Here is a 56,092-nt window from a genome sequence, read left to right as displayed (position 1 = left end):
CACGGCACAGGACCCGCCGACCCGGTTATTGATCAGGTCGAACGCGTTCTAACAGATCGTTTGAAGCAGGATTGAAGCCCTATTTCTTGCGCAGTCGGATCACTACGTCGACTGACGCGATCTCGACCCCTTCGGGCGCCTCGGGCAAGCGATGAATCACCAGCTGATCCGAGGGCGCATCACTCAGACGGGCCTCGTCTTCCCAATAAAAATGGGGGTGATCGTGGGTATTGGTGTCGAAATAGCTTTTCGATCCATCCACGGTAATTTCCTGCAGAACGCCTGCATCGCAAAAGGCACGAAGGGTGTTATAGACCGTTGCAAGGGAAACGGCATCACCGTTTGCTTTAGCGGATTCAAACAGGCTTTCTGCAGTCACATGGCGATGACGACCATCGCCCACCAAAAGCTCAGCAAGCGCCACACGCTGACGCGTCGGCCGCAAGCCGGCATTCACCAGCCAACCCGTTGCTATTTCCTGGCTCTGAGGTGTCATCTGTCCGATACCCATAGTTGCTGCTTTTATTTATAGGGGCGCATAGTTGGGAATTTCAAATGAAATTCATTCGCAAAGATGGGTATACGCACAATATGATGTGGCGCACCACTCTTGCAGGACCTTGCAAACGGGTGATAGACGAGGCCAGATATAAAGACAGACCCTCGGCAGGAAAGGCGGCAGAATGGCCCAGTTCCCTAGCAGTTTTGACAAAGATGATCTGCTGAAATGCGCCCGCGGCGAATTATTCGGCCCCGGCAACGCACAATTACCCGCCCCGCCGATGCTGATGATGGATCGGATCACCGACATCTCGGGCGATGGTGGCGCGCATGGCAAAGGCCATGTGGTGGCCGAGTTTGATATTACGCCGGATCTTTGGTTCTTTGACTGTCACTTCCCCGGCAACCCGATCATGCCGGGCTGTCTGGGTCTTGACGGCCTGTGGCAGCTCACCGGTTTCAATCTGGGGTGGCGCGGCTGGCAAGGACGTGGGTATGCGCTGGGCGTAGGCGAAGTTAAATTGACCGGAATGGTCCGCCCCGACCGCAAAATGCTGACATATTATGTCGACTTCACCAAAGCCGTTCAGACCCGCCGTCTGACCATGGGTGTGGCGGATGGCCGGGTCGAAGCCGATGGCGAAGTGATTTATCAGGTTAAAGACATGAAGGTTGCACTGTCGGAAAGCTGACCCCAGCTCTCGGACACGTCACAGAAAACGAAATACAGGAGTACGCTTATGCGTCGCGTCGTCGTCACCGGTCTGGGGGTTGTCTCCTCCATCGGGAACAATGCCGAAGAGGTTCTGGCCTCGCTTAAATCAGGCAAATCCGGGATCGAGGCCAACGAGCAGATGGTCGAACATGGTTTTCGCAGCCAGATCGCCGGGACGCTCAAAATCGACGTGGCCGAGCATGTAGACAAACGCACCCTGCGCTTTATGGGCCCTGGCGCGGCCTATGCCCATATCGCCATGAGCCAGGCGATTGCTGATTCCGGCCTGGGTGAAGATCAGGTGGTGAACCCACGCACCGGTCTGGTGGCGGGCTCTGGCGGGCCATCCACCAGCGCCATGCTGACGGCACATCAGACGGTTCTGAAAAACGGCGCGACCAAGAGGATCGGGCCGTTTGCCGTGCCGAAATGCATGTGCTCGACAATATCAGCAAACTTGGCAACGGCGTTCAAGATCAAGGGCATCAACTACTCGATCACATCCGCCTGCTCGACCTCGCTGCATTGCATCGGCAACGCTGCAGAACAAATCATGCTTGGCAAACAGGACGTGATGTTTGCAGGCGGTGGCGAGGAACTGGACTGGACGCTCTCCTGCCTATTCGACGCCATGGGCGCAATGTCTTCGAAATACAATGACACGCCAAAGAAAGCCTCGCGCGCGTTTGACGAAAACCGCGACGGTTTCGTGATTTCCGGCGGCGGCGGCATCGTTGTTCTGGAAGAGCTGGAGCATGCACTGGCACGCGGCGCAAAGATCTATGCCGAAGTCACCGGATACGCGGCCACTTCGGATGGCCATGACATGGTGGCTCCGTCCGGCGAAGGCGGCGAACGCGCCATGCGACTGGCTCTGGGCACCCTTCCCGAGGGCCGCAAAGTGGACTACATCAACGCGCATGGCACCTCGACCCCAGTTGGTGATGTGGGTGAGGTTGAGGCCGTGCGCCGTATCTTTGGCGAAGGCAACGTGCCACCGATTTCATCGACCAAGTCGATGACCGGGCACGCCCAAGGTGCAGCAGGTGCGCTTGAAGCGATCTTCTGCCTGCTGATGCTGGACAATGATTTCATAACGCCGTCGATCAATGTCGACACGCTTGCCGGGGGCATCCTGCCCGGTGAAATTGCGACCGAAGTGGTTGAAAACGCAGGATTGGACAGTGTCATGACCAACAGCTTCGGCTTTGGCGGCACCAACGGGTCCATGATTCTGTCAAAGTATAATGGGTGAAAGTGATGTCGGATCTTCTAAAAGGTAAACGCGGCCTGATCATGGGCGTGGCCAATGACCGCTCAATCGCGTGGGGCATTGCCAAAGCCATGCACGAGGCTGGTGCCGAACTGGCATTCACCTACCAGGGCGAAGCGTTCGGCAAGCGGCTGGAGCCCTTAGCCCAAAGCCTCGGCAGCGATTTTATGGTCGATGCGGATGTTACCGATGACGAATCGCTGGACCGCGCATTTGATGAACTGGCCCAGCGCTGGCCAACCATCGACTTTGTCGTCCACGCCATCGCCTATTCGGACAAATCCGAACTGACGGGCCGTTTCCTGAACACCACGCGGGCAAATTTCAAACACTCAATGGATGTGTCGGCCTATTCCTTCATCGAAGTGGCGCGGCGCGCCTACCCGCTGATGAAGGACAATGGCGGTTCACTTTTGACCCTGACCTATCAGGGATCAAACCGTGTTGTTCCGAATTACAACGTCATGGGTGTAGCCAAGGCGGCCCTGGAATCAGCAACCCGCTATCTGGCCAATGACCTTGGGCCAGACGGCATTCGCGTGAACGCGATTTCACCTGGGCCGATGAAAACCCTCGCCGGTGCGGCCATCGGCGGCGCGCGCAAGACCTACAAGTTCTGCGACCAAAACGCTCCGATGCGGGCAAATGCAACGCTTGAGGCTGTGGGTGGAACCGCTGTCTACCTGACTTCGGATGCAGGGTCCTGCACCTCGGGCGAGATTATCCGCGTTGATGGTGGCTTCCACGTTCTGGGCATGCCGCAGCCTGACTTTATGTGACTATATCTTTCCCTGCCGCCGCCAAGTTTTCACCATCTTTGGGCGGCAGGAAACTGATATGAGCAAGCTAGATCAAATCATTGCGAACAATGCGCGCACAACAGCCGGTCGAAGAAAGCCCGGTTTCCTCAGCCAAAGGGCCCGAGTCCTTTTGTTGACGCTGACATGTATGCTGTTGGCGTTTATCTTCTTTACTCAACCGCAAGTCCGTACGGCGATCGAAACGTTGATCGGGTAAGTCCCGGGCCGGAAAACCGGCCCGAACTGAGCATCAGTTGATCGAGACGACCTCAATTTCAAAAACCAGATCCTGACCCGCCAATGGATGGTTAGCGTCCAACGTCACGGTCGCCTCGTCTGCGCCCACCACTGTCACCGGCACGGCCTGTCCATCCGGAGCCTGCATTTGCAACTGCGTTCCGGGCTCAAGCGGAATGTCATCGGGAATGCCTTCGCGCGGAATTTCCTGACGCATCGCCGGATTAATGGGGCCATAGGCATCCACACAGGCAATCTCGACCCGTTTTTTGTCCCCTAAGGACAGGCCGGGCATGGCGCTGTCCAAGCCGGGAATTATCTGGCCAGATCCGACCACAAACTCCAACGGATCGCGCCCCTCTGAGCTGTCAAAGGTTTGGCCGTCCAGCAGCGTCCCGGTGTAGTGGATGCGAACCGTGTCGCCTTGTTTGATTTCGGTCATCGTGGCCTCCGGCCGTTTTACAGGATTGAGCGGCCAACCCTAGGGCCTGATACGATCTTGTAAACCCTTGGCTCTTTCACCCCCCTCATTGTTGTGCCAACCTGCGCGCGATCAGAGGAGGATCATATGCCGATCACCACCTGTGTCTTCGACGCTTACGGAACACTTTTTGACGTTGCAGCAGCAGCCCGCCAAGCTGCGGACGAACCGGGATTTGAGGCCCTCAAAGACAAATGGCCCACGGTTGCGGGTCATTGGCGTCTCAAGCAATTGCAGTACACATGGCTGCGCGCCGTAGCCAATGCACATGCCGATTTCTGGGACGTGACACAGGACGGGTTGGATTGGGCGTTAGACGCCACTGACCTGCAAGGCGACCCAAGGCTGCGCCAACGCCTGCTTGATTTGTATTGGGAGTTACAGGCCTATCCCGAAGTGCCCGACATGTTGAAGGCCCTCAAGGAGGGCGGGATGCAAACGGCAATCCTGTCAAACGGATCGCCGCCAATGCTGAATGGCGCGGTGCAATCTGCCGGAATCGGCGATGTGCTGGACGATGTTCTGTCGGTAGAAAGCGTTGGTGTTTTCAAACCTCATGCCCGGGTCTACGATCTGGTACCGGAACGGTTCAACTGCGCGCCTGATGAGGTGTTGTTCGTCAGTTCAAACGGTTGGGACGCCGCCGGCGCCAGCGGGTACGGCTTTGTCACCGCCTGGGTCAATCGGGCTGGCGAACCGATGGACCGCCTGCCGTGGACACCTGCGCATGTGCTGTCCGATTTGACTTCGATCCCAAAACTGGCGGGGCTTTGATGTCAGACTTCACAACCACTGACGGCATGCGCATCTATTTCGAAGACACCGGCACGGGCACGCCGCTTTTGTGTTTGGCTGGCCTGACCCGAAATAGCCGCGACTTTTCGTTTTTTGCGCCCCATGCGGCTGACTTGCGCATGATCGCAATGGATTACAGGGGGCGTGGTCGTTCGGACTATGATCCCGACTTCATGAACTACAACATCTTTCGTGAATCGCATGACGCGATCGAACTGCTGGATGTACTGGGGATCGAGAAGACTTTTGTTCTGGGCACCTCGCGGGGTGGTCTGATCGCCATGGCCCTGGCCGCAAGCCATCCCGAACGCTTGTCCGGGGTGATCCTGAATGATGTTGGACCTGTCGTTGAAACGTCTGGTATCGTCAAGATCATGGCCTATGTGGGGGCACAGCCGACTGCGCAAACCTATGATGAGGCCGCTTTGACTCTGCAAAAGGTAATGGAACCTCAATTCCCCGGCGTTTCCCTGGAAACCTGGCGCATGCAGGCCGAAATTCAGTACGAAAAACGCGACGATGGGTTGGCGCTACGCTACGATCCCGCACTACGCAAGGCGCTGATCGAACAGGCTGCAAGCGGCGCCACACCTGATCTGTGGATGTTCTTTGAAGCCCTGCGCGAGATTCCGACAGGTGTAATACGGGGGGCAAATTCCGACGTTCTGAGTGCCGACACAGTTGCCGAAATGCACGACCGCCATCCGGGCCTAATCTCAACCGAAGTTCCTGATCGTGGGCATGTTCCGTTTCTGAACGAACCCCAATCCTTGGATCTCATACAAAAGGTATTGAAGAGCGCCGCATGAGCACAATTGAGATGATCGAGGCCGCAGCAGAACGGCTAAACGGACACATCCGAAAAACACCGATCCTGTCTTCGCCCTTTCTCGACAAGCTTGCCAGTCGTCGGGTTTTGGTCAAACCAGAATGTTTGCAACATACCGGCAGCTTCAAGTTTCGCGGGGCTTGGTCGGCCATTTCGGCACTGAAAGAGGCCGAACGCCAGCGCGGTGTGATTGCGTATTCCTCGGGCAACCACGCACAAGGCGTTGCAATGGCGGCATCAAAGCACGGCATTTCTTCGGTTATCGTTATGCCGTCGGACGCCCCACAGTTGAAGATCGAAAACACCCGCGCGCTTGGGGCCGAAGTTGTTCTTTATGACCGTGCGAATGAAAAGCGAGAAGAAATTGGCGAAGCCATCGCGGCGGAGCGCGGACTGACCCTGATCCGACCTTATGACGAACCGCTGGTTATCGCAGGCCAAGGCACCACCGGCCTTGAAATCGCCGGTCAAGCCGCGGATTTAGGTATCACTCAGGCAGACGTACTGGTCTGTTGCGGCGGGGGCGGCCTGACCTCGGGCATCGCCCTGGCCCTAGAGAAACATGCGCCGAACCTGCGCGCGCGCCCTTGTGAGCCAGAGGGGTTCGATGACGTCAAACGCTCGCTGGCCTCAGGACGGATTGAAAAAAACAACGCAGCTTCGGGTAACATCTGCGACGCCATTCTGACGCCACAACCCGGAGACATCACGTTTCCGATTCTCAACCGCCTGTGCGGTCCGGGCTTATCCGTCACCGAAGAAGAAGCTTTGCGCGCCATGGCCCTGGCCTTTCTGCGCCTCAAGATCGTTCTGGAACCCGGCGGCGCGGTGGCTCTGGCCTCGGCCCTGTTCCGAGGCGACCAGATCGAAGGCGATGACGTGATCGTTGTTGCATCTGGCGGCAATGTCGATCCGGCAGTATTTTCCAGGGCGTTGGAATTCCTGACCTGACAGGGCTGCACAAGATGTGCATGTTGCACCCCAAAAGGTCATGGCGACAAGGAAGCCAGTCATGAAGATCGCTGATCTGGGCGACGTGAAATTGAATTACCGCATCGACGGCCCAACAGACGGTGCGCCGTTAGTCTTTGCCAATTCCCTAGGAACCAACCTGCACTTGTGGGACGCTGTACTGCCACATCTGCCAGCAGAGCTGCGCATCATCCGATACGACAAACGTGGTCACGGGCGGTCCTCGGTGCCGCCTGCGCCGTATTCGATGGGCGCATTGATACGCGATGCAGAGGCATTGCTGGATCACCTGCAGGTCCGCGATTGCGTCTTCGTTGGTCTGTCCATTGGCGGGATGATTGCACAAGGGCTTGCCGTCAAACGCATGGACCAGATTCGTGGTCTGGTTCTATCAAACACTGCCGCCAAAATTGCCACCCCTTCGGTCTGGCAGGATCGGATCAAGGCCGTGCGCAAGGACGGGATCGAAGCATTGGCCGACGCAACGATGGAACGTTGGTTTTCGCGTGATTTCCGCGCCGCACAAAACCACCTGCCTTGGCGCGACATGATGGTGGGCCAACCGGCTGAAGGGTATCTGGGCTGCTGCTCGGCCATTGCAGGCACCGATTTCTATACCCCAACGAGTGGGCTGCGCCTCCCGACCTTGGGCATTGCAGGCAGCGAAGACGGATCGACGCCCCCCGATCTGGTGCGAGAGACCGTAGATCTGATCCCGGGATCCCGGTTCCGGCTGATCCGCCGGGCAGGGCATTTGCCCTGCGTTGAAAAGCCAGCGGAATATGCAGAGATCCTGACTGATTTTCTGACCGAAATCGGACATATCTGAAGGAGAACGGCAATGGCGTCTTTCCTGTTGGTCCACGGCTCTTGCCACGGTGCATGGTGCTGGCGCGACCTGATACCCGCGCTTGAAACTCTGGGGCATTCTGCCAAAGCCATCGACATGCCCAGCCATGGTGCGGACCCCACGCCCGTAGCCGAGGTCACGCTGGACAGTTGCCGCGACGCCGTGCTGCATGCCAGCACATCAGATACAATCCTCGTTGGCCATTCCTGGGGCGGCTACCCGATCAGCGCCGCCGCCGAAGCGCAACCCGATGCCATGCGCGCGCTGATCTATCTGTGCGCCTATGTGCCCAAAGACGGCCTGGCCATGGCCGACATGCGCAGGCTTGGCCCAAGGCAGACCATCGCCCATGCGGTCGAAAAATCAACCGACGGGCTGTCATACACTGTGTCTGCCGAGGCTATTCCCCAGCTATTCTACCATGATTGCTCCGACGACATCCTGCCTTACGCCTATGCGCGCCTTTGCCCTCAGGCCATTCGCCCACAAGAAACGCCCCTTCCGACCGGTGCGAATTTCGACAATGTGCCCAAGGCGTATATCCGCACCACGGACGATCACACTATACCACCCGAATACCAAGCAACGATGAGCGCCCTTATCCCCGAAGATATGCGCCGCACCATCGACAGTTCGCATTCCCCGTTCTTCTCGCACCCGCGCGAGCTTGCGCAAATCCTGTCAGAACTGGCAGACAAACTGCCCTGACCTGTCGCAACGGCAATTCGACCCGCAATCAACTCTCGCTTTTCTCGGTTATCATCTGTGCTTAGGGTGCGTTGAACAGATCACTTGCCGGGTCCTATGCGTCTGCCGTTTTTCTTCATCCTCAGCATTGTCATGATCGACGCCATGGGCATCGGTCTGGTGATGCCGATCATGCCGGAACTGATCGTCGAGGTTCAGGGCGGCTCGCTCGCCAATGCAGCGATCTGGGGCGGTGTTCTGAGCACAGCCTTTGCCGCGATGCAGTTTATCTTTGGGCCCATACTTGGAAACCTGTCAGACGCGTACGGACGCAGAACCGTCCTTCTGGTGTCCCTGTTTGTTATGGCGCTGGACTATGTCGTGATGGCTGTTGCGGGCAGCATTTGGCTGTTGCTGATCGGTCGGATCGTAGGCGGTATAACCGCAGCCACGCATGCCACCGCTTCGGCGTTTATGGCGGATGTGTCCGAGCCCAAGGATAAGGCTGCAAACTTTGGCCTGCTGGGTGCCGCTTTTGGCATGGGCTTCGTCCTTGGGCCCGTCATTGGCGGATTGCTCAGTGAATATGGCACGCGCGCACCGTTTTGGGCCGCTGCCGGTTTGGCGGCGTTGACCTTTTGCATCGGTTACTTCGTGATGCCCGAGACCGTAACCGACAAGACCCGACGAGCCTTCAGCCTGAAACGCGCAAACCCTCTCAATTCGCTGAACGCCATCGCTTCTTTGCCCGGTATCCGGCCGCTGCTTTGGGTGTATTTCCTGTATTCAGTATCCATCTACGTCTACCCCGCCATCTGGTCCTATTTCACGACCGAGCGATTCGGATGGTCGCCACAGATGATTGGCCTGTCCCTGGGTGTCTACGGTATAGGCATGGCCATTGTGCAGGGCGGATTGATCCGGCCTGCCATCCGGTTTCTGGGCGAGAGGGGCACAATCATCTACGGAATGGGTTTTGAGATCATTAGCTTCGCATTTCTGGCCTTCCTCACCAACGGCCTCATCGCGCTGCTTCTCATTCCAATAACTGCCATCGGGGCGGTCATCACACCTGCTCTTCAGGCCATGATGTCCAAGGCCACGCCCGATTCGCAGCAAGGCGAATTGCAGGGCGTTCTGACGGCGCTGCACGCGCTGTCTATGGTGATCTCGCCTTTGCTTATGACTTCGATTTTCGCGCAGTTCATCCGGCCCGACACGCCACTCTACCTGCCCGGCGCACCGTTTCTATTAGCGCTGGTACTAATGCTGGCAGGTTTCTTGTTGTTTCGCCGGTCCCGCCCTGTCGTTGCGTAACAACGACATCCAAATGGCGGTTTCCGCCTTGCGAGACGTCATTTCCCGCGCCACCGTGAACCCAACGGGAGAGAGTGACAACATGCAAACAATCAAAGCCGCAGTCTGCCGAGCTTTTGGCGAACCCTTGGTGATCGAAGAAGTTCAACTTGCGCCCCCCGGCACGGGCGAAGTCGAGGTAACACTGGACGCCGTGGCCATCTGCCATTCGGACATATCCTACGCCGAAGGGGCATGGGGTGGGTTCCTGCCAGCCGTTTATGGCCACGAAGCCGCAGGCGTTATCAGCGCCGTTGGTGAAGCCGCCGGGGATTTCAAAATCGGCGACCCTGTGGTTGTAACGCTGATCCGTGCCTGTGGAACGTGCCCCAGCTGTGCGGGCGGAAAACCGACAATCTGCGAAACACCATACGATACGGTCAAAGGTCCGTTGAAGACCGGTGATGGCGGTCCACTCGAACAGGCCATGGCCTGTGGTGCCTTTGCCGAAAAGGTTGTGGTGAGCCACCGTCAGATCGTCAAAATTCCAGAAACTCTGCCCAAGGATCTGGCCAGCCTGCTCTCATGCGGGGTCATCACCGGGGTTGGAGCTGCTGTGAACGCAGCTGATTTGCGCCCCGGTCGGGATGTCGTGGTGATCGGCGCAGGCGGCGTTGGTCTGAACGCCATTCAGGGCGCGCGGATTGCAGGTGCGCGGCGAATCGTGGCCGTGGATATGACCGAAGAAAAGCTTGAGATCGCCAAGGAATTCGGCGCAACCCACGGCGTGTTGGCCAGTTTGGACCAGCCGTGGAAGGCCGCTTACAAGGCGTTAGGCGGGCGTGGTGCGGATGCGGTTCTGATCACGGTTGGTGCGATTCCCGCCTATGATCAGGCACCGCGCTATCTTGGACGTGGTGGCAAGGCGATCATGATCGGAATGCCGCATTCGGGTGACATGGCCAGTTATGAGCCCGTCGTTCTGGCGGCTCTGGGTCAGGGCGTTGTTGGGTCGAAGATGGGCGACGTGGTGATCCAGCGCGATATTCCGTGGATGGTGGATCTGTACGAACAAGGGCGGCTGAAGCTAGACGAGTTGATCTCGGGTCGTTGGTCCCTTGATCAGATCAACGAAGCCATCGCCGACACCAAAACCGGATCAGCCAAGCGCAATGTGATCCTGTTCGACAGGACCTGACCCACCGAGAGGATTTGGAATGAAACTGCAGGATCTCGACATTATCGTCACCGCCCCACCGGCGCCGGGTTGGGGTGGGCGATATTGGGTATTGGTTAAGGTGACGACCGATACTGGCATCACCGGCTGGGGCGAATGCTATGCCTCCTCCGTCGGGCCAGAGGCGATGCGCCATGTCATTCAGGACGTGTTCGAACGGCATATGCAGGGTGAAAACCCCGAAAACATCGAGCTGATGTTCCGCCGTGCATATTCCAGCGGCTTCACCCAGCGACCAGACCTGACCGTAATGGGCGCGTTTTCAGGGTTGGAGATCGCCTGCTGGGATATTCTGGGCAAGGATCGCGACCGCCCCGTCTATGCTTTGCTGGGTGGAAAAATGAACGCCCGAATCCGTGCCTATACGTATCTTTATCCCCTGCCCCAGCATAATCTGACTGATTTCTGGACTTCTCCTGAACAGGCCGGCGAAACGGCTGCTGCAATGGTGCAGCGTGGCTATACTGCCGTCAAATTCGACCCGGCAGGCCCTTATACGATCCGGGGAGGCCACATGCCCGCCATGAGCGACATTTCCATGTCGGTCGCTTTCTGCAAGGCGATCCGCGAAGCCGTGGGCGACAAGGCCGATCTGCTATTCGGCACGCATGGTCAATTCAACACCGCCGGGGCCATTCGGCTGGGGCAAGCGTTGGAACCTTATCATCCGCTTTGGTTCGAAGAACCCACGCCGCCGGACATGATCGAAGACATGGCTCGCGTCGCCCGCAATGTCCGCATACCCGTCGCCACCGGAGAACGCATGACAACCAAGGCCGAATTCGGTGCCGTTTTGCGCGCCGGGGCCGCGGAAATCCTGCAACCGGCGTTGGGACGCGCGGGCGGGATCTGGGAGATGAAGAAAGTTGCCGCAATGGCTGAGGTCTTCAACGCTCAGATGGCACCGCATCTCTATGCAGGGCCGGTGGAATGGGCGGCTAATATCCATCTGTCTGCGTCGATCCCTAATTTGCTGTTGCTGGAAAGTATCGAAACACCGTTCCATGACCAACTGATCAAAGGATCTGTTCGGGTCGAGGACGGGTTCGTAACCGCGCCAACAGCGCCTGGCCTTGGGATCGACGTTGACGAAGCCCTGGCCCGCGCGCATCCCTATGAGGGCCGCGACCTGCACTTGCAAATGCAGGAGGACCCCTGCGATTACGCCAACGGCAACGCTTTTCAAGGCGGCGCACCGGCAACCGAGGGGTGACAACACCAGCGTGTTTAAGGCATATTGTTCCGATAAAAAGCGGAACAACGGTCACAACGTGGAACTCAAAGAAACCGATCCTCAGGCGCGCAGCACGGACACTCTGCCGGACATGAAAGACAATGCCGCCCGCGCGGCTGCCTACCTTAAAACGCTGGCCCATGAGGGACGGCTGATGATCCTGTGCCACCTTGGGGACGGAGAGAAATCCGTGGGTCAGCTTGAGAATCTGCTTGAGCTGCGTCAAGCCGCTGTTAGCCAGATGCTGGCCCGCCTGCGTGAAGAAGGGCTTGTCTCAACCCGCAGAGAGGGCAAGACGGTCTACTATTCCTTGCGTGATGGGAACACGGAACAAGTGATCGGCCTGCTCTACAAACTGTTCTGCGCAGAAGACACCTGATCCCCTAGCTTGAAACGTAGCCTGCAATCACCTGAAGCAGCTTGAAGGCGGTTGCAGCGTCATTCTCGACGACGGCAAGGAATTCCTCTTCGCCAATCCGCAGACAAGACAGCTGAGTTTCTGCCACCATACTCAACGCGCGCGGCTCTTTGCGGATCAGGCCCAGCTCTCCGACCAAAGCGCCCGGTCCAACGGTGGTGATCAACTGATCCGGCCCTTGATCCTGCGGCAGGTACAATCCGGCCTCACCCTCAAGCACAACATAGGCACCATCGGTTGGCTGGTCGTCTTTTAGGAAAACCACTTGCCCGGGCTCGGCGTCAAACCAGCGAGCACCAAAGGCCAACAGGCGCAACTGACGTCGGTCCAGACCAGAGAACAACGGGGTCTGTTCCAGAGCACGCAATTTCCGCGCCAGATCTGCCGATGCTGCGCTGTCTTCCTCCACGTCTACCGGCCCTCCGTCCGAGACCACACGACCTTGCCTGATTTCAACGAACATGTCGAATACATCGGGGTTTTCAAACTGATCGTTCAAGTAGATGACAGTAGTCTCCGGCAGCAACTCACGCAGCTTTTTGTAGACGGCCACCTGCGTTTTCATGTCGTAACTGGCCAAGGCGTTTTCCAAGATCAGGACGTCCGGTTTCTTGATCGTTGCGCGCGTAAACGCAAGTGGCTCTGCAAACACCGCGGGCAGGTTCTGACCACCCAAGGCCACCGGCACGTCATAAATCAGTTCCGTCACCAATGGCCGCGCACCGTTTTCGGCCAACACATCGACAATCAGCTTGCGCGCCTCATCGGAACGGGCCCCGCCAATCTGACTGACTTTACCAAAAAGCGCGTTTTCCATGACTGTCAGACCGGGTGCGTATACCTCCGGGTCCAGCGGAACAAAAACATCCTTCAGACGTTCCATCAGCTTCTCAGAGTGGCTGTGTCGAAGTTCGAGAATCCGGTCCTTCAGCTCATCGGTGAAAGCTGGGCCGATCTGTTCCGCCGAAATAACAAACGGCACAGCCAGCATATTTGCCAACTGTGCATCGTCCAACCCGGCCGAGCCTTCTTTGCGGGTCTGCTCAACCAGTTCGACCGCAGCCTCATAGGTCTTTGCATCCAACCCGAGCTTGCGGAACAACGGGTGATCCGTACCGTCCAAACCAAAAATCTGGCGCAACATCTCGATCACGTCGCGGGTCAATGCGATCAGCGTTTCATCCAGCCCCAACTCTCGCAGCTGGCCCAGAAAGACCGTCTGTTCTACCAGCAAAGCGTGTGTCACCGGAACGCAGGGCGTGGCAAACAGAAGATTCTCGGCAACAGGCAGGGCGGGGTTGTACAGATTGCGGTCGAAGATCAACGCCTGTTGTTCCAGACCCGCGTCCTGAACGGCTTTGCGCGCAATTGGACGCAACTCGACCAGTTTCTGAGCCAGTTCGCAATGCTCAGCGGCGTTAAAGCTTTGTTCTGCACCACGCTGGAACAGGGCCGCACCAGACCCCATCCCGTCGATCAGCTGCAACCACCAATCGCGCAAGGCCGCCGCGTCCGGAAGCCCTGCCAAAGACGGATCAAGCCAATCCACCTTGAACGGGTCGGAACTGTTTCCTGCCCGCAGGGTTTCGCGAAAATCGGGGTCATCTGCGCTCTCTGACAACGGTCTGAACCGCATAGGCATCATTACGTTGTCGCCCAAAGTGCCCTGAAACATCACAGGGCGGGACGTAGCATAACCTATACGTGAGGCCACAACGCCCTGATGCAGTTCGGCCAGGTTCACATCCCCGATACGCACCTTGCCACCACTGGGCAAGATTTCACGCGTCAAAAGTTCGGCGATGGCACGGCGGTCTTCCTCGCTGGGGGCGGAAATGCCGATCGTCTTGCCGCCCGGAAAGCTGAGGTTCAGATCGTCCAACACCTGATTGCCGTCCATGTCCCGAACCGAAACGTGATCCAGCACAATATCATCGTTCAGATTGGGGCGTGCGTCAGCTTCGCCCTCAAACAAGGCTTCGTCCTGCATTCCGCTGGGCGCAAAGCGGTCAATCACCACGTCCCAACGCAAAGACATGTCCTGTGTCTGGTTGTAGTAGGTCAAAAGCTCTTTCCAAGGTGAGCTCAGATCTTTGTAGGCCGCAAGCGCTGCAACCAGCGCCCCCAGCGAGACCGAGCCTTGCAGCACCAGCAGACCGCCGATCAGATAGAACATGAATGGCGTCAATTGAGAGATGAAGTTGTTTATGAATTTCATAAAAAACTTCTTCTGGTAGATCTCGAACCGGATGCCGAACAACCGCCCCAACTGATCAGAGATCATCGCCCGGCGATAACGCCAGCCACCATTGGCGCGCAGCGTCGAAGCCCCTGCAGCGTTTTCACCGATTTGGGCCGCAAGCACCCGCACTTCTTGAATACGCTTTTTGTTCAGCAGGTTGATTTGGCGTTGCAGTTTGGGGATCAGCCAGGCTTGTACCGGAATCAGTGCCACCGCGGCCAAGCCGAACCAAAAGCTTTGCAGGAACAAAAAGGCAAGGATCGTGATCATCTGACCCGCCTGCAATACAGGCTGGCTGATCGCATCCCCCATCAACCCGCCCATCGGCTCGCTTTCGGCGGTGATCATCGACACCATCTCGCCCTGGCTGACGCGTTCGAAATAGGGTTGTGGAAATCGCAACGCACGGCTGATCAACTGATACCGAAAGCGCCGCAGCATCCGCTCGCTCAGCACACCTTTCATGGTGTTGATGCGCATTTTCATCAGGCCATGCCCCAATACGGCCGCTAAAAACGCAAAGCATAGAATAACCAGAAAATTCGTCTGCGACATCGTATAGCCCCAGATGGTTACTTCTGGGTTGGGTGCACCAATCGCATCATTGATAATGCGCTTAGGCAGTTCCAACGTCAGGTAAAGCAGCGGAAACAATGTCCCTGTCACAGCCAACAAGATCAGCTGGTCGCGTTTGGAGTACTTCCAGATAAAGCGGAAAATCGTGCGTTCTATGGAACCTGCCCCTGCTGCTGACCGACGACGCGGTTCAGATGTTATCCACGCAAATTCAACAGCATGACTCTAATGCCATCCAGACATAATTGGCAATTTTTTTCCCGATTGTGCGAATTCTTAAGCTTATGTGAACTAGTTCATTTACGTATGCCCATCTAATTGCCTAGAGTGGTCAGCAGGACGAGATCGGGAGGGTTCTTTTGGCTGCCAGTTTTGGCGCAGTGTTCGTTATGCTTTGCTTATTGCTTGTAAAGCACATGTTCGCTGACTTTTACCTCCAGACACCGAAAATGCTCTCTGGACGCGGTGAGTATTTTCATTGGGGACGTGCACAGCATGCAGCAGTACATGTTGCAGGCTCTATTATTGTGTTCTTGGTTTTTGGCGCACCTTTGGCGTTTATTCTGATTGTCGCAGCGCTTGAAGGGATAATCCACTTCAACATCGATTTCGTCAAAGCCAGCTATTCTGACAAAAACCAGCTGGAACCTTCGCAAGCCGCCTTTTGGCGCGCGGCCGGGTTGGATCAGTTGATGCACAACCTGACATATGTGGCGATGGTCTGGGCGTGGGTTAGCTTTGCAGCAGCCTGAATAGGTTACGCCGCCTCTTTCAACGCACCCATTCTGTACGCCCGAAGCCACATTCGATCCAATGCGTCGATCTTTTCGGGATCGAATCTTTCTTCGACCTCCCAATACCGACCTGAGTCGACGTAATAGCCCAGATCGTGTTCTATTTGGCGTGCTGGACCCATTCCTAATGTGTCAATAAGTGGTGACGCGGACAGATTAGACCGGCTGGTTGAGGAAAAGACCAATCGGCTGGGCCCGTTGGACAACCGAACTGCTCTGCACCCCTGTTTGGCTGCAAAAAGAGCCAGACGCGCAGATTTAGCTTCGAGCGATCGCAGAGTCACATCGTCCCGCAACGGGTCCGCGGCCCCGGTTCCGTAAAAATGGGTCTTGCCAGAACCCGAATACATCATGTCGCATCCAAAAAACGCCAATACATCCGGATTCAGAGCCGCCAGCGCCCAATACCCGGCTGTAAAAGCCATCGTGCCGCCCGCGTAGACGAACCCGCCATATTCGTTCTGCTTGGGCACATAGTCTTGCGCAGTGACGATGCTTTGCGCTTTGGTAACGTCCTTCGGACATCTGTCAGTCGGAAAATCTTCGGGATGGATTAAGTAGTCCCAGTCCTCTCGAATGCGCCACGCGTTGTTGATGGCGACAATATGCGTGAAGGGCTGGCGCGACCAAGCCCTCGCTTCTAAGGCCGAAGGAGCACTGCCCAGAATCAGAACTTTGGTTTGTCGGTCGGTCATAGCGGGGCCACCCTCTTTGCCAGCCCCGCAAGACGTAGATCGTTTACAGGCCGTGACTAGCCCAGCACCGAGAAACTACTTTCTTCGTTGATCGGACGTTTGCGCGAATAAAAGCCGACATCGATGCTCCGCTTGATATAGGGCAGTTCGAACTGCAACGGTTCTGCGTCATGGTCGGCACCACCCTCGCAATACGAGATCAGAGCCGTCATCATCTTACCCGCAATCGGCGCGTTTTTGTATTGGTTCCCGCTGGAACCGCAGGCCATGTAGAACCCCGGCAGGCTGGATTTGTCATAGATCGGAATCCAGTCGGTGGACGCATCATACAGGTCAACAACGCCCCGCGTTTTCGACGGGATGCCAAGACTGGGGACACGTTGCGCATAGCGCATCGCCTGCGTGGTCCATTGATCGGTGAACTCTCGGTTATAGTTCACATCGTCCTCGCACCACTGATGCGGATCACATTCCGGGTCTTCTGATCCGACGAGGATATGGTTTCCATGTTCCGGGCGACAATAACAGGCGATGTCGCTGTCCGACACGATGGTTCCATCATTTTCAAAATCGAACCCTTCAGGCGCAGGAACATGTACCACCTCTTGCCGCAAGGGCCGGGTTTTGATGGTCATGTCGCCCAGGACACCCGCCATCTCGTTGATGATCGCCGAACCCGGTCCCGCAACGTTGACCACGACCTTGGCGTGGATTTCCTCGCCCGACGCCAGTTTGACGCCGGAAACGCGCCCGCCCTCGGTCAGGATTTCGGTAACTTCAGCGCCGGTGCGCACCTCGGCCCCATGCTGTTTTGCGGCATCCATGAGGTTCTGCGCAGACAAGGCCGGGTCGGTGACATACCCCGCTTGCGGCCAATACACACCGCCGGTCATCTTTCGCCCGTTGGACTGGCCGAATTCCGGATCATCCATACGGCGCGCGGGGGCAAAACTGTCCAGCGAATAAACCGGCAGGCGCTCCACCACTTTCTCAGCCGACCATTCCTCGAAGGGGCAGTCCAAATCCGACGAATTGCGCATGTGCTTTTCCAACATACCGTTCGCCTCGGTCTTCATGACCAGACAACCGGTTTCCCGGAACTGGGCCAGATTGGCATCTTCGGGCAACCCCAGATAGTCGGCCCAGTCGCGCCAGTAATGGTAGCCCTCCCAGGCAAAGGCCGTTCCGTCAAAGGTCGAATAATGCATTCGGATTATTGCACAAGACCCGGCGGTTGAGCCGTGACCAACCTGAGAATTGCGGTCTAAAGACAGGGTTTTCCACCCCGCCTTCGACATCTCGAACGCAATGGCCGCGCCGATCACACCCGTGCCAATGATGATTGCGTCTGGTTGACTCATTTCAAGTCTCCTTTCCAATAACGCATTGTATATGCGCTGAATTCTTCAACTTCTTCTGGCTTTGGCTCAACCCCGGTAAACGTGTAGAGGTAGTGCGCCAATAGCGAGATCCGCATCTCAATTGGTTCGTTCATTTGTGCCAGGTCATAGCCAATCTGCATGTAATACAGTACCCGCGCTCGAGTTTCGGCCTCGATCTCGGAATAGCCGTAGCGGGCAAACATTGCGTGCAGTGCCGCAAGGCGACGCGCGTCGGATTGGTCCAGCGCACGCCGCACCTTGCCGGATTTACGCGCCCAGTCACGTACGGCAAAGTCCAGCGCAGTGTCGAACAACTCGCTGTTTACCACACAACGATGCACGTTGCAGACAGCTGCTGTGATTGTCTCAGCCGGGGCCTCCGCCTGCTTGATCAATGCTGCCGTATTGGTGGCTTGCCAGCGGGCAAGCAGCGCATCCATCAGTTCTTGCCGAGATTTGAAGTACCAATAAAAGGATGAGCGCGATACAGCCATCCGCTCAGCAAGATTCAGAACCTTGATTTGATCTATCCCGTCCGAAATCAGCACGTCCATTGCCACATTCAACCAATCGTCACGCGTGACCTTGACGTTGCCGATCAAGGGTTCAGCCTTGGGATCATCGCGGTGAAGGACAGGTTTTGTATTCATTCAACTCTCCGGCGGCGCGCCGCCCTCGGCAGTCCGACGCGCAATAAAGTCATGCATGGCACCCAAACGGTCACTGTCAATACTTGGTGCTTTGAAATCGCTCAGGATGCCTTTCCAAACGTCAGTAGCCCGATTATTCGCATCAACCGCCCCACGTTCGGTCCAGGTGCCAAAGTTGGCATAGTCATGAAGATGCGGTTGATAGAACTCGGTATTGTACCGCTCCATCGTCTGGCTTGAGGCAAAGAAATGTCCACTGGGTTCGACCTCACGCAAGGCCGTATCATATCCGATCTCTGCCGCGCCTGCCTGTGCACCCGCGCAAAGTTCGGCCACCATGTTCAGGACCTCGGCATCGCAGACCAGTTTTTCGAAGGATACGGTCAGGCCACCCTCCAGCCAACCTGCGGAATGGATGATCACGGTTGCCCCGGCCATCAGGCAGCCCCAAAGGCCAAACTGGTTCTCGTTCGCGGCCTGCACATCGTTGATGTTTGACGCTGATCCTGCTGCCGACCGCCAAGGCAACCCCAGGTGCCGCGCCAATTGACCCGCAGCCAGAGACGCCTGGAAATGCGAAGGCGTCCCGAATGCAGGGGCACCAGATTTCATATCCACGTTGCTTGTAAACGTTCCATAACAGACCGGAGCACCGGGCTTGGCAAGCTGGGTCAGGGTCAAAGCGGCAAGCGCTTCGGCATGGGACAAGGTGATCGCCCCGGCCACAGTAATCGGAGCCATCGCGCCCATCAGGGTAAACGGCGTGATGATCGACATCTGACCATGCCGCGCGAAGTCGATCAGACCTTGCGCCATCGGAATATCCAAAGTGCGCGGGCTATTGGTGTTGATGATCGTGTAACAATGCGCATTGCCCTGGAATTCATCACCCGAAAGGCCACGGGCCGTGGACAGCATCTCAAAGCAATCCATCACCTGCGGCGTGCCGCGCGAGAAAAAGAACGGGAACTTGTCTGTAAGCTCCATCTGCGCTTGCGTGGTAAAATAGTGGCGCAAATGGGTTGGTACGTCCTGCGGCTCGACCTGAGGCGAGATCATCTGGAATACATCGAAATGGTGCGTGAGCTTCAGAAACTCCAGATAATCCTGCCCTGTCGCGGGGCGACGTCCACGTTCAAGGTCGGTCGCATTCGGAGCCCCGGCACCGGGTTGAAAGACCAAAGAACCCAGTTCAAGCGTGAAATCCCGCCGCCGCGCACCGGCTCGACAATCAATAGACTTTGGGGCTGAAGCCACTGCGGCCCCAACCATCTCGCGCCCGATGAAGACCATTTCACTGTCTTCGTCCACGCGCGCACCACCTTGTTTGAAAAGCTTGCGCGCCTCGGGTAGCAGACATTTTACGCCCAATTCTTCCAACGTACGCAATGCAGTCTCATGCATGTCGGCGATCTGATCCGCCGGAAACACCTCCATTTGCGGGAAAGGGTTCTTGAGCTGACGATAGTTCACATCGCGACTGGGTTGCGGGGCGGCTTCGGCCCCCCGCCCGCGCCGCCTGCGTCCTCGGTCCTGAGCGGTCATGATCAGCCTCGCATCGCTTTGCCTTGCGGGTCATAAGGCGACGGCGCAACCACGCGTGCCGACCGTTCCACGCCAACCACATGGACGGACAGTTCAGTACCCGGTTCAGCTTTGTCGCGGTCAATCAGGGCCATCGCCAACGATTTGCCGGTGTAATGCCCATAGCCGCCCGAGGTCACGAAACCAACGCGTTCACCATTGGCCCAAATCGGCTCGTACCCGCTGGCATCCGCGTCAGCTGCATCGATCTCCAACGTCGCCTGTACTTGTGCCGGACCATTGCCATTGCGTTCGGCAAGCGCGGCCTCTTTGCCGACAAACTCTTTTTCCCAATCGATCCAGCGATCCATTCCGGTCATGCCAGGTGTATAGGCTTGCGTGAACTCCGCAGACCAAATCCCAAAGCTCTTTTCCAACCGGGTCGACCCCATCGCGTTGAAACCAACCTCGCGAATGCCTTCTTCGGCACCGGCCTCCAACAAGATACGGCGCAGTTTGATGTGGTCGCCATAGCGGCAGTTGATCTCGTACCCTTTTTCACCCGTCACGGACATGCGCGCCACGCGAGCACGAACAAGGCCGATGTCGAAATCGCCGCAGCCCATGAATTTCAAGCCCGAGATATCCTGCTCTGCCAGCTTTTCGACCACAGCCTGCGATTCCGGCCCAACCACGGCAAAGCCGCAATATTCCTCGCCCAGATCACGCAGCTCGACACCCTCAATCATGTGATCGTCAAACCAGCGCTTGTGCCAGGCACGCAGATAGTAGCTGCCCATGATCCACCAGGTGCCGTCGCCCCAGTTCAAAACGGTCAAATCGCCCTTAAGCCGCCCATCCTCGCCCAGCATCGGCGCCAGTTTCGCGCGTCCCGGGGCAGGCAGTTTCGAGGCCATCACCCTGTCGAGCCACGCTTCGGCATTCGGACCGGTCACTTCAAACCGAGAAAAGCCCGAGATATCCATCAGGCCCACGCCCTCACGGATGGCCTTGCATTCTTCAGCCACGATGTCATGTGCATTGGACCGCTTAAGCGTCGGTGTTTCCTCGAAACCCTTTGGTGCGAAATACAGCGGCACCTCCAGATCCCAGCTGACGCCCCATTTGCAGCCAGCCTCGGTCATCCCGTCATGCGCAGGAGCCATCTTCAGCGGACGGCCTGCAGGCAGTTGTTCGTTTGGATAGGTCATAACAAAACGGCGGGAATAGAACTGACCCGTGGTTTCGCGTATATAGCGTTTGTTCTGCGCATAGTCGCCGTAGCGGGCCACATCCATTGACCAGGCATCAGCCTCGGGCTCGCCATGGATCATCCATTCGGCCAAGGTCTTGCCCACGCCTCCACCTTGAAGGAAGCCCGCCATCACCGCACAGGCAGACCAATAGCCACGTTTGCCCGGCACCGGACCGACCAAAGGGTTACCGTCGGGCGAAAAGGTAAATGCGCCGTTCACCCATGTCTTGATGCCGACATTCTGAATCGAAGGATAACGTTCAAAGCCCAGCGTCAATTCGTTCTCGATCCGGTCAAGCTGTTCCTGAAACAGCTCCTCGCCATAGTTCCACGGCGCGCCGTCCATTGCCCAGTGTTCGTGGTCAATCTCGTAGATGCCAACCAGAACACCCTTTTGATCCTGGCGCATATAGGTGAAGCCTTCGAGGTCCACTGTCATCGGCATCTCGAAATCAGCTTCGGCCACTTCGGGAACCGTATCTGTAATCAGATAGTGGTGCTTGAGTGGCGAAACGGGCAGTTCCACGCCCGCCATACGCCCGACCTGTTTGGCCCAGAGCCCGGCGGCGTTAACCACATGCTCGCAAGTGATGGTGCCCTTGTCGGTCACAACTTCCCACCCATCAGCGGTTTGGGTCAGGCTTTCGACCTTGGTTTCCTCGTAATACTCAGCACCACGCTTCTTTGCTGCTGTTGCGTAGGCCTGAACGGTGCCGGTGGTATCAATATACCCCTCGCGGTCCGCCCACATCGCGCCCAGAACGCCGTCGGTGGACATGATCGGGCAGCGCCGCTGGGCCTCTTCCGGGGAAAGCAACTCGCAATCGTCGATACCGATGGACTGAAAGATGCGGTAGTTTGCCTGCAGCCATTCCCACCGCTCGGGCGTTCCGGCCAGGGTCAGGCCACCGGTCATGTGCAGCCCGATGTTCTGACCAGATTCCTTTTCGATCTCGCTGAGCAGGTCGATCGTGTAGGCCTGCAACGAGGCCATGTTGGGATCCGCGTTCAGCGCGTGGATACCGCCCGCAGCGTGCCACGACGATCCAGACGCAAGCCGCCGCCGTTCAAGCATCACGACATCCGACCAGCCAAACTTGGCCAGATGATACAGAACCGAGGCCCCGACGACCCCGCCCCCAATGACAACAACGCGATACTGAGATTTCATCTGAACCTCCCCAAAACAAAATCTGGGAAAACGCTAGTGGCACTGTTCATTTCTGTCTAGACATTTCTGTACAGTGTAGACCAGCAGTGATGGGCGCCTTGAAACAGTGGTCGCTAAAGCTTGGCGCTAGGGCGTGACTGGATGCTTTCAAACCACGCGACCGTCGCAGTATTGCCTTCAGGGATTCGCGTTTTAATCACTCGCGCAAAATCGACAAAAACAAAGGTCGAGATGTCAGCTAGAGTGAAGTCGTCACCCGCGATGAATCTGCTTTCGGTCAACCGCGCCTCGAGCAGATCAAAAAACTGAATCACACGGTCTTTTCCGCGCTGCGCCAGTTCCGGGATTTGGGCATAGTTGGACGGACCAGGAATAGCGCGGTCCCGAAAAGCCGGATGACTGTTGCGCAGCGTTTCGGCGATGGGCAAACCACCCTGCTGTTCGGCGATCGCATTCCACATCAGAACCAGACCTTTTTCATCGGGGGTCCGACCCATCAAAGGCGGTTCGGGAAAACGTGCCTCAAGATAAGCGGCAATACCCATGTTCTCGGTGAGAACTGTACCATCATCGGTTACCAGGACAGGCACGGTGGCGCGCGGATTGACGGCGCGGAAATTATCGCTCAGTTGCGCGCCTTCGGCGATCGAGACTTCTCGGGTCTCGATCTCAAGCCCTTTTTCCGCAATGAACATGCGGGCTCGCCTGGGGTTGGGGGCTGTTGAGCAGTCGTAGAAAATCATGCTGGTGCCCCTTTCAGATCAACGGCGGTAAATGAAACAGCGCCCTTCAACGGCACCTTCGGGCAGCGGCATTTCTGTCAGCCCGTCGAAATACATGCGATCACTGGACACCATCAGACCGCCCTGCGCCAGCAAAGGTTCAATCAGCGGCGAGACGAACCGAGCAAATTTATCGTTCTTCTCACGGTTATGCCCGCCCAAGTCTGCGTGGATAAGGCTCGCTGTTGCGCCAAACCGGTCAACGGATGCAGGTAACGTATCGCGCACATCCCCCAGAATCACCCGATCCTCGGGTGGGGTTGAGTCTGGGTGAGAAGCCACCGCGCGTTCGAACACATAAACCGGGCGGTCATCCATATGCTGCACAAGATGGTGATAGGTACGGCCATTGCCCAAACCCAACTCGAAAACAGGGCCTTTCATGCCCGCCGTGTGCGCAATCGCAAAATCCAGACACGCGCGTTGCGACACCATGCGGTCGATGAACAGATCCAGGCGGCTTTGATTCTCGGACACCGGCACATATCTCCTTGATACTATTCGGAAGCATAGATGCGCCCGATGCGGCCCTAGATGACAAATTCTCAAGACTTTGTGTAGCGATGAAGCCCAAAGTTTCACAATTCCGCGACATTTCAGCCCAAGAACGGGTTTGACTAGTCGGGCGGAACCGCGCGACACTAAGCAAAAAATCACGGGGAGTTGAATTAACCGATGTCACCTTTTGGTCAAACGGGTAGAAAACCCGCATGAACGCGTTGTTGTCCGTCAGAAACCTGAGCATTGGCTTTGGTACGGGCAATTCCGTGGTCACGGATGTGAACTTCGACGTCGAGGCCGGTCAGACGCTTGCACTAGTGGGTGAATCCGGATCGGGCAAAACAATCACATGTCGGGCCGCTTTGCGCATTCTACCCCGCTCTGCACAGATCCGCAGCGGCACTATAACCCTGAACGATTCCAAAGGTACGTGCGAGCTTACATCGGTCTCGGAACGCGAGATGCGCAACATTCGCGGCAACCGGGTTTCGATGATCTTTCAAGAACCTATGCGTTCACTGTCGCCCCTGCACAAGATCGGCAATCAGGTCAGCGAAGTCTTGTGGCTGCATCGTGGTCTTTCAGAAGCCGAGGCCCGCAAAGAAGTTCTGAGCCAGTTTGATCGCGTGGGTTTCCCCGACCCCCAGCGCGCTTATGACTCGTACCCGTTTGAATTGTCTGGCGGGATGCGTCAGCGCGCCATGATCGCAATGGCGATGGTATCCAAGCCCGAACTGCTGATAGCAGACGAACCAACCACTGCGCTGGATGTGACCACACAGGCGCAGGTGCTGGGGCTGATCAAGGAATTGCAGCGCGAGACCGGCATGGCGCTGATCCTTGTCACCCATGACCTGGGTGTCGTCGCCAATATGGCCGAACAGGTCGTGGTCATGCACAAGGGTCGCATCATGGAGTCGGGCCCGGCCGCGCCAATCCTGACCGCTCCGGCTCATCCTTATACGAAACAGTTGTTCGATGCCGCGCCGGAAATTCCGGACCAGGATGCCGTAGGTATTCCGATGCCGGACGAAGATCTGATCCTTCAGATGAAGGACGTGTCCAAGACCTACACCATGCGGTCCAGCAAGGGGTGGCAAGCCGACACCGCAATCTACGCCTGTCGCGGCGTCGACCTGAACCTTGCACGCGGCAAAACGCTGGCTATTGTTGGCGAAAGCGGATCGGGAAAGACGACAGCAGCCCGGATCGCATTGGGTGCCGAATTGCCCGACCCTGGTGGCGAAGTTCTGTTCCGCACTGCACCTGACGTCGACCCAATCACGGTGCACAGCATGACGCGCGCCCAGCGCACGGCGTTTCAGCGAAAGGCACAAATGGTCTTTCAGGACCCCTATAGCTCGCTCAGTCCGCGTATGCGCATTCAGGACGCGATGACCGAACCGTTGGAAATCCACAAGATCGGCACCTCAGCGGAACAGCGCGACAAAGCAGCCGAGATGCTGCAACGTGTCGGTTTGACAGAAGACATGCTGAAACGCTATCCCCACGCGTTTTCCGGCGGGCAGCGGCAGCGCCTTTCTGTGGCCCGTGCCATGATGTTGGACCCGCAACTGATTGTCTGTGACGAACCCACATCGGCTCTGGATGTCTCGGTTCAGGAACAAATCCTGACCTTGCTGGAGAACCTTCAGGACAGCCTGAACCTGTCCTATCTGTTTATCTCGCACGATCTGGCCGTTGTCGCCCGGATTGCCGACGAAGTTGCCGTTATGCGGCGCGGCCTGATTGTCGAACAGGCACCGCCCGAAACGCTTTTCTACAATCCGCGTCACCCTTACACCAAGGCGCTGATTGCCGCTCAACCCGAACCCGACATCAACCGTCCAATTGACCTGCAAATGGTTTCATTGGGCGCCGGCGCACCGGACAGTTGGGAAGAAGCCTTCCGTTTCTCGGACACCGTGATACCTTCATTGGTGGAATTGGAACCGGGCCATAAGGTACGTTGCCATGTTTAAGACCACTCGCCCCCTGATCCTGGCCGCAATGCTGGCCCTGACGGGAATGCTGCCCGCCACGGCAGAAACGCTTCCTACCCTTCAGGAAAGCGCCTTTTGGAACGCTGAGGTAGAGGCAGGCAACCTTCCGCCGATCGAAGAACGCATTCCCAAGGAACCGCTGGTCGTTGATCTGGCCGCTAAAGGCCGTGAATTCGGCGCACAAGGCGGTACGCTGCGTACGATGGTGACACGGTCGAAAGATATCCGCCAAATGGTCGTCTACGGCTATGCCCGCCTTGTTGGGTTTAACCAGGACTATGAAATTGTGCCCGATCTGCTGGCCTCGTTCGAGAACGAAGACAATCGCAAGTTCACGCTGAAACTGCGGGAAGGGCACAAATGGTCAGACGGCTCGCCCTTTACGTCAGAAGACTTCCGCTATTGGTGGGAAGAGGTCGCCAATAACGAACTGCTCAGCCCTTCGGGTCCGCTTGAGTTTCTGATCGTCGAAGGCAAGTCACCCACTGTCACCTTCCCTGATGAAACCACGGTGATCTTCGAATGGGAGGATCCAAACCCGGACTTCCTGCAAACGCTTGCCAATGCGCGACCGCCATTTATTTACCGTCCGTCCGCCTTCCTCAAACAGTACCACGAGAAATACGCCGATCCCGAGGAACTGGCCTTTCTGGTTGAAGATGCAAGGGTCAAAAGTTGGGCCGCATTGCACAACAAGCTGGACAACCTTTACAAGTTCGACAACCACGAACTGCCGACTTTGCAACCTTGGCTAAACGCAAGCTCGGGCAAGAAGATCAGGCATAACTTTGTGCGCAACCCCTACTACCACCGTATCGACAGCAACGGGGTACAGTTGCCCTATATCGACGTGGTTGAGATGGAGATTGTTGCCCCCGGCCTTGTCGCCGCCAAGACCAACGCAGGTGAAAGCGATCTGCAAGGTCGCGGATTGGCCTTCCGGGACGCGTCGATCCTTAAAAAAGGTGAGGCCCAAGGCGGTTACAAAACACTGCTGTGGAAAACCGGCGTAGCGTCCCAGGTTGCGATCTATCCGAACCTTAACTTTGCGGATGACGTCTGGCGCGACGTTTTGCGCGACGTTCGTGTGCGACGTGCCTTGTCGCTGGGGATCGACCGCAAGACCATCAATCAGGCTCTGTATTTCAAACTGGCGCGCCCCGCAGCGATGTCAGTGCTGCCCGCTTCGCCGTTCTACAATGAAGAGAACGCCGAGGCCTGGGCGCAATACGATATTGATCAGGCCAATGCCCTGCTGGACGAAGCCGGTCTGACGCAGCGCGATAAAAACGGCATCCGTTTGCTGCCCGATGGCCGCCCGATGGAGTTGATCATCGAAACCGCAGGTGAACGGCAAGAGGTCGAGAATGCCCTGCAAATCGTCACCGACAACTGGCGCGAGATCGGGGTCAAACTGGTGATGCGTCCACTGGACCGCGACATTCTGCGCAACCGGGTGTTTGCGGGCAACTCGATGGCTTCAGTTTGGTTTGGATGGGATGACGGAATCCCGCAGGCTCACACTTCACCAGCTTATCTGGCACCCACTGATCAAGTGTTCCTCGCTTGGCCCAAATGGGGTCAATATTACCAGACAAAGGGTGAAGTTGGCGAAGCCCCTGACATGCCTGAAGCCGAACGTCTGATGGAACTGGCCCATGATTGGGAAATCGCCACAAGCGATGAAGAACGCACGGCAGCCTGGACGGAAATGCTGAAAATTCACGCGGACCAATTGTATGCAATTGGCATCCTGAACGGCGCACCGCAGCCGGTGGTTGTGTCGAATCGTCTGCGCAACGTACCGGAACAGGCCATGTGGGCATGGGAACCAGGCGCGCATTTCGGCATCCATCGCCCGGATGAGTTCTTTTTCGCTGACTGAGCAGGAGCAGCAAAATGGTCATGCTGCGCTATGCGGTCTATCGGTTCTTTACGATGCTGCTGACTTTGTTGGTAGTTTCGGTCCTGATTTTCACAATCATCAACCTGCCGCCCGGTGATTACCTGAGCAACCAGATCGCCGAGCTTCAGGCCTCGGGGCAATCTGCCGGTGTCGCCAAGGCCGAGTTTCTGCGCACGGAATACGCTTTGGATCGTCCCATCTGGGAGCAATACCTGATCTGGATGGGGTTCTGGCCCGGACCGCACGGGTTTTCCGGGTTAATTCAAGGAAACTATGGCTGGTCCTTTGAATTTGACCGTCCCGTATCAGAAATTGTTGGCGATACGCTTTGGTTGACGGTGGTCGTCAATCTGGCTGCGATCCTGTTTGTCTATGCCGTGGCTTTGCCCCTTGGTGTTATCGCCGCGGCGCGGTCGCGAACGTGGATCGACTATACCTCGGCTTTTGTTGGATATTTGGGCCTGGCCACACCGAACTTCCTTTTGGCTCTGATCTTGTTCTACTACGGACACCAGTATTTCAACCTGCCCATTGGTGGCCTTATGGATCCCAAGTTCGAAGGCGAGCCGATGAGTTGGGACAAGCTGAAATCCATCCTCATTCATTTGATCGTGCCAACCTTCGTGATCGGCACCTCTGGGGCCTCGGCCATGATGCAGCGCCTGCGGGCAAATATGCTGGATGAGCTTGGCAAGCCTTATGTCGAAACTGCGATTGCCAAAGGTATGGCCCCGTCGCGGATGCTGACCAAATACCCACTGCGTGTGGCCTTTAACCCTTTCGTGGCCGATATCGGCAACCTGCTTCCGTCAATGGTATCAGGCTCAGTTCTGGTTTCCGTTGTTCTGGGCCTGCAAACAATTGGCCCGACCCTGCTGACGGCTTTGAAAACGCAGGATCAGTTCCTGTCGGCTTTCATCCTGATGTTCGTCGCTTTGCTCACGCTGATCGGAACGATGATCTCGGATATTCTGTTGGTGATGCTGGATCCGCGCATCCGTTATGAGGGGCGCGAAGCATGACTGATCGTCCCGATGACCGCTTTGTCGATGACGCGCCATTTGATCCGCAAGCGTCTGTTCAGCAGCTCGAACGCGCCGATCTGGACGCGCCAAATTGGGTGCTGGTCTGGCGCAAGTTCCGCACTCACAAGCTTGGCCTGATCTCTGGCATTTTCTTGCTGTTTTGTTATCTGATGTTGCCCTTTGCCGGGTTTATCGCACCCTATGGGCCGAACGAGCGAAATGGCGAACACCTCTATGCCCCGCCGCAATCTGTAAATTGGTTCCATGAGGGTGAGTTCATCGGGCCCCATGTGTATCCGATCGTCGCCGAAGCGGATCTTGAGACATTCCAGTGGAAATTTGTGCCCGACACAGACGACCCTCGTCCCATCAGGTTCTTTTGCGAAGGGTCAGAGTACCGTTTGGCCGGGTTCATACCGTCCGACACTCATCTGTTCTGCGCCCCCGAAGGCGCCACCCTGTTCCTGTGGGGATCTGACCGACTGGGGCGCGACATCTTCAGTCGTATCCTTTATGGCGCTCAGCTTTCGTTGACGGTGGGCCTGATCGGTATCTCTGTGTCGTTCTTTCTGGGCATCTTGTTCGGCTCGATGGCGGGCTATTTCGGCGGGCGCATCGACTGGACGATCAACCGAGTCATCGAAATTCTGCGCTCGTTGCCGGAACTGCCACTCTGGCTGGCGCTGTCCGCCGCCGTGCCATCGAACTGGAGCCCTGTGGCGGTTTTCTTCATCATTTCGATTATCCTGGGCATACTCGACTGGCCTGGCCTTGCGCGTTCAGTTAGGGCCAAGTTCCTGTCACTGCGTGAGGAAGAATATGTGCGCGCGGCTGAAATGATGGGCGCGAGCTCGGGCCGGGTGATCCGCAAACACCTGCTACCCAACTTCATGTCGCACCTGATCGCATCAGCCACCTTGTCGATACCGGCCATGATCCTGGGGGAAACAGCGCTTAGTTTCCTTGGGTTGGGTCTGCGGGCACCTGCGGTCAGTTGGGGTGTCATGCTGAATGATGCACAGAACCTCGCCTCGATCGAAATCTACCCGTGGACGGCCATCCCGATGCTACCGATCATCGTGGTCGTGCTGGCGTTCAACTTCCTCGGTGATGGGCTGCGCGACAGCCTGGACCCCTATCAGCAATGAGCCTTCTGGCCACCCTTCCTGCTGCGAACAGCTATCGCAGAACGGGTGAAGGCGCGCTGCCCAGCGCTTTTGCCGTTTCTGAATTGGCCACAGCCAGCTTTGCGACGGTAGGTCACGAAATGGCCCGGTTGATGCAAGCGCTCAACCTGCTCTCCGTTAAACCTGAGATCACGGTCGATCACCGGCTGGCGTCCCTTTGGTTCGGCTATTCTTTCAAACCAGACGGTTGGGACATGCCAAGCCTGTGGGATGCGGTCGCAGGCGACTATAAAGCCTCGGACGGCTGGATCAGGTTGCACACCAACTTAACTCGCCACCGAGCGGCTGCGCTGAAGGTTCTTGGTACTCCGCCTGATCGCGAGGCCGTAGCAACTGCCGTTAAGTCATTGTCCATAGCGGATCTGGAAACTGCCGTCGTGGCGGAAGGCGGCGTTGCCGCTGCCATGCGCAGTCGAACCGAGTGGCTGGAACATCCGCAAGGCCGCGCCGTGTCACGCAATCCGCTGATCGGTTGGCAGAGGCCGCGTTATGTCAAGCTGCGCGACAGGCCGCACGCGACCGCCAAACGGCCCTTGGCGGGATTACGCGTGCTTGACCTGACACGTGTTCTGGCCGGTCCGGTCTCGACCCGCACGCTGGCCGGTTTCGGCGCCGAGGTTCTGCGCATCGACCCGCCTGATTGGGATGAACCGGGGGTGATCCCTGACATCTCACTGGGAAAGCACTGCGCCTATCTGGACCTGAAAACAAACGATGGCATGAAGCGGCTGCAAGAGCTGCTGTCACAAGCGGATGTGTTTGTGCACGGGTATCGACCGGGCGCATTGGATGCTTTGGGCCTGACGCGCGCCAAACGTGACGAATTGGCTCCGAACCGGATCGAGGTTACTCTGGATGCCTATGGCTGGCAGGGGCCATGGTCCACCCGGCGCGGTTTTGACAGCCTTGTGCAGATGAGCGCGGGCATCGCCCATACAGGAATGGGCTGGGCGCAGGCGGACAAACCTACCCCCCTGCCGGTTCAGGCCCTTGATCACGCAACAGGGTATTTGATGGCGGCCGCTGTTCTGTCCGCTCTGTCAGAGGCCGCATCGGGCAATTCCATCATGCACGCCCACCTGTCCCTTGCCCGCACAGCTGAACTTCTGGCTGTCCTTGGCAAGGACGATACCGAAGCAGCACCGATCAATCCGACACCCAAAGACTACAACACGGAAACCGAAGCATCTGGCTGGGGGCCCGGTCATCGGCTCAAACCTGCGCTTAAAGTCGGCGAGGCATCAATGCGCTGGGATTTGCCAGCATCGAAATTGGGCACATCACAGCCCATTTGGCCCTTGAACGCCAATTGACCCAACCGCCGCGCGGAACGCGCGGCCGGGCCCAACATATTGACGGAATCTCGTCAGAGATGTTCTTCAAAATGGCAGGAGCACACCCTAGCGGTCGTCGCCTCCGGGGCCGATATCGTCCAGGTATTCTTCGTCAATTGCGGCCTGAACTGCACCAGTTACAGCCTCACGCTGTTTCGGGGTCAGATCCTCGGCTTCTTTTCCATCCGCCAGCCTCACCGTGACCTCGCGGTGGGCAAACTTGATACCCTCACGCGCAAAGAGTTCGCGAATTTCCTGATAAACCTTCTTTCGTACCAGCCACTGGTCACCCGGTTTGGTCATGAACTTGACCCGGATGATCATCGCGGAATCCTGCATCTCGATCACGCCCTGAGATTTCAGCGGCTGGATGAAATTGTCGCCAATCACAGGATCGGTCAGCAGCTGTTGGCCTAGTTTCTTGATCAGCTTGCGCACTTTCTCGACATCTGTGTCATAGGTCACGCGCAAGGGCAGTTTCATGATAACCCAATCGCGCGAATAGTTGGTCAGCACCTTGATCTCACCAAAGGGAATGGTGTTCAGCGCACCTAGGTGATGACGCAGTTGCATGGACCGGACCGAGATCTTCTCGACCGTGCCCTTTACATCCCCGATGTCGATATATTCGCCTTTGCGGAACGCATCATCCAACAGGAAAAAGGCGCCCGAAAAGATATCACGCACAAGTGTTTGCGACCCAAAACCAACTGCCAAACCTACTACACCAGCGCCAGCAAACAGCGGGCTGACATTGATGCCCAACTCCATCAGAACAATCAGAACAATCGTGACGACGACGACAGCCAGAATTGCACCCCGGAACAGGGGCAGCAATGTTGCCAGACGGCTTTGCCCACCCTCGCCGCCTTCATCGCCCAGTTCCGCTTCTGTACCGTCATCGACCTCTTCGGCAATCTTGCTGTCTATCCAGATTCGGAAGAAGTGGAACAGGATATAGCCGATGAAGATGATGACCATCACATCCAGCGCACGTTCGACTGGCAGGTCCTGGCTCCAGTCCGCGTCCGGGTACCAGATGACCACAAGCGCATAAGCTCCGATCACAAAGGCCAGAATTCCGGCCACCCGACGGGCCAGATCTTCGTAGGTGAGAAGGTATTGCTTTCTCTGCTCGGCCTCAGGTGTTTCCAACGGCACGATGTCGTCTTCGCCTGCCGCGGCTTCTTCGTTTATTTCGTCGATCTTGCGGGTTCGATCAAAGTACCGTTCCAGCAGATAGTTCATCGCGCCATAGGCGATGACGACGGACATGAAGATCAGGTAACTGCTTGCAATCAGCGGAAGTGGCGTCGGATTCTCGAGCGCCAAATCAACGGCCAAACGGAACCAACTGAACACGACATAAACGATAAGAGCAGGCGCCCAGCCAAAGGACACGAAACGCAAGAGAAACGATACCTGATCTGACGCGCGCCCTCCCCGGATCGCGTTCGAAATGGCCCGGGCATTGAACAAGATCATCAGAACATTGCCCAACGCACCAAGCATCGTGAGCCCGCCATAAACCATAGCATAAACGTTATAATTCAGGCCAAAATCCGCGACCCATGTTGCAAACAAAACAACCGAGATGTCGTAGGTCGCCAAAGCCGACGCCCAGATGTACAGCCTGCGCGCGTTCTTGTCGGAAAACGGCGGCAGGCGGTATTGGCTCAGATAGGGAGACAGAACCATCCGCCACAGATCGGATACAGTACGCGCCAGGAAGAACGCGGTGAAAATGGCTGTAACCGTAAACTGGATCGAGATGTCCTCGGCCTCGCCGAAGAACAGATACCCAACAATCAGCGCCATGAGCATGGCAAAGATCGTGCCACCAATCCCCATCAAAAAGCGGAAGACAAGGAACGGCATCTTTTCGCGGTATCCAACAGGGTCGTCTTTGACCCGGGCCACAACCCAACGCCGAGCAAAGCGTTTGCCGTAAATCTCGATCGACAGCCAACGCCCCAACAGCAGGAACAGGATGTTCCAGCCCAAGACCTCGACATAAGTCTGGATACGCCCGTCAGGGCTGGTCTGACGCAGAATATACTGCACTTCGAACACCGAATAAGGCAGCGCTTCGAGCCGTGATTGCATGGACTCACGGAACTTCGAGAACCGCTCCTGCGCCTTCATCAGTTGCGATCCGTCGCTCATAGGGTTGTTCGACCCACCGCCGTTTTGGGTGGGGCTTGCCTCGGCGTCGCCTGCTGTAGTTACGACCTGGCCGGTGCTGTCGATGACAATCACACTTGCGCCCGCCTCGCTGGCGGCGCGTATCGCAGCGGCAAGATCGCTTTCAGGTGCGGGCTCGGACGCGCTTCCCGATCCGGCACCGTAACCTGGAATCAAGGATGATTGCGCCGAGACGCTAACCGGAAATGCCAGAACGAAAGACCACAAAGCCCATACGAGCGCGGCCAGAAAGGTATGTTTCATAGGGTCTTGTTTCCAGTTTTTCCGATGCAGTGCAGAATAAAGAAGCGTCGCGGGCAGTTCAAACACTCGCACGCCCCCGTTTCAAGAACATGTTCTGGCGTGTTCTCGGCGCACAAGCGATTTGCGCCTGTTTCCAATCCAGTGGAAATTGAATATGACGTTAGCAAAGGTTGCGGGCGTCCCATATGTTGGTGATTTCTTTGGTCCTTTTGCGATCCTTTCCAAGCTTTGGTGCGATATGTCTCTAATTCTTCAATATGATGTTGCCAAATCGCAATGCTTGGAACATTTGCGGGGTCGCATTTCTGCCTTTGGCAAGCACAACAAAAAAATATACGATAACGCTTGCGAACGCGCGGATTTCGCATCGAGATCAAGAAGACGGGCAATTCTATGAGCCTTGGCACCACCAACTCAAAACCGGACCGCGCGCCGCGTATCCTGTTTTACAGCCACGACACGTTTGGACTGGGCCATTTGCGCCGGTCGCGGGCTTTGGCTGCTGCGATCACCCAAGCCGACCCAAGTGCGTCAGCGCTTATCCTGACCGGATCTCCGGTGGCGGGTCGTTTTACGTTTCCGCGCCGCGTCGATCACGTGCGTCTGCCCGGTGTGACCAAACGCGCCGATGGATCCTACGCCGCACGCACGATTGGAATGGGTATCGACGAAGTGACTGAGCTGCGATCGGGCCTGATACAGACGGCGGTTCAGCAATTCGACCCCGATGTGCTGATCGTCGATAAGGAACCAACCGGGTTCCGGGGCGAACTATTGCCGACGTTGAACTATCTCGAACGAAACTGCGGCACGAAACTGGTGCTTGGGCTGCGTGACGTTCTGGACGAGCCCGAAGTGTTGGCCGCCGAATGGGCCCGCAAAGAGGCCGTTGAAGCGACCGAACGGTTCTATCACGAAATCTGGGTCTATGGGTTAAAGTCGATCTATGACCCCACCCAGGGCTTACCGCTGAGCCCTGCCGCACAATCCCGCATTCATTGGACAGGATACCTGCGTCGGGATCTTGGCCCTGTAGGCGAGTCACCCGAACAGCCTTATATCCTGATCACCCCCGGTGGTGGCGGCGATGGCAAGGCGATGGTGAACCTTGTTCTATCCGCTTACGAGAAAGACCCAAATTTGTCGCCGCGCGCTGTTCTGGTATACGGCCCCTTCCTGTCCGGCGAATTGCGCGAGGATTTCGAAGCGCGCGTTGCGGCACTGAACGGTCGAGTAACCGCAGTTGGGTTCGAATCCCAGATCGAAACGCTGTTTGCAGGGGCTGAAGGCGTTGTTTGCATGGGCGGCTACAACACCTTTTGCGAGGTTCTGTCCTTCGACAAACGCGCCGTCATCGTCCCACGTACCACGCCCCGGCTGGAGCAGTGGATTCGCGCCTCTCGCGCGGAAGAGCTGGGCTTGGTCAAAATGCTGGACGAACACCGTGACGGCCTGACCCCCGAGGCGATGATCGCCGCGATCCAAAACCTGCCCAAACAATCCTTGCCATCGCAGGCCATCCAGACCGGTTTGTTGGACGGGTTGGATTACGTCACCGATCGCATCGACGATCTGCTGGCCTGGGAACAGGAACGAGCCACCGGATGACTTCAGGTTCCCCTAATTTGGCAGTTGTGGTCAAAGGCTGGCCGCGACTGTCCGAAACGTTTATTGCGCAGGAACTTGTCGCCTTGCAGGACGCGGGTCACCAGTTCGACATCTGGTCGTTGCGGCACCCGACAGATACCAAACGCCATCCCTTGCACGACCGCTTCGCCGGACAAGTCCACTATTTGCCTGAATACCTTTATCAGGAACCACAGCGTGTGTGGGCAGCGCGGGCGATTGCGCAAACCCTGCCCGGCTATGCCGAGGCTTACCGGATCTGGCGGCAGGACTTGCGTCGCGACCCAACACCAAATCGCATCCGGCGCTTTGGGCAAGCCTGTGTTCTGGCCGCCGAACTACCCCCGGAAGTTCTGGGGCTTTATGCACATTTCATGCACACGCCGTCCTCGGTTGCCCGATATGCGGCCATTATGCGTGGACTGCCATGGAGTTTTTCTGCCCACGCCAAAGACATCTGGACCTCACCGGAATGGGAAAAGCGTGAAAAGCTGCAGGCTGCGACCCATGGCGCCACATTCGGTGCCACCTGCACAGCCATTGGGGCCGAGCATTTGCGGGGCCTGGCAGACGATCCAAATCGTATGGACCTGATCTATCATGGTCTTGACCTGTCACGGTTTCCAGACCCCCCGACGCGCACTTTGCGCTCCGTAAACGGTCCCTTCCATATGATCTCTGTCGGGCGACTGGTTGAGAAAAAGGGGTTCGATCGGCTGATCGCTGCTTTTGCCTTACTGCCGGAAACTCTGGACTGGCATTGGACCCATATCGGCGGTGGCGGTTTGGGCGATGCCTTGCGGGCTCAGGCCCGCGTGGCTGGTATCGCGGATCACATCACCTGGAAAGGCGCCTGTGATCAGCCCGAAGTGATCGAGGCGATGCGAAAGGCAGACCTGTTTGTGCTCCCCAGCCGCATTGCGGCAGATGGCGACCGTGACGGGCTGCCGAATGTTTTGATGGAGGCTGCATCTCAGCGTTTGCCGATCCTTTCGACCCCGGTCTCGGCAATCCCGGAATTCATCGAAACCGGAACGCACGGCATCCTGTCCAGCGACGACCCGAGCGCGCTGGCAGCAGCCATTGAATCACTGGCCAACAATCCGCAACAAGCAGCCCAAATGGCGCTTGCGGCTTATGATCGCCTGATAGCCGAGTTTCGGATGGACCCGGGCATCGTCCAGCTCTCGAAGCGACTAAACGCCATGTGCATGGAAACCGCGTGATGGCACGGGTCGCATTTTATGCACCGATGAAATCCCCCAACAGCCCAACCCCTTCGGGCGACCGCGAAATGGCGCGGAACCTGATCAAGGCCCTTGCTGCCGAAGGCGACACGGTTGATCTGGTTTCAGACCTCAGGATTTACGACAAGCGCGGTGATATGGACCTGCAACATGCCTTGCAGCGTGCGGCAGACAAGGAAGCACAGAGGTTAGTCACCGACCTGCCCTCGGACACGGCTCTGTGGGTGACATATCACAATTACTACAAAGCCCCCGATTTGTTGGGTCCGCAGGTCTGCAAGGCGCGCGGCATCCCATATGTACAGTTGGAAAGTACCCGCGCATCCAGCCGGTTGACCGGACCCTGGGCTGAGTTTGCCGCCGCTGCACATCGGGCCTGCGACGCCGCCGATGTCATATTTTATCACACCGCCAACGACCTGATCACATTGGAACGGGATCGATTTGGCGATCAGGCTTTGGTCGAGTTGCCGCCATTTCTGCCGCAATCCCAACTCCCCGCTGCAACCAGCGGGGAAGGTCCGATGCTGACCGTTGGCATGATGCGCCACGGGGACAAGCTGGCCTCTTACCAGATCTTAGCCGAGGCGCTTTCGCATCTGGCGGGTGACTGGCACCTGAACATCGCTGGCGATGGACCCGCTCGACCCGAAGTCGAGGCTTTGATGGAGACCTTTGGAGAAAAGGTCCGTTTTCTGGGTCAGCTCGACCGCGATGCGCTGCAAGCGGCCTATGAACACGCCTCTGTGCTGGTTTGGCCCGGTGTGAACGAAGCTTACGGGATGATTTACTTGGAGGCGCAGGCTGCGGGCGTACCGGTGCTCGCACAAGATCGACCGGGTGTTCGAGATGTGCTGGCCCCTGCGACTTACCCTTCGGTCGACACCGGGTCGCAAGGCTTTGCAGACCGTCTGCAAACTCTGCTGGAGGACGCATCGCTGCGCCGCTCCCTCGGCGCGGCTGCTCGCGAGTATGTGGCTGACCGTCATCTTATGCCACAAGCCACTGCCCGCCTTTGGGCAACTCTCCGCCCGTTACTGAAGGATTTGACATGACCAGGCTTGCGCTGCTTCGCCACGGGCACACACATTGGAACCGCGCCGGTCAGATACAGGGCCGCAGCGACATTCCCCTGGACGATGACGCGCGCTCGGAACTGTCAGGCTACTGCCTGCCACACGAATGGGCACAGGCTGACATCTGGTCCAGCCCGCTGCAACGGGCCAATGAGACCGCCCAAATCGTCTCGGGTCGCAGCCCGCAAACGTCAGACGCGCTGACCGAGATGAACTGGGGCGATTGGGAGGGTCAGCGCGGCGTTGATCTGATCGCTGACACAACAAGCGGTTACAAGCATATCGAAGATTGGGGTTGGGATTTCCGCCCGCCAAACGGTGAAAGTCCGGCTGACGTTCGTGACCGGTTGCGCCCCTGGCTGTCCGCTCTGCAAAACGATGCGGTGGCTGTCTGCCATATCGGCATCATGCGGGTCATTCTGGCCCAAGCTTGGGGTTGGAATTTCGAAGGACCTGCCCCCTTCAAGATCAAACGCAATCGGCTGTATATCGTCGATATGAAAACCATGACCGCTGACCCCGATCCCATACGCCTGCCAAAACGCGAGACTTTGCCATGAAGGTGATGATCATTGTCACCCACCTGCTGGGAACAGGGCATCTCAGCCGCGCTTTGACCCTTGGTCGTGCATTTCGGGATGACGGTCACGAGGTCATGGTGGTGACGGGTGGAATGCCTGCACCGCAGCTGGATAGCCGTGGGATGACGTTGTTTGGGCTGCCCCCTTTAAGGTCGGACGGCACCAATTTCACCCGCTTGCTGACCGAAACCGGCGAAGAGGCTGACGCCGCCTATCATGCGGCGCGGACGACGGCTCTGGTTCAGGCCTTAAAGACGTTCCAGCCGCAGGTGCTGATCACAGAGCTTTATCCCTTTGGCCGTCGATCGCTGGCCGCCGAATTCGGCGCAGCGTTGGAAACGGCAACTAAGCTGCCGGTACGTCCGGTTGTTCTGGGGTCGATCCGAGATATTCTGGCCCCGCCCTCGAAACCAGCGAAAGCAGAACGCGCGGACGACATCGTAAAGCGTTACTATGACGGCGTACTGGTTCATTCGACCGAAAGCGTAACGCCCTTATCCGTCAGTTGGCCGGTGTCAGATCAACTGGCCGACCGTGTGCACTATACCGGCTTTGTCGCGCCTGAATTACCCCAACCCCACCCGGATTTGGTGGGTGAAGATGAAATTTTGGTCAGCGCAGGCGGCGGGTCCGTAGGACAGCCGATCTTTTGTGCGGCCATCGAGGCAGCCCGCCAGATGCCCAACACGCGTTGGCGCCTGTTGGTCGGCGGGACGGATGCAAAGGCGCGGATTGCCGAACTGTCGGAACAGGCCAAAGGCACCTCGGTCATCCTTGAACCTGTGCGGCCCGATTTTCGTCAGATGCTGCCGCTTGCGGCAGCGTCGGTCAGCATGTGCGGCTACAACACCGCTATGGATATTCTGCAAAGCGGTACACCAGCGGTATTTATCCCCTTCGATGATGGCAAAGAGGTTGAACAAGGTCTGCGCGGGCAGAGCCTGTCTGGCTTGTCCGCTATCGAAGTTCTGGAAAGTCGGAACCTGAGCGGGGCCGCACTTGCGCAAGCGGTCGAACGCATCATTGCTGATGGACCCCGCGCAAAACAGGATTTCGGATTTGGCGGCGCTGCCCAAAGCGTACGCATCGCCAAACGCCTGTTGGAGCAGCGTGCATGACCCCCGACTGGCATCCTCTGGACGCCGAGCTGGATCACTGGCGTGCGTCTGGTTTGTCATTTCCACTCTGGTGGCGTGACGATGACGCCGTCGCTCCAACTCCTCAATTGGACCAATTGGCTGATCTGTCTGCGGAATTGGGCCTGCCTGTTCATCTGGCTGTCATCCCCCGAGACGCGGCCCCAGCGTTGGCCGAGTATGTCGCGGACCGACCCTCGTTGATCCCTGTCGTGCACGGCTGGAAGCACAAAAACCACGCGCCTGCGGGAGAGAAGAAGGCCGAGTTCCGACTCAATCGACCGCTGGACCAGATGGTTGATGATGCAAAGGCAGGGATGGCCCGTCTTGGTGATCTGCTCGGTGATAACGTGCGACCCATGTTTGTTCCCCCGTGGAACCGCATCGCGCCCGAGATGGTCGCGCAACTTCCCGGTCTGGGCTTTCGTGTCCTGTCCACTGCGACGCCGCGCAAAACACCTTTTGCCGCATCGGGGCTGGAACAAATCAACACGCATCTTGACCCTATTGATTGGCGCGGCACACGCAGTCTGATCAACCCCGACATCCTGATCAAGCAGACAGTTGATCTGTTGCGCGATCGGCGCGAAGGACGTGCTGACAACGCTGAACCATTTGGCATATTGACCCACCATCTGGTCCATGATCAGGACATCTGGACCTTTACCGAGGCCCTGCTGCGCAAATTGTTGAACGGCCCGGCCACGGTGTGGGTCGCACCCAGGAACGAATAAGGACACAACCATGAGCCGACTGGATTCCATGCTGCGCCGACTGACGGCTCAACGCGACGGTTTGAACTGGGCTGCCCAGCGCATCAACGGCCAGTCAGGCGATGTGCTGGATATGGGTTTGGGAAATGGCCGGACCTATGACCACCTGCGTGAAATACTGCCGGAACGCCGGATCTGGGTGATGGACCGGGTTTTGCAATGCCACCCGGACAGCGCCCCTCCGGCCGCAGATTTCCTGCAAGGCGAGGCCGAGCCGATGCTGAAGAAACTGGCAGAGAACGGGCACAGGGTCGCACTGGCACACTACGATTTCGGACGCGGGATCAAGCATGAAGATGTGGCAGAAGCCGCGCGGCTCAGCCCATTGATTGCGCAAGTCATGCAGCCCGGCGGTTTGCTGATCTCGGGGCAGCCCCTCGTCGGCTTCAACCAGATCAAAGGGCCCGAGACGATCGCCCCGGACCGTTACCTGTTCTATACCGCCTGATCACGCCACACGCCGACCGCGCGCCCAGACCGAGCTCAGGGCCGGTACTCCGGCCCGCATCCGAAAACGGATGACATCGGCTCGCGCATTGGCGCGCAACTCCCCCCGATCTTCTAGCCCCGCGGCCAGCGCAGGGGCCAGAGTGACCGTTTTCATACCGCGCGCCATATCATCCCACATCTCGCCCAGCATGGCCGCCGACAACAACAGGGCCGACGGCACATAGTCCGACGACATGATGTCCAAATGCCCAAGTTCGGCCAACTCGCGGGCTGCGACGTTGCCCGAATGTGAGCCGCCGCGAATGATATTCGGCGCGCCCATCATGACCTTGATATCGTGATCGTGACAGGCACGCGCTGCCTCGACCGTGGTCGGAAACTCAGCCAGTCGGATACCGTGACCTGCCGAGACTTTCACCTGATCTTCGGTCGTATCGTCATGACTGGCCAAAACCGCCCCAAAACGGCGCGCGGCCTTAACGGTCTCAAGCTCATGTACATCGCCATTGCGGTCGCGAAGGCCCTTTAGCTGGGCCACATGCTGCAGGAATGTATCATCGTCCATCGCATGTTTGCCCTTCATATACGCCTCAAGCTTGGTCATGTCGCGGAACTGCCGCTGTCCGGGTGTGTGATCCATGATGGACACAAGACCAACCCGGTCCTCTGGCCCGAACTCATCCAGCTCTTCGACCAACGTCTCGGAACACACCTCGGCCCGCAAATGCAGGAAATGACTGATCTTCAGCGCATCCTGTTCCCGCAAATCCCACAATTCCTGCGACAGGCCACGTGCATACTTTCCATAACGCGCTGCTCCTGACGGGATCGATCCGACCCGCATCGCGTCAAACACGGTCGTGATCCCGGTGCTGGCTAATTCCGCGTCATGCGCAAGGATCGCAGCGGCATGAGGCCAGTCTACCTTGGGTCGGGGTTGAATGTGACGCTCCAGGTTATCTGTGTGCAACTCGACCAGACCAGGGCTGACAAAGTCGCCTTCGCAGTCGATGGCTCCAGACGGAACCGCGTTTCCAGTGTCGATCTCGGCTATGGTCTCGCCCACAATCCGAACGCTGCCGGTTACGGTTTCATTCGGCAACACGAGCGTGGCATTGGCAAGGATCAAGTCTTCTGTCATCTGAACTTCACACAGTTTGAGGTAGTGGAAGGCCACGCAATAGGAGGCCAATGTGACATTCACGCGATACGCGATTTATTTTGCGCCACCCGCAGCGGCGGAGTGGACGAAATTCGCAACCAGCTGGCTGGGTTGGGACATGGAAACCGGCACGTTGGTGGCACACCCGATGGTCGGAGAGATCGACGTTGCCGCCGTCACGAACGTACCGCGCAAATACGGGCTGCACGCGACGATGAAACCCCCCTTCCGACTGAGCGAAGGCCAAACCTTCGACGCCTTGCATGCAGCTTGTGGATCGCTCGCTTCCAACCAGCCCACTGTCATGCTGGATGGCCTCGAGATCGCCCGGCTTGGCCGGTTTCTGGCCCTGCGCCCGATGGGTGATACGCAAGCGTTGAACACCCTGGCCGCCACGTGTGTTCAGACGTTGGACGGTTTTCGGGCACCCCCATCCGAGGTTGAACTGGCCCGCCGCCGCGCCGCCGGTTTGACCCCAGAGCAGGACGCCAATCTGGTTCAATGGGGCTATCCTTATGTGCTGGACGCGTTTCGCTTTCACATCACGCTGAGCGGCAAGCTGGATAAACCGACCCTTCGGGCCACCCAAGAGGCGCTGCAAACCCATTTGGCCCCGTTGCTGCCGCAGCCTTTCCAGATCACCGATCTGGCCCTGATGGGCGAGGCTGAGGATGGGCGGTTTCACCTGATCCATCGCTACGCGCTTTCCGGTTGAAGTTGCGCGAGGATCTCGGCGACAGTGTCTTCCAGTGCGCCGGAGTTGTCGACTTCGATGACGCGGTTCAATCCGTCGGGTAAAGGCGCTTTGGCACGACCCAACCGCCGCGCCTGTTCCGTCGCGCTTTCCCGCCCCCTTGCGGACAAGCGCTGTGCCAGAACATCAGCTTCGGCAGTCAGGGAAATCACGATCAGATCGCCGAAAACCTCCTGCGCCTGAACCAATACCTTTCTTGATAGGTTGACCAGAACAGCATCTGCCTCGTTTCGCTGTCGTGTGATCTCGGTCGGAACACCGTAAAACAAGCCATGCGCAGGCCAGCTCAACGCAAAAGCCCCGGCCCGTTCCATCTGCTGAAACGTCGCGACGGAAACCCGGTCGAAATCCTCGCCCTCTTCCCCTTCAGGACGGGTAATCACGCGCCTCAGGCGTTGGATGCCCGATGCTTGGGCCACCAACGCTTGCATGACGCTGTCTTTACCGACACCCGAGGGGCCGACAACCGCTATGACCGGAGCAAGCGTCATGCAGCCAGCCCCGGTGTAAAATCCGAAACATTGACCTCGCGGTCACAAACCCGCTTACGCGCTTCAATGTCGTGGAAAATCCCAACAATCGCCGCACCACGATGCTTTGCCTCTTCAATCAGAGACAACACGGTTTCCCGGTTCTGCGCATCCAGGCTCGCCGTCGGCTCATCCAAAAGCATCGCGGGATACTCATGTGCAAAGCCGCGCGCAATGTTCACCCGCTGCTGTTCACCGCCAGAAAAGGTCGTGGGGCTCAGGGTCCACAAACGCTCGGGGATGTTCAGACGTTTCAGCAACCCGGCCGCCTTGTCCAGCGCAATTTGCTTGTCCGCACCTACGGCCAGCAGCGGCTCTGCCACAACTTCCAGCGTCGGCACCCGAGGCACAACCCGCAGAAACTGGCTGACATAACCCAACGTATCGCGACGCAGAGACAGGATCTGTCGTGGTTCGGCCTTCGCCACGTCCAGCCCACCAACCAACACCTGACCAGAGGCCGCCAGATAGTTGCCATAGATCACTCGCATCAGCGTGGACTTGCCAGTACCGGACGCCCCCGTCAGAGCAACACATTCCCCCGGCTCAACCTTCAGCGACGCACCTTGCATCACCGGGATCACAGCACTGCCCTGATTATGCAGGGTAAAGCTTTTGCTTACATCGATCAGTTCAATCATCGCTTCATCTTTTCCCAAACACTCAAACCTGAAGGACGCTGGACACAAGCAGCTGCGTATAGGCGTGCTGAGGGTCGTCCAGCACCTGGTCGGTCAACCCAGCTTCGACCACATGACCGCTTTTCATCACCATCAGCCGGTCCGCCAACAGACGCACCACGGCCAAATCATGCGTCACGATGATGGCGCTCAGCCCCATCTCACGCACCAGACCACGCAACAAATCCAGCAAGCGCGCCTGAACGGATACGTCCAGACCACCGGTCGGTTCATCCATGAACACCAGCCGAGGGCCCGTCACCAGATTGCGCGCGATCTGCAGACGCTGCTGCATCCCGCCAGAAAACGCGCTGGGGCGATCGTCCACACGGGCTGCTTCAATCTCGACGCGGCCAAGCCAGTCGATAGCCTTGTCCCGAATATCGCCATAGTGCCGATCACCGACGGCCATCAGCCGCTCACCAATATTGCCGCCCGCGCTGACAGACATCCGCAGCCCGTCGCGTGCGTGTTGATGCACAAAGGCCCAGTCAGTGCGGCCGAGCATTCGGCGTTCCGGTTCGGACATGGTGACTGTGTCTACCGGTCCGTCCACGCGGGTATCAAAGATCACCTGCCCAGCGTCCGGTTCCAGGTGCCCGGCCAGACAGTTGAGCAAGGTCGATTTGCCGGACCCACTTTCGCCGACGATCCCCATCACTTCTCCGGGGTAGAGATCGAAGTTCACATCTGTGCATCCGATCCGCGCGCCATAGCGTTTTTCGATGCCCTTGACTTGCAACAGGGGGGTCATGCCGCGTTCTCCTCAGCCAGTCGGCCCACGTGGCCTGCCTCGCGGCGCGACCGACAATAGTCAGTGTCGGAACAGACAAACATCCGGTTGCCTGCATCATCCATGATAACCTCGTCCAGATAGCTGTCCTCGGCCCCACACAGATCGCAGGGATGGTTGGCTTTGGTGGCCTCAAACGGGTAATCCTCGAAATCGAGGCTCACGACCTTGGTATGCGGAGGCACTGCATAGATGCGCTGTTCCCGCCCTGCACCAAACAATTGGATCGCGTCCATCTCAAGCTTTGGGTTGTCGAATTTCGGGATCGGAGACGGATCCATCACATACCGCCCGGATACTTTCACCGGATAGGCATAAGCGGTTGAGATCGCACCGTGCTGGCTGATGTCCTCGTACAGTTTGACATGCATCAGCCCGTATTCTTCAAGGCTGTGCATTTTGCGCGTCTCGGTCTCGCGCGGCTCCAAAAAGCGCAGAGGTTCCGGGATCGGCACCTGATAGACGATGATCTGGTCTTCACGCAGTTTCGCCTCGGGGATGCGGTGGCGGGTCTGGATGACAGTGGCTTTTTCCGTCTCCTCCGTGGTGGAGACGCCAGCGGTGTTCTCAAAGAACTTGCGGATCGACACTGCGTTGGTGGTGTCGTCTGCGCCTTGGTCGATCACCTTGAACGTATCCTCGGGCGTCAGCGTCGCGGCCGAGACCTGAACGCCACCCGTCCCCCAGCCATACGGCATCGGCATCTCGCGGCTGGCAAAGGGCACCTGATACCCAGGCACAGCCAGACCTTTCAGGATCGCCCGACGGATCATCCGTTTGGTTTGTTCGTCCAGGTAGGCGAAATTATACTCGCTCATAGGAAACCTCTTTCAATCAACGCGCTTTCCAGCGCTTGAGGCGTCGTAAAGTGGATGCCATCCATGCCAACGGCGCGCGCGCCGTCGACGTTGTGCAGCCCGTCGTCGATGAAAATGCAGTTTTCAGGCGCAAGCCCGGCCCGCTCACACAAGCGATGAAAAATCTCGGGTTGCGGCTTCAAAAGCTTTTCCTGACCAGAGACTACCGTCACGCCGAAGACGTCGCCCAACTCGGGATGCGCGCCAACACCAACCGGCCATGTTTCCGCCGACCAGTTTGTAATCGCGTGAACCTGCGTGCCCTGTTCTTTCAATCGATAGAGCAGCTGCCAGGTTCCTTCGATCTTTTGCGGAACGGTCATGGCATAGCGCTCAACATACACACTCAGGCGCCGTTGGTCTTCGACGTCATCCAGTTCTGACGCCAGATCGGCGAAGTTCTCGCCGCCATCCGCCCTCAGATTGCGATCCTGAAAATCGATGCGGGTCAGGAACTCTGCCACGGCCTCGCGGCTGCCCATCTCGTGCAACCATGCCAGATGCGGATCCCATCGGATCAGCACATTCCCGATATCAAAAACGACGGCCTTCATTCTGCGGCCTCCTTTGGCGTAATGCGTTCTTCAGCCTCGCGACGCAGTTTGCGGACCAGCTCCAGCTCAGACTGGAAGTCGACGTAATGCGGCAGTTTGATATGCTCGAGAAAGCCAGTGGCCTGAATGTTATCCGCATGGCTCAGGACAAATTCTTCGTCCTGCGCGGGTGCACCCAGATTGTCTTCGCCCAGTTCTTCCCAACGCAGCGCGCGATCGACCAAAGCCATCGCGATGGATTTTCGTTCGGACTGACCAAAGACAAGACCATAGCCACGTGTGAACTGTGGTGGTTCTGTCTTCGAGCCCGTGAACTGGTTGACCGTCTCACATTCGGTTAGTTCAACCTCACCGATATCAATGGCGAAACCCAGCTCGGGGATCTCCATTTCCACCGCGACCTTGCCGATCCGAAGCTCTCCGACAAACGCATGGTTGCGGGCGTAGCCGCGCTGGGTGGAATAGGCCATGCCCAGTACAAAGCCCTCGTCCCCACGGGTCAGTGATTGCAAGCGCAGCGGTCGGTTTGACGGAAACTCCATCGGCTCGCGGGTCAGGTCGCCCGGGGTGTCATCGCTGGCGAGTTCATCCTGAATGATGTCCTCACCTCTCAGGAACTCGGTGATATGGGGCGTCGGCTCCTGACGTGCTGTGCCTTCGGGTGCCTTAGGGGCTTCACCATCAGCAGCCAGTTTGAAGTCCAGCAAACGGTGCGTGTAGTCGAAAGTTGGCCCCAGAACCTGTCCGCCGGGCGCATCCTTGAACGTGGCCGAGATTCGGCGGTCACACGTCATCTCAACCGTTTCGACGGGATTGGAATAACCGAAGCGCGGCAATGTCGTGCGGTAGGCGCGGATGAGGAAAATCGCCTCAATCAGATCACCACGCGCTTGCTTGATTGCCAGCGCCGCAAGGTTGGGGTCGAACAACGACCCTTCAGCCATGACCCGGTTTACGGCAAGGCTCAGTTGTTCGCGGATCTGCGCAAGGCTCAGTTCCGCCACATCAGTCGCGCCCCGGCGTTCTTCGGCCAGCCACGTATGGGCGTTCTCGATGGCTTTTTCGCCCCCTTTGACAGCTACATACATCGCTTAGCCCTCTGTCCTGATCTGCGTGCTGCGCGGCAGGGCCGCGATCTTGTCACCGCAGGTAAAGAAGAAATCGCACCCCAGCGGATACAGCATCGCATTGTATTGAAGCGCTGGAACATCCGGCAGAGACAACCGCGCGGTGTCCTTGATCCCAGGGCCGCTCAGAATGGCACCGCTTTGCTCAAGCTGGTCGCATTCTACAATTAGGGTCGCAGACCGGTCCGGGTATTCCGGCGTGCCAATACGATAGGCGTTCAAGGGACCTAGTGCGCCCCACGTACCAACGGCGAAATCAGCGTTGCCCGCAGACACAATCGGCGCGCCCGTGTGGAAGGTCAGCCATTTGCACACCGCATCGGTGTCAGCATCACCCGCCAAATAGACCTTTGTTTCGGGATCGCACAGCGTCAGCAAGAGCGTGCCTGCTGCCATGGACAAAGGCGCAGGGGGTTCAGTGCCCATGAGGGTGCGGATTTCACCCGGGCGCGCCATGACGGTCATGGCCGCACGAAACGCGTGGGCGGCCTGGACAGGTGCGTTTTGAAAGCCCCCGGAAAACTGTGTTTGCGCGGCCATCAGTCTTCCCCCCGGACCAGCGTGAAAAACTCGACCTTGGTGGCAGCTGCCTTGGCGGCGCGTGTCGTCTTGGCCGCTTGCATTTGTTGCTGCAATGGGTCGAGCAATCGGGCCTGCAGATCATCCGCCGCCGGTGTCTGCATCATAGCATCAATCAACGCTGCGACTTCGGCTTTAGGCTTGGATCTGCCCTGCACATATCCGTGACCAACCGTGCCATCCTGCAGCACGACCGAACAGCGCGTGACGGTCATTTCACCCAGATTGAACGGCGCTCCGGTAGCTCCGGTGCGACCTCTCACCATGACGCCACCCACTTCGGGGCTGCGCAGCCACTCAAAGCTTGGGCGGTCCTGAATGCCATCCCATAGCGTCATCAACGCATCGTCCGGCGCACGGGCCAGCAGACCCATCCATTCCTTCCGCGCCTGCGTCGCGATTTCTGTCTGATTTGTCATCAAAGCCTCTTGGCCGGGTTGTCTACATGAACTATACAACTAGACAAATATTACCCTTTAGGTATCCGAGTCGCAATCCGTGATGGTGTGAAGATTTGATGACATGAGCAAAACGCCGATCTGGAAAAGCATCGCCCTGCGCCTGACCTCGGACATCGCCGAAGGGCGCTATCAAACCGGAGATCGCCTGCCGACCGAAGCACAATTGGCCGCCACTTATGGCGTCAATCGCCACACTGTGCGGCGCGCGTTGGCAGACATGTCGGAACAAGGTCTGGTCCACGCCAGGCGCGGCGCAGGGGTGTTTGTAGCGGCGCGCCCCACGGATTATCCAATCGGCAAAAGGGTGCGATACCACAAAAACATCTCGGCCAGCGGTAAGATGCCGGGCAAGAAAATCCTCGCGCTGACCACACGCGCAGCAGATGAAGCCGAAGCGGAAGCCTTGGGTTTGGACAAAGGCGATCCGGTGCATGTCTATGACGGCCTGTCATTGGCGGACGGACAGCCTGTGGCCGTGTTTCAAAGCGTTTTTCCAGCCGCGCGTTTTCCCAACCTGTTGCAGACACTGACCGAAACGCAATCGGTCACAAAAGCTCTGCAAGCTAGCGGCATCGCGGATTACACACGCATCTCGACCCGTTTGACAGCGCGCGGGGCAACGGCGACACAAGCCTTACAGCTCCAGCTGTCCGAAGGGGCCCCGGTTCTGTTCTCGGTTGGCGTGAACGCGGACCCAGATGGCCAGCCCGTTGAATATGGGCGAACCGTTTTCGCGGGTGAGCGGGTCACACTGACCCTGAACGAAGAATAGACCCCCACAGGGGGTTTTCGGTTTTTGGATCTGCAGGAACAGGGTTACGCGTACTTTTCCAGAAACGCTTCGGCACTTAGCGTGCGAAAATCAGGCAAAGCCGTGCGAAGCTTGGCGTTTTCCCAATCCCACCACGCAAGTTGTTCCATCCTGTCCGCGACGCCCTCGGGGAACCTATTGCGCAACACCTGAGCCGTGACACCTGCAACGATTGTATAGGGCGGTACGTCTTTGGTAACCACCGCACCTGAGGCGACCACGGCACCATTGCCGATCGTGACCTCGGGCTTGATAATCGCAGCGTGTCCGATCCAGGTGTCATGCCCGATCCGGGCAGTGCGACTGGCGCGATGAGCGAACCAATCCGCATCATCTTCGGCATCGTCCCAATAGTCGGCGGAACGATAGTGAAAATGATGCAGCGAGGCCTTGTCCATCGGATGATCTGTCGCCCCGATACGAGTAAAGCTTGCTATATTTGCGAACTTTCCAATTTCGGCATTGGCAATATCGCAGGTCCGGTCGCAATAGGAATAATCGCCCCAAACCGAGTTCGCCACTCGGCTGCCAGCACCAATCTCGACATATGCGCCAAAGCTGCTGTTGGTGATCTGACAATCATTATGAATATACGGCTGATCAGCGCGCAGTCGTGCCATTGAATGTCCCCATCTTTGTTCAGGGCAACAGGAATGTCTTGCGTGCAGCATCACGCGGCTTGCGTTTTTTACCCGCTTCGCCCTGGATCAACCGTTTGCGCAACCAACCCGAGAACCAGTCCATCAACATGACCATCAGGATGATCAGGATGATGTAGTAGGCGACCTCTTCCCAATCCTTTTGCGTGATGATTGCCTGCGTCAGTAGAAGGCCAATACCGCCACCTGTGATTGCGCCAATCACCGTCGCGCTGCGGGTGTTGGATTCCAGAAAATACAATAGCTGGCTCAACAAAACGGGCGTGACTTGCGGAATGACCCCAAATCGGTATCTCTGCGGCGCATTTGCTCCTGTGGACTGAACGCCCTCTATCTGCTTCTGGTCCACATTCTCCAACGCTTCCGAGAAGATCTTGCCAAAGGTCCCGGTGTCGGTCACCAGTATGGCCAGCGCGCCTGTCAAAGGTCCGGGACCAAAGGCGCGGGCCAGCACCACGGTCCAGATCAAGGCATCCACACCGCGCACAAAGTCGAACACGCGACGCGTTGCAAAGCGGATGGATTTCATCGGATTGAAATTGCGCGTCGCAAGGAAGGCCAGTGGCAACGCGACCATGGCCGCGCCCAGCGTGCCCAGAAACGCCATCAGGATCGTCTCGAATATCGCCCAGGCCACATCCTGATGCCGCCACATCTTGTTGGTCCAGAAGTCATTAAAAATTGCACCCGCCTCACCCGACGCAGCGCGTCCGACCAGTTCGGGGACCGACTTGCCATAATAGGGGCTGTCGAGCGTGAACCAGAACAGCTCCCACCCGGTGAAATAGCGAAACACTTCCGACCGATTGCGTGTGACGGTCAGACGGCCCGCATCCGTCTTGATTGCCAAGCGGTTCTTGGAGACATTGATCCACTCTGGCACGTCACCCGCAGGCAACTCGGCCTGTACACCAGCCGAGCGGCTGGGTGTTGCCCGAATAGTTCCATAACCGGGGATGTCATATTCGATCGTTTCCGGCCCGAACCGCACCACGTGGCCGTCTTCCAGATCGATCACGGTTGTCTCGCCCAGCGTCACCCAATCCGGGGCCTGACCTTCAGGATACGCGCCCTTGCGTTCGCCCTCGATCGCGGCCGAAACCTCGCCGGTGCGGTTGTCACGCTCGATATGCGTCTTGTAGCTATAGCTGTCTGACACAAGCGTCTTGCCGTTTTCCCAATTCGCACGCGCTGCAAGGCCCGGAACGTCAAAAGCAAAGAAGACGTAGACCAGATAGACAAGCACCAGCGCGGGCAGCCCGAAATTCATCAGTCTTTTGCGACTGAACAGACGGTCTGCTTCGGCTTTGAGCTCATCGACGGTCAGATTGGTTGCGAAGGTGCTCATACCGAGGCTCCTTTTTCCGACCCATGAGTCAGACGGTCGCGCAGGACACCGGACAGCTGGTCCACGACGACGATTGTTGCAAAAAGCAGAAGGAAAATGGCTGCGGCCTCATCGTACCGCCCCTGTCCCCAGGACATGGCGTTGCGCAGCTCATAACCCAGACCGCCAGCGCCAACAAAACCCAGGATGGCCGAGGCGCGAATATTGATTTCGAACCGCAGCAACGCATAGCTGACATAGTTGGGACCGACCTGTGGGATCACGCCCAGATACATTCGTTGCGACCAGTTCGCACCCACCGAATGCAGGCCCTCGACCGGCTTGAGCGAGGCGTTTTCGTTGACCTCGGAAAACAGCTTGCCCAGTGCACCTGCTGTGTGAATGGCAATCGCAATCATCGCCGGAACCGGACTACCGCCCAAAATGAAAATCAGAACTAGTGCGATCACAATCTCGGGGACGGCGCGGCACACATCTGCAATTCGGCGAAACAAAGGGATCAAGGCGGGCCAAAGTGCCATGCCGCGCGTCGACATCAGGGCCAGAAACGTACCTGCAATCGCACCGATCAAGGTCGAAGCGGCCGCGATATTCAGTGTTTCTATCAGCGCGGGGAAAAACTTGGCCAGGTTTTCCGGCAGCGCGCCGATTTTTTCCCACGCCTCGGCCAAAACCTCAGCGGGGTAGTCGAAAATACGCGTCCAGCCATCGCGGAAACTGCCAGCGTTGCGGTCGTCAGCAACACGAAAGCCCGAGGCCATAACGGCAACGAACAGGATCAGGAGGATACCACCATAGACCCGTTTGCGGCGCGTCATCGCCGTATAGTCATCGCGGATCTGGTCGACGGTCGGGGACCCAGCGGTCAGGTCTGTCATGGAATGCTCCTGGGTGGAAAAACGGGGCCCGGATTTTCGCCGGACCCCGATCATTGGGTATTCAGGCTTAGTTGGACTTCAGCTTGCGTGCTTCGATGATGACTTCGTAGGCATCATGTGTGATCGGCTCGAACGCTTTCGCCTCACCTGCGGCAACGCCGTAGAAGCAATCACGGTCTTTCTCGTGCAGGCCAGCCATCAGGGCTGTCATCTTTTCTTTTACATCCGCAGGCAGCGCTGTACGCAGAACAACCGGACCTTCCGGGATCGGCTTGGATTTCCAGATTTCAACCATGTCGTTCATGTCGACCAGACCGGCATCAACTGCACGGCGCAGCGCGCCTGAGTTGTATCCGTCTTCCCAGTTGCCAAGACCATCGGCCCAGGTCACGCCACCATCAACGTCACCATTGTTGACCGCGACGATGGTCTGCTCGTGACCTCCGGTAAACTTCACTTCACCAAAGTAGTCGCCTGAGTCCATGGTGGCACCGGTGGCCTGCGGGATTTCGATGGACGGGATCAGGTAGCCCGAGGTCGAGTTCGGATCACCAAAGCCAAAGGTCTTGCCTTTCATGTCTTCCAACGAGGTGATGCCGCTGTCCTTGCGGGCAAAACCAACCGAGTAATACCCGTAACCGCCGTCGACGTTCACCTTAACCAGAACCGGCTCAACCGCCTCGGGATCGCTCAGGTAAGTTTTGGCGTACCCCGACGCGCCCAACCATGCCATGTCGATGGTGCCGCCCAGCAGACCCTGGATCACACCGTTATAATCGGCAGGCGCAAACAATTTGGTCTCAACGCCCAGCGTTTCTTCGGTGTATTCACGCAGGCATTCGTTGTTGTTCAGACGATCCTGAGCGTTCTCACCACCCAGAATGCCTATGCGGAATTCGCTGATGTCCTGTGCCATGGCCGGGGCGGCAAGCGCAGTGGTAGCCACAAAGGCAGCAATCAGTTTTTTCATCTGTCTCTCTCCAGTTTGATTGCCCCGGCCTTTCATCGGGCCGGGCGATGAAAGGGGGATGGTGGCTCAGATGGTCGCTTCCGCTTCCATCAGGGCCTTCTGGGTGGCGTCCAGAGTTTCGATCTCGGTCGATGTCGCCTCTTCCGAGAAGCTGGCATCGGCACCATAGATTTCGCGGGCAACACCGGTCGTCAGTTGTTCGGGCAGCCCGTCAAAGACGATGCGTCCATCACGCATTCCGACCACGCGATCACAATAACGGCGTGCGGTATCCAGCGTGTGCAGGTTGGCGATGACGGTGCGGCCATCCTCTTCGTGGATACGCCGCAGAGCCTGCATCACAACCTGAGCGTTCATTGGGTCCAGCGAGGCGATGGGCTCGTCCGCCAAAATGATCTTGGGGTCCTGCATCAGGGCGCGTGCGATAGCGACGCGCTGTTGCTGCCCACCAGACAAAGCTTCGGCGCGTTTGGGCGCGTGTTCGGCGATTCCCAGACGATCCAGAATATCAATTGCGCGATGGATGTCTTCCATTGGGAACAGGTTGAACATGGTGGCCAGGGTCGAATGGCGGTTCAGCGTGCCATGCAAGACGTTCGAGACAACATCCATGCGCGGCACCAGGTTGAACTGCTGAAAGATCATGGCGCAGTCAGCTTGCCAGGCCCGCTTTTCGCGCCCCTTCAGTTGGGTCACGTCACGACCTTCGAACAGGATCTGACCGTCGCTGGAATCCGTCAGCCGGTTAACCATCCGCAGCAGGGTCGACTTACCTGCACCAGACCGTCCGATGATCCCGATCATGCAAGGCTTGTCCACATCCAGCGTCGCAGCGTCCACAGCAATGTTGTCGCCAAAGCGTTTGGTCAGTTTCTTGATATGCAGCACGTGCCACCCCCAAATGATGTTGGCGGTCAGCTACAGATGCCATTCAACGGATATGTGTCAGCGTGGTGAAAGTTTTGTAACGGACCAGCCGTCGCAGGGGCTATCCATCCCCCTGCCCCGCAGGTATACGCTTCGGCGACTCTTTTTCTGATACGAGGCCATCATGAGCTTTGACCGCACCATCAAGATCGCTCCGTCGATCCTGTCCGCCGATTTCGCCAATTTCGGAGCAGAGATTCAGGCCATCGAGGCACAAGGCGCAGATTGGGTTCATGTGGATGTCATGGATGGCCATTTCGTTCCGAACCTGACCTTTGGCCCACCTGCGGTTAAAGCCTTTCGCCCGCACGTGAAAACCGTGATGGATGTGCACCTGATGATCACCCCGGTTGATCCTTACATCCAGGCGTATGCCGATGCCGGAGCGGACATTCTGACTGCACATGTCGAGGCTGGTCCACATACACATCGCACCTTACAAGCGATCCGCGCCGCTGGAATGAAAGCCGGTGTCGCGCTGAACCCTGGCACCCCTGCCGAGGCGGTCGAGCATCTGCTGGACCTTACCGATCTGGTCTGTGTGATGACCGTAAACCCGGGCTTCGGTGGTCAGAAATTCATCGACATGACCGGTAAGGTGCGCAAACTGCGCCAGATGATCGGCGACCGCCCAGTGCATATCGAGATCGACGGAGGCGTCGACCCAAAGACCGCCCCGCTGGTTGCAGCAGCAGGGGCGGACGTGCTGGTCGCCGGGTCGGCGGTATTCAAGGGCGGATCGGTTTCCACCCCACAGGTCTACGGAGACAACATCCGCGCCGTTCGCGCTGCGGCTGAGGATGCGCTGTCCTGATCCAGCAGTTTGTGGCCGGTATGTCTGGCGGCGGCTGACCGGGCCTGCGCCGGATGGTCCCCGGGTCACAAAGTCAGTCGCTACGTAACCATTCGTGCGCCGCTGACACGGCGTTTGCGGGCCCGGCCACGGGAAGCGGAAACGCTGCTCGGGTATTTTTGTTTCGCGAAGACGATAAGCTCCGACACACGTGTGCAGTGGTGTGGGAAAGACGAAAATGCGCCAGCCAACCAGCCAAAGAAACTCCCATTGTATTTTCTTCCCTGAGCGACATACGCGCGAATGTTGACACGGTCAGCAATCTCGGAGCCTACAGCCATTTTCATCATGGACCTCACAGCAACCCGGGTGTTGCCATCAATCATGCGCAATCCCATTCTGTCACCTGATAGTTTGGTTGCGCGTTCGTAGGGGAAAAGCAAAATATTGAAGATCAATAGCTTCTCCACACTGTTAATGAAGAACTGCAGCCAGCCAAACCGAAAGTGTTTAGCTGCCAATGCGCCCACAAATCGCCCGACAATGAAACGCAGTTCGTCCTTTGTGTTTTCGTTCTTCAAAAGCTCGGAATTCAGAAGCAATATCTTGGTGTTGAGAAGCGACAGGATTGATGCGTTGTAAGATCCATCCTCATGGACATATGCCTCGACCGTTCGGTTGTAACCAAAAAGCTCCTTCGCTTCTTTGATCGCATCGTTGGCTTCAGGGAAAGACGCCGCTGAAACCTGGACAAAATTGTTCATCCAATGCGCGATAGCCAACCTAAGGCTGAACCACAGCGAGAAAAGGATGATCGGTACAAGCAAACGAATGGTTCCAAAAGTTGCGACTGTTAGCAGCGCCGTTATGAAACCAAACGGAATCAAAACAAACAAGGTTATGTAAAAACGTGGAGTCTCAGTAGGATGTCTTAGTTCCTGCATTTCATTTTTTGACAAAGGCGTGGGAAATCCCCCACAAAAATCGTGAAAAGTAATAGATTATGAAATTACATCTATTTTGTAAGACGAAATCAACTGTTCAGTCCTTCTACGGAATTGCTGAACCCGGTCGTATTATTGAGTACTATGCGCTAACGCCTAATATTCGGCGATGACTTTCCCAGCAAAGGGCTCGCCACAAAAAAGGCCGCCCCTTAGGGAGCGGCCTTCTTTAGTTTTTCACCGAGTTGCTCCTGGCAGATTTTCCTCTGGAAAATCGCCTGCCGCAACCAGGCGCGACAAGCGCGCCTTACTCGATGATTTTCGACACAACGCCGGCGCCGACGGTGCGGCCGCCTTCGCGGATCGCGAAGCGCAGACCGTTTTCCATCGCGATGGGCGCGATCAGCTCAACGCCGAACGACACGTTGTCGCCAGGCATGACCATCTCGGTGCCTTCGGCCAGGGTCACGGTGCCGGTCACGTCAGTTGTACGGAAGTAGAACTGCGGACGGTAGTTCGCGAAGAACGGAGTGTGACGACCGCCTTCTTCCTTGGTCAGGATGTAGGCTTCGGCTT

General features: G+C 57.5%; 56 protein-coding genes and 1 pseudogene (1 of these 57 cut by a window edge). 30 read left to right on the top strand and 27 right to left on the bottom strand.

Going from position 1 to position 56,092, the window contains the following annotated elements:
- Nucleotides 1-75: the 3' portion of a LysR family transcriptional regulator gene (locus tag GOV89_RS20575; RefSeq protein ID WP_171238949.1), read on the top strand. 822 nt of this gene lie to the left of the window's left edge; the window shows 75 of its 897 coding nt (coding positions 823-897); its start codon lies beyond the left edge, outside the window; it ends in the stop codon at nt 73-75.
- Between the two features lie 4 nt (nt 76-79).
- Here GOV89_RS20575 and irrA read toward each other — a convergent pair whose 3' ends face one another.
- Nucleotides 80-496, bottom strand: coding sequence for an iron response transcriptional regulator IrrA (irrA, locus tag GOV89_RS20570; protein ID WP_171238965.1), 417 nt, complete (start codon nt 494-496; stop codon nt 80-82).
- A gap of 187 nt (nt 497-683) precedes the next feature.
- Between irrA and fabA the strand changes: the two genes are divergently transcribed.
- The 4 genes from fabA to GOV89_RS20550 are packed head-to-tail and all read left to right on the top strand — an operon-like array spanning nt 684 to nt 3,506.
- On the top strand, nt 684-1,193 hold the full coding sequence (gene fabA, locus GOV89_RS20565) for a bifunctional 3-hydroxydecanoyl-ACP dehydratase/trans-2-decenoyl-ACP isomerase (RefSeq protein ID WP_093964585.1): 510 nt from the start codon (nt 684-686) through the stop codon (nt 1,191-1,193).
- Between the two features lie 48 nt (nt 1,194-1,241).
- The gene (fabB, locus tag GOV89_RS20560) at nt 1,242-2,471 is read left to right on the top strand and encodes a beta-ketoacyl-ACP synthase I (protein WP_171238948.1); all 1,230 of its coding nucleotides are present in this window, start codon (nt 1,242-1,244) and stop codon (nt 2,469-2,471) included.
- Nucleotides 2,472-2,476: 5 nt separating this feature from the next.
- Complete coding sequence (locus GOV89_RS20555; protein WP_171181471.1) at nt 2,477-3,268, top strand: enoyl-ACP reductase; 792 nt, start codon at nt 2,477-2,479, stop codon at nt 3,266-3,268.
- 58 nt (nt 3,269-3,326) lie between these two features.
- A complete protein-coding gene (locus GOV89_RS20550) occupies nt 3,327-3,506 on the top strand; it encodes a hypothetical protein (RefSeq protein WP_171181473.1) in 180 nt (59 codons plus the stop codon).
- A gap of 33 nt (nt 3,507-3,539) precedes the next feature.
- On the opposite strand, the gene GOV89_RS20545 is transcribed toward GOV89_RS20550, so the two are convergent.
- Entirely contained in the window at nt 3,540-3,968 is a 429-nt protein-coding gene (locus GOV89_RS20545) for a peptidylprolyl isomerase (RefSeq protein WP_171235373.1), read from the bottom strand.
- Between the two features lie 126 nt (nt 3,969-4,094).
- Here GOV89_RS20545 and GOV89_RS20540 point away from each other — a divergent pair, with 126 nt between their 5' ends.
- From GOV89_RS20540 to GOV89_RS20500, 9 genes are all read left to right on the top strand, one after another.
- Nucleotides 4,095-4,781, top strand: a complete 687-nt coding sequence (locus tag GOV89_RS20540; RefSeq protein WP_171181477.1) for a haloacid dehalogenase type II — start codon at nt 4,095-4,097, stop codon at nt 4,779-4,781.
- A complete protein-coding gene (locus GOV89_RS20535; protein WP_171238947.1) occupies nt 4,781-5,611 on the top strand; it encodes an alpha/beta fold hydrolase in 831 nt (276 codons plus the stop codon). The genes GOV89_RS20540 and GOV89_RS20535 overlap by 1 nt, the downstream gene beginning before the upstream one ends.
- The gene (locus tag GOV89_RS20530; protein ID WP_171238946.1) at nt 5,608-6,582 is read left to right on the top strand and encodes a threonine/serine dehydratase; all 975 of its coding nucleotides are present in this window, start codon (nt 5,608-5,610) and stop codon (nt 6,580-6,582) included. The genes GOV89_RS20535 and GOV89_RS20530 overlap by 4 nt, the downstream gene beginning before the upstream one ends.
- Nucleotides 6,583-6,643: 61 nt before the next feature.
- Nucleotides 6,644-7,432, top strand: a complete 789-nt coding sequence (pcaD, locus tag GOV89_RS20525) for a 3-oxoadipate enol-lactonase (RefSeq protein ID WP_171235377.1) — start codon at nt 6,644-6,646, stop codon at nt 7,430-7,432.
- Between the two features lie 12 nt (nt 7,433-7,444).
- Nucleotides 7,445-8,161 carry an alpha/beta fold hydrolase gene (locus GOV89_RS20520; protein WP_171235378.1) on the top strand — a complete coding sequence of 239 codons (717 nt, stop codon included), beginning with the start codon at nt 7,445-7,447 and terminating at the stop codon, nt 8,159-8,161.
- Nucleotides 8,162-8,257: 96 nt separating this feature from the next.
- On the top strand, nt 8,258-9,457 hold the full coding sequence (locus tag GOV89_RS20515; RefSeq protein WP_171238945.1) for a TCR/Tet family MFS transporter: 1,200 nt from the start codon (nt 8,258-8,260) through the stop codon (nt 9,455-9,457).
- 82 nt (nt 9,458-9,539) lie between these two features.
- The gene (locus tag GOV89_RS20510; protein ID WP_171181489.1) at nt 9,540-10,634 is read left to right on the top strand and encodes a Zn-dependent alcohol dehydrogenase; all 1,095 of its coding nucleotides are present in this window, start codon (nt 9,540-9,542) and stop codon (nt 10,632-10,634) included.
- Nucleotides 10,635-10,653: 19 nt separating this feature from the next.
- Nucleotides 10,654-11,886 (top strand): mandelate racemase/muconate lactonizing enzyme family protein, encoded by a 1,233-nt coding sequence (locus GOV89_RS20505; RefSeq protein WP_171238944.1) that lies wholly within the window; start codon nt 10,654-10,656, stop codon nt 11,884-11,886.
- A gap of 112 nt (nt 11,887-11,998) precedes the next feature.
- Nucleotides 11,999-12,286, top strand: coding sequence for a helix-turn-helix transcriptional regulator (locus GOV89_RS20500; RefSeq protein WP_171181572.1), 288 nt, complete (start codon nt 11,999-12,001; stop codon nt 12,284-12,286).
- 4 nt (nt 12,287-12,290) lie between these two features.
- Here GOV89_RS20500 and GOV89_RS20495 read toward each other — a convergent pair whose 3' ends face one another.
- Nucleotides 12,291-15,287 carry a cyclic nucleotide-binding domain-containing protein gene (locus GOV89_RS20495; protein ID WP_171238964.1) on the bottom strand — a complete coding sequence of 999 codons (2,997 nt, stop codon included), beginning with the start codon at nt 15,285-15,287 and terminating at the stop codon, nt 12,291-12,293.
- Nucleotides 15,288-15,502: 215 nt separating this feature from the next.
- On the opposite strand from GOV89_RS20495, the gene GOV89_RS20490 reads away from it, so the two are divergent.
- The gene (locus GOV89_RS20490) at nt 15,503-15,895 is read left to right on the top strand and encodes a DUF3307 domain-containing protein (RefSeq protein WP_371810653.1); all 393 of its coding nucleotides are present in this window, start codon (nt 15,503-15,505) and stop codon (nt 15,893-15,895) included.
- A 5-nt stretch (nt 15,896-15,900) separates the two neighbouring features.
- On the opposite strand, the gene GOV89_RS20485 is transcribed toward GOV89_RS20490, so the two are convergent.
- The 7 genes from GOV89_RS20485 to GOV89_RS20455 form a co-directional block, all read right to left on the bottom strand.
- Nucleotides 15,901-16,632, bottom strand: a complete 732-nt coding sequence (locus tag GOV89_RS20485; protein WP_171181492.1) for a hypothetical protein — start codon at nt 16,630-16,632, stop codon at nt 15,901-15,903.
- Nucleotides 16,633-16,688: 56 nt separating this feature from the next.
- The gene (locus tag GOV89_RS20480) at nt 16,689-17,993 is read right to left on the bottom strand and encodes an FAD-binding oxidoreductase (protein WP_171238943.1); all 1,305 of its coding nucleotides are present in this window, start codon (nt 17,991-17,993) and stop codon (nt 16,689-16,691) included.
- Complete coding sequence (locus GOV89_RS20475; RefSeq protein ID WP_171181497.1) at nt 17,990-18,664, bottom strand: TetR/AcrR family transcriptional regulator; 675 nt, start codon at nt 18,662-18,664, stop codon at nt 17,990-17,992. The genes GOV89_RS20480 and GOV89_RS20475 overlap by 4 nt, the downstream gene beginning before the upstream one ends.
- Nucleotides 18,665-20,209, bottom strand: a complete 1,545-nt coding sequence (locus GOV89_RS20470; RefSeq protein WP_171238942.1) for a trimethylamine methyltransferase family protein — start codon at nt 20,207-20,209, stop codon at nt 18,665-18,667. It lies immediately after the preceding gene.
- Nucleotides 20,210-20,211: 2 nt separating this feature from the next.
- Complete coding sequence (locus GOV89_RS20465; RefSeq protein WP_171238941.1) at nt 20,212-22,614, bottom strand: FAD-dependent oxidoreductase; 2,403 nt, start codon at nt 22,612-22,614, stop codon at nt 20,212-20,214.
- Between the two features lie 113 nt (nt 22,615-22,727).
- On the bottom strand, nt 22,728-23,357 hold the full coding sequence (locus GOV89_RS20460; protein WP_171238940.1) for a glutathione S-transferase family protein: 630 nt from the start codon (nt 23,355-23,357) through the stop codon (nt 22,728-22,730).
- An 18-nt stretch (nt 23,358-23,375) separates the two neighbouring features.
- Nucleotides 23,376-23,873, bottom strand: a complete 498-nt coding sequence (locus tag GOV89_RS20455) for a class I SAM-dependent methyltransferase (protein WP_348540064.1) — start codon at nt 23,871-23,873, stop codon at nt 23,376-23,378.
- A gap of 233 nt (nt 23,874-24,106) precedes the next feature.
- On the opposite strand from GOV89_RS20455, the gene GOV89_RS20450 reads away from it, so the two are divergent.
- From GOV89_RS20450 to GOV89_RS20430, 5 genes are read left to right on the top strand one after another with little or no spacing between them, the layout of a single operon-like run.
- The gene (locus tag GOV89_RS20450) at nt 24,107-25,879 is read left to right on the top strand and encodes an ABC transporter ATP-binding protein (RefSeq protein ID WP_171235387.1); all 1,773 of its coding nucleotides are present in this window, start codon (nt 24,107-24,109) and stop codon (nt 25,877-25,879) included.
- Nucleotides 25,872-27,785, top strand: coding sequence for an ABC transporter substrate-binding protein (locus tag GOV89_RS20445; protein ID WP_171238939.1), 1,914 nt, complete (start codon nt 25,872-25,874; stop codon nt 27,783-27,785). The genes GOV89_RS20450 and GOV89_RS20445 overlap by 8 nt, the downstream gene beginning before the upstream one ends.
- 14 nt (nt 27,786-27,799) lie before the next feature.
- Nucleotides 27,800-28,828 carry an ABC transporter permease gene (locus GOV89_RS20440; RefSeq protein WP_171094404.1) on the top strand — a complete coding sequence of 343 codons (1,029 nt, stop codon included), beginning with the start codon at nt 27,800-27,802 and terminating at the stop codon, nt 28,826-28,828.
- Nucleotides 28,825-29,979, top strand: a complete 1,155-nt coding sequence (locus GOV89_RS20435) for an ABC transporter permease (RefSeq protein ID WP_171181511.1) — start codon at nt 28,825-28,827, stop codon at nt 29,977-29,979. Before GOV89_RS20440 ends, GOV89_RS20435 begins: the two co-directional genes overlap by 4 nt.
- Nucleotides 29,976-31,331, top strand: coding sequence for a CoA transferase (locus GOV89_RS20430; protein WP_171238938.1), 1,356 nt, complete (start codon nt 29,976-29,978; stop codon nt 31,329-31,331). The genes GOV89_RS20435 and GOV89_RS20430 overlap by 4 nt, the downstream gene beginning before the upstream one ends.
- A gap of 87 nt (nt 31,332-31,418) precedes the next feature.
- Here GOV89_RS20430 and GOV89_RS20425 read toward each other — a convergent pair whose 3' ends face one another.
- Nucleotides 31,419-33,800 (bottom strand): mechanosensitive ion channel family protein, encoded by a 2,382-nt coding sequence (locus GOV89_RS20425; protein ID WP_171238937.1) that lies wholly within the window; start codon nt 33,798-33,800, stop codon nt 31,419-31,421.
- Between the two features lie 393 nt (nt 33,801-34,193).
- On the opposite strand from GOV89_RS20425, the gene GOV89_RS20420 reads away from it, so the two are divergent.
- The 7 genes from GOV89_RS20420 to GOV89_RS20390 are packed head-to-tail and all read left to right on the top strand — an operon-like array spanning nt 34,194 to nt 40,687.
- Entirely contained in the window at nt 34,194-35,408 is a 1,215-nt protein-coding gene (locus tag GOV89_RS20420; RefSeq protein WP_171181516.1) for a glycosyltransferase family protein, read from the top strand.
- Nucleotides 35,405-36,652 (top strand): glycosyltransferase family 4 protein, encoded by a 1,248-nt coding sequence (locus tag GOV89_RS20415; protein WP_171238936.1) that lies wholly within the window; start codon nt 35,405-35,407, stop codon nt 36,650-36,652. Before GOV89_RS20420 ends, GOV89_RS20415 begins: the two co-directional genes overlap by 4 nt.
- Nucleotides 36,652-37,728 (top strand): glycosyltransferase family 4 protein, encoded by a 1,077-nt coding sequence (locus tag GOV89_RS20410; protein WP_171238935.1) that lies wholly within the window; start codon nt 36,652-36,654, stop codon nt 37,726-37,728. The genes GOV89_RS20415 and GOV89_RS20410 overlap by 1 nt, the downstream gene beginning before the upstream one ends.
- Nucleotides 37,725-38,309, top strand: coding sequence for a histidine phosphatase family protein (locus GOV89_RS20405; RefSeq protein ID WP_171238934.1), 585 nt, complete (start codon nt 37,725-37,727; stop codon nt 38,307-38,309). Before GOV89_RS20410 ends, GOV89_RS20405 begins: the two co-directional genes overlap by 4 nt.
- Nucleotides 38,306-39,448 (top strand): glycosyltransferase family protein, encoded by a 1,143-nt coding sequence (locus GOV89_RS20400; RefSeq protein WP_171238933.1) that lies wholly within the window; start codon nt 38,306-38,308, stop codon nt 39,446-39,448. Before GOV89_RS20405 ends, GOV89_RS20400 begins: the two co-directional genes overlap by 4 nt.
- Nucleotides 39,445-40,200, top strand: coding sequence for a polysaccharide deacetylase family protein (locus GOV89_RS20395; protein ID WP_171238932.1), 756 nt, complete (start codon nt 39,445-39,447; stop codon nt 40,198-40,200). The genes GOV89_RS20400 and GOV89_RS20395 overlap by 4 nt, the downstream gene beginning before the upstream one ends.
- 10 nt (nt 40,201-40,210) lie before the next feature.
- Nucleotides 40,211-40,687: a class I SAM-dependent methyltransferase gene (locus GOV89_RS20390; protein WP_171238931.1), complete on the top strand. Its 477-nt coding sequence runs from the start codon at nt 40,211-40,213 to the stop codon at nt 40,685-40,687.
- Here the strand turns inward: GOV89_RS20390 and GOV89_RS20385 are convergent, their stop codons facing one another.
- Nucleotides 40,688-41,830, bottom strand: a complete 1,143-nt coding sequence (locus tag GOV89_RS20385) for an alpha-D-ribose 1-methylphosphonate 5-triphosphate diphosphatase (RefSeq protein ID WP_171238930.1) — start codon at nt 41,828-41,830, stop codon at nt 40,688-40,690.
- 52 nt (nt 41,831-41,882) lie between these two features.
- Between GOV89_RS20385 and GOV89_RS20380 the strand changes: the two genes are divergently transcribed.
- Nucleotides 41,883-42,566 carry a DUF1045 domain-containing protein gene (locus GOV89_RS20380; protein WP_171238929.1) on the top strand — a complete coding sequence of 228 codons (684 nt, stop codon included), beginning with the start codon at nt 41,883-41,885 and terminating at the stop codon, nt 42,564-42,566.
- Here the strand turns inward: GOV89_RS20380 and phnN are convergent.
- The 8 genes from phnN to phnG are packed head-to-tail and all read right to left on the bottom strand — an operon-like array spanning nt 42,548 to nt 48,144.
- The gene (gene phnN / locus GOV89_RS20375; protein ID WP_171181533.1) at nt 42,548-43,096 is read right to left on the bottom strand and encodes a phosphonate metabolism protein/1,5-bisphosphokinase (PRPP-forming) PhnN; all 549 of its coding nucleotides are present in this window, start codon (nt 43,094-43,096) and stop codon (nt 42,548-42,550) included. The two genes, GOV89_RS20380 and phnN, sit on opposite strands and share 19 nt — an antisense overlap.
- Nucleotides 43,093-43,776 carry a phosphonate C-P lyase system protein PhnL gene (gene phnL, locus GOV89_RS20370; protein WP_171181536.1) on the bottom strand — a complete coding sequence of 228 codons (684 nt, stop codon included), beginning with the start codon at nt 43,774-43,776 and terminating at the stop codon, nt 43,093-43,095. The genes phnN and phnL overlap by 4 nt, the downstream gene beginning before the upstream one ends.
- A 22-nt stretch (nt 43,777-43,798) precedes the next feature.
- Complete coding sequence (gene phnK / locus GOV89_RS20365) at nt 43,799-44,569, bottom strand: phosphonate C-P lyase system protein PhnK (protein ID WP_171181538.1); 771 nt, start codon at nt 44,567-44,569, stop codon at nt 43,799-43,801.
- A complete protein-coding gene (locus GOV89_RS20360) occupies nt 44,566-45,426 on the bottom strand; it encodes an alpha-D-ribose 1-methylphosphonate 5-phosphate C-P-lyase PhnJ (protein ID WP_171238928.1) in 861 nt (286 codons plus the stop codon). Before GOV89_RS20360 ends, phnK begins: the two co-directional genes overlap by 4 nt.
- On the bottom strand, nt 45,423-46,019 hold the full coding sequence (locus tag GOV89_RS20355; protein ID WP_171238927.1) for an HAD family phosphatase: 597 nt from the start codon (nt 46,017-46,019) through the stop codon (nt 45,423-45,425). The genes GOV89_RS20360 and GOV89_RS20355 overlap by 4 nt, the downstream gene beginning before the upstream one ends.
- Complete coding sequence (locus GOV89_RS20350) at nt 46,016-47,107, bottom strand: carbon-phosphorus lyase complex subunit PhnI (protein ID WP_171238926.1); 1,092 nt, start codon at nt 47,105-47,107, stop codon at nt 46,016-46,018. The genes GOV89_RS20355 and GOV89_RS20350 overlap by 4 nt, the downstream gene beginning before the upstream one ends.
- A gap of 3 nt (nt 47,108-47,110) precedes the next feature.
- The gene (gene phnH, locus GOV89_RS20345) at nt 47,111-47,686 is read right to left on the bottom strand and encodes a phosphonate C-P lyase system protein PhnH (protein WP_171238925.1); all 576 of its coding nucleotides are present in this window, start codon (nt 47,684-47,686) and stop codon (nt 47,111-47,113) included.
- The gene (phnG, locus tag GOV89_RS20340; protein ID WP_171238924.1) at nt 47,686-48,144 is read right to left on the bottom strand and encodes a phosphonate C-P lyase system protein PhnG; all 459 of its coding nucleotides are present in this window, start codon (nt 48,142-48,144) and stop codon (nt 47,686-47,688) included. Before phnG ends, phnH begins: the two co-directional genes overlap by 1 nt.
- A gap of 103 nt (nt 48,145-48,247) precedes the next feature.
- Between phnG and phnF the strand changes: the two genes are divergently transcribed.
- On the top strand, nt 48,248-48,958 hold the full coding sequence (gene phnF, locus GOV89_RS20335; RefSeq protein ID WP_171238923.1) for a phosphonate metabolism transcriptional regulator PhnF: 711 nt from the start codon (nt 48,248-48,250) through the stop codon (nt 48,956-48,958).
- Nucleotides 48,959-49,002: 44 nt separating this feature from the next.
- Here the strand turns inward: phnF and GOV89_RS20330 are convergent, their stop codons facing one another.
- The 5 genes from GOV89_RS20330 to phnC form a co-directional block, all read right to left on the bottom strand.
- Nucleotides 49,003-49,617: a chloramphenicol acetyltransferase gene (locus GOV89_RS20330; RefSeq protein ID WP_171238922.1), complete on the bottom strand. Its 615-nt coding sequence runs from the start codon at nt 49,615-49,617 to the stop codon at nt 49,003-49,005.
- Nucleotides 49,618-49,636: 19 nt separating this feature from the next.
- Complete coding sequence (gene phnE / locus GOV89_RS20325; RefSeq protein ID WP_171235404.1) at nt 49,637-51,004, bottom strand: phosphonate ABC transporter, permease protein PhnE; 1,368 nt, start codon at nt 51,002-51,004, stop codon at nt 49,637-49,639.
- Nucleotides 51,001-51,882, bottom strand: a complete 882-nt coding sequence (gene phnE / locus GOV89_RS20320; RefSeq protein ID WP_171238921.1) for a phosphonate ABC transporter, permease protein PhnE — start codon at nt 51,880-51,882, stop codon at nt 51,001-51,003. The genes phnE (GOV89_RS20325) and phnE (GOV89_RS20320) overlap by 4 nt, the downstream gene beginning before the upstream one ends.
- A gap of 67 nt (nt 51,883-51,949) precedes the next feature.
- Nucleotides 51,950-52,852, bottom strand: coding sequence for a phosphonate ABC transporter substrate-binding protein (gene phnD / locus GOV89_RS20315; RefSeq protein ID WP_171238920.1), 903 nt, complete (start codon nt 52,850-52,852; stop codon nt 51,950-51,952).
- A gap of 66 nt (nt 52,853-52,918) precedes the next feature.
- The gene (phnC, locus tag GOV89_RS20310) at nt 52,919-53,740 is read right to left on the bottom strand and encodes a phosphonate ABC transporter ATP-binding protein (RefSeq protein ID WP_171238919.1); all 822 of its coding nucleotides are present in this window, start codon (nt 53,738-53,740) and stop codon (nt 52,919-52,921) included.
- A gap of 163 nt (nt 53,741-53,903) precedes the next feature.
- On the opposite strand from phnC, the gene rpe reads away from it, so the two are divergent.
- On the top strand, nt 53,904-54,593 hold the full coding sequence (rpe, locus tag GOV89_RS20305; protein ID WP_171181564.1) for a ribulose-phosphate 3-epimerase: 690 nt from the start codon (nt 53,904-53,906) through the stop codon (nt 54,591-54,593).
- A gap of 80 nt (nt 54,594-54,673) precedes the next feature.
- On the opposite strand, the gene GOV89_RS20300 is transcribed toward rpe, so the two are convergent.
- A complete protein-coding gene (locus tag GOV89_RS20300) occupies nt 54,674-55,516 on the bottom strand; it encodes a M48 family metallopeptidase (RefSeq protein WP_171238918.1) in 843 nt (280 codons plus the stop codon).
- A 307-nt stretch (nt 55,517-55,823) separates the two neighbouring features.
- Nucleotides 55,824-56,092: pseudogene (gene tuf / locus GOV89_RS20295) on the bottom strand (elongation factor Tu); the annotation flags it as partial.

It is taken from the genome of Ruegeria sp. HKCCA5763, from assembly GCF_013034545.1.
Taxonomy (GTDB): Bacteria; Pseudomonadota; Alphaproteobacteria; order Rhodobacterales; family Rhodobacteraceae; genus Ruegeria.
The sequence above is the reverse complement of the archived record's forward strand: the minus strand, read 5'-3'. Positions and strand labels throughout refer to the sequence as shown.

Excerpts from the sequence above, each read along its gene's own strand:
- irrA (WP_171238965.1), bottom strand. The coding sequence starts at position 496 with ATGACACCTCAGAGCCAGGAAATAGCAACGGGTTGGCTGGTGAATGCC.
- fabA (WP_093964585.1), top strand. The coding sequence starts at position 684 with ATGGCCCAGTTCCCTAGCAGTTTTGACAAAGATGATCTGCTGAAATGC.
- fabB (WP_171238948.1), top strand. The coding sequence starts at position 1,242 with ATGCGTCGCGTCGTCGTCACCGGTCTGGGGGTTGTCTCCTCCATCGGG.
- GOV89_RS20555 (WP_171181471.1), top strand. The coding sequence starts at position 2,477 with ATGTCGGATCTTCTAAAAGGTAAACGCGGCCTGATCATGGGCGTGGCC.
- GOV89_RS20550 (WP_171181473.1), top strand. The coding sequence starts at position 3,327 with ATGAGCAAGCTAGATCAAATCATTGCGAACAATGCGCGCACAACAGCC.
- GOV89_RS20545 (WP_171235373.1), bottom strand. The coding sequence starts at position 3,968 with ATGACCGAAATCAAACAAGGCGACACGGTTCGCATCCACTACACCGGG.
- GOV89_RS20540 (WP_171181477.1), top strand. The coding sequence starts at position 4,095 with ATGCCGATCACCACCTGTGTCTTCGACGCTTACGGAACACTTTTTGAC.
- GOV89_RS20535 (WP_171238947.1), top strand. The coding sequence starts at position 4,781 with ATGTCAGACTTCACAACCACTGACGGCATGCGCATCTATTTCGAAGAC.
- GOV89_RS20530 (WP_171238946.1), top strand. The coding sequence starts at position 5,608 with ATGAGCACAATTGAGATGATCGAGGCCGCAGCAGAACGGCTAAACGGA.
- pcaD (WP_171235377.1), top strand. The coding sequence starts at position 6,644 with ATGAAGATCGCTGATCTGGGCGACGTGAAATTGAATTACCGCATCGAC.
- GOV89_RS20520 (WP_171235378.1), top strand. The coding sequence starts at position 7,445 with ATGGCGTCTTTCCTGTTGGTCCACGGCTCTTGCCACGGTGCATGGTGC.
- GOV89_RS20515 (WP_171238945.1), top strand. The coding sequence starts at position 8,258 with ATGCGTCTGCCGTTTTTCTTCATCCTCAGCATTGTCATGATCGACGCC.
- GOV89_RS20510 (WP_171181489.1), top strand. The coding sequence starts at position 9,540 with ATGCAAACAATCAAAGCCGCAGTCTGCCGAGCTTTTGGCGAACCCTTG.
- GOV89_RS20505 (WP_171238944.1), top strand. The coding sequence starts at position 10,654 with ATGAAACTGCAGGATCTCGACATTATCGTCACCGCCCCACCGGCGCCG.
- GOV89_RS20500 (WP_171181572.1), top strand. The coding sequence starts at position 11,999 with ATGAAAGACAATGCCGCCCGCGCGGCTGCCTACCTTAAAACGCTGGCC.
- GOV89_RS20485 (WP_171181492.1), bottom strand. The coding sequence starts at position 16,632 with ATGACCGACCGACAAACCAAAGTTCTGATTCTGGGCAGTGCTCCTTCG.
- GOV89_RS20480 (WP_171238943.1), bottom strand. The coding sequence starts at position 17,993 with ATGAGTCAACCAGACGCAATCATCATTGGCACGGGTGTGATCGGCGCG.
- GOV89_RS20475 (WP_171181497.1), bottom strand. The coding sequence starts at position 18,664 with ATGAATACAAAACCTGTCCTTCACCGCGATGATCCCAAGGCTGAACCC.
- GOV89_RS20470 (WP_171238942.1), bottom strand. The coding sequence starts at position 20,209 with ATGACCGCTCAGGACCGAGGACGCAGGCGGCGCGGGCGGGGGGCCGAA.
- GOV89_RS20465 (WP_171238941.1), bottom strand. The coding sequence starts at position 22,614 with ATGAAATCTCAGTATCGCGTTGTTGTCATTGGGGGCGGGGTCGTCGGG.
- GOV89_RS20460 (WP_171238940.1), bottom strand. The coding sequence starts at position 23,357 with ATGATTTTCTACGACTGCTCAACAGCCCCCAACCCCAGGCGAGCCCGC.
- GOV89_RS20450 (WP_171235387.1), top strand. The coding sequence starts at position 24,107 with ATGAACGCGTTGTTGTCCGTCAGAAACCTGAGCATTGGCTTTGGTACG.
- GOV89_RS20445 (WP_171238939.1), top strand. The coding sequence starts at position 25,872 with ATGTTTAAGACCACTCGCCCCCTGATCCTGGCCGCAATGCTGGCCCTG.
- GOV89_RS20440 (WP_171094404.1), top strand. The coding sequence starts at position 27,800 with ATGGTCATGCTGCGCTATGCGGTCTATCGGTTCTTTACGATGCTGCTG.
- GOV89_RS20435 (WP_171181511.1), top strand. The coding sequence starts at position 28,825 with ATGACTGATCGTCCCGATGACCGCTTTGTCGATGACGCGCCATTTGAT.
- GOV89_RS20430 (WP_171238938.1), top strand. The coding sequence starts at position 29,976 with ATGAGCCTTCTGGCCACCCTTCCTGCTGCGAACAGCTATCGCAGAACG.
- GOV89_RS20425 (WP_171238937.1), bottom strand. The coding sequence starts at position 33,800 with ATGAAACATACCTTTCTGGCCGCGCTCGTATGGGCTTTGTGGTCTTTC.
- GOV89_RS20420 (WP_171181516.1), top strand. The coding sequence starts at position 34,194 with ATGAGCCTTGGCACCACCAACTCAAAACCGGACCGCGCGCCGCGTATC.
- GOV89_RS20415 (WP_171238936.1), top strand. The coding sequence starts at position 35,405 with ATGACTTCAGGTTCCCCTAATTTGGCAGTTGTGGTCAAAGGCTGGCCG.
- GOV89_RS20410 (WP_171238935.1), top strand. The coding sequence starts at position 36,652 with ATGGCACGGGTCGCATTTTATGCACCGATGAAATCCCCCAACAGCCCA.
- GOV89_RS20405 (WP_171238934.1), top strand. The coding sequence starts at position 37,725 with ATGACCAGGCTTGCGCTGCTTCGCCACGGGCACACACATTGGAACCGC.
- GOV89_RS20400 (WP_171238933.1), top strand. The coding sequence starts at position 38,306 with ATGAAGGTGATGATCATTGTCACCCACCTGCTGGGAACAGGGCATCTC.
- GOV89_RS20395 (WP_171238932.1), top strand. The coding sequence starts at position 39,445 with ATGACCCCCGACTGGCATCCTCTGGACGCCGAGCTGGATCACTGGCGT.
- GOV89_RS20390 (WP_171238931.1), top strand. The coding sequence starts at position 40,211 with ATGAGCCGACTGGATTCCATGCTGCGCCGACTGACGGCTCAACGCGAC.
- GOV89_RS20385 (WP_171238930.1), bottom strand. The coding sequence starts at position 41,830 with ATGACAGAAGACTTGATCCTTGCCAATGCCACGCTCGTGTTGCCGAAT.
- phnN (WP_171181533.1), bottom strand. The coding sequence starts at position 43,096 with ATGACGCTTGCTCCGGTCATAGCGGTTGTCGGCCCCTCGGGTGTCGGT.
- phnL (WP_171181536.1), bottom strand. The coding sequence starts at position 43,776 with ATGATTGAACTGATCGATGTAAGCAAAAGCTTTACCCTGCATAATCAG.
- phnK (WP_171181538.1), bottom strand. The coding sequence starts at position 44,569 with ATGACCCCCCTGTTGCAAGTCAAGGGCATCGAAAAACGCTATGGCGCG.
- GOV89_RS20360 (WP_171238928.1), bottom strand. The coding sequence starts at position 45,426 with ATGAGCGAGTATAATTTCGCCTACCTGGACGAACAAACCAAACGGATG.
- GOV89_RS20355 (WP_171238927.1), bottom strand. The coding sequence starts at position 46,019 with ATGAAGGCCGTCGTTTTTGATATCGGGAATGTGCTGATCCGATGGGAT.
- GOV89_RS20350 (WP_171238926.1), bottom strand. The coding sequence starts at position 47,107 with ATGTATGTAGCTGTCAAAGGGGGCGAAAAAGCCATCGAGAACGCCCAT.
- phnH (WP_171238925.1), bottom strand. The coding sequence starts at position 47,686 with ATGGCCGCGCAAACACAGTTTTCCGGGGGCTTTCAAAACGCACCTGTC.
- phnG (WP_171238924.1), bottom strand. The coding sequence starts at position 48,144 with ATGACAAATCAGACAGAAATCGCGACGCAGGCGCGGAAGGAATGGATG.
- phnF (WP_171238923.1), top strand. The coding sequence starts at position 48,248 with ATGAGCAAAACGCCGATCTGGAAAAGCATCGCCCTGCGCCTGACCTCG.
- GOV89_RS20330 (WP_171238922.1), bottom strand. The coding sequence starts at position 49,617 with ATGGCACGACTGCGCGCTGATCAGCCGTATATTCATAATGATTGTCAG.
- phnE (WP_171235404.1), bottom strand. The coding sequence starts at position 51,004 with ATGAGCACCTTCGCAACCAATCTGACCGTCGATGAGCTCAAAGCCGAA.
- phnE (WP_171238921.1), bottom strand. The coding sequence starts at position 51,882 with ATGACAGACCTGACCGCTGGGTCCCCGACCGTCGACCAGATCCGCGAT.
- phnD (WP_171238920.1), bottom strand. The coding sequence starts at position 52,852 with ATGAAAAAACTGATTGCTGCCTTTGTGGCTACCACTGCGCTTGCCGCC.
- rpe (WP_171181564.1), top strand. The coding sequence starts at position 53,904 with ATGAGCTTTGACCGCACCATCAAGATCGCTCCGTCGATCCTGTCCGCC.
- GOV89_RS20300 (WP_171238918.1), bottom strand. The coding sequence starts at position 55,516 with ATGCAGGAACTAAGACATCCTACTGAGACTCCACGTTTTTACATAACC.